The sequence below is a fragment of the Deinococcus wulumuqiensis R12 genome (assembly GCF_011067105.1).
Lineage (GTDB): Bacteria > Deinococcota > Deinococci > Deinococcales > Deinococcaceae > Deinococcus > Deinococcus wulumuqiensis.
This window is the reverse complement of the sequence record NZ_CP049359.1, coordinates 50,001-92,500: the sequence shown is the minus strand read 5'-3', so window position 1 is coordinate 92,500 and position 42,500 is coordinate 50,001. Positions and strand designations below refer to the sequence as shown.

Below are 42,500 nucleotides of genomic sequence, written 5' to 3'. Positions count from 1 at the left end.
CGACCCACGACAGGCATGACAGCACTCACGCGGATGGAAGCGGGGCGCACTGTCACAACACTGCCCCCAGTGCGAACCGTGGAGCCAGCTTGAGCTGGGAGTTGCAGCACTTGACCTATTTGTAATGCCTGCTGCGGATTGACTCCCCTGTTGGTTTCCAACAATGCCTGGAGAGTTGTGCCATTCTGACGAGCAATCCCATAGAGGGTGTCGCCTGGCTTCACCCTGACTGTGGTGGCCGAAGCCAACGCGAAAGACGCAAGGAAAATCAACATGAACTGACGGCGCATTGGGCGGCAGGCTAAAGGAAAAATGTTAAGTTTCCGTAAAGGTCTGGTATGCCCTTGGAGTGCCCCCCAGAAACTGGACGGTCATCGCTAGACACTCAGGCTCACTCCCAGCCCTAGGCTGGAAAGCGAGGCCACACCAATGAAAACACGTCAGTTCTCCGAAGACCAGATCGTCAAGCTTCTCCAGGACGCCAAAAAGGGCGACAAATCCGTTGAAGAGCTGTGTCGCGACCTGGGATGCAGCACCGCGTCCTTCTACGCCTGGAAGAAGAAATACGGCGACACCAATGTCGACGAAGCCCGCAGGCTTCGTCAGCTCGAAAAGGAAAATGCTCGTCTCCTGCGGATCGTGGGTCAACAACGCCTGGAGATCGACGCGATGAGGGACGTGATTCAGAAAAAGCGGTGACGCCCACCGAGAAGCGTGCTGTGGTGAGGGAACTCGTCACAGCACGGGTCAAGCCCGAACGGGCTTGCTTCCTGGTGGGCCTGCCCAAATCCACCTGGTATTACCAGACCAAACCGCGCCAGGACGACGAACTCCGGCAACGCATCCGTGAGCTGGCGCTGCTCCATCCACGTCGGGGCTACCGGTTCATTCACGCCCTGCTCCTGCAGGAAGGGCATCACCTCAACCGGAAGAAAGTCCGGCGCCTCTGGCGCGAGGAGGCGCTGACCGTGGGAATCCCAGTCAGGAGAAAAATTCGCACTGGGACGTCCATTCCCATGCAGTCCGAGTTTCCGGATCACGTCTGGACCTACGATTTCATCTTCGATCAAACCCTGGGGGGAGGCACGCTGAAGATCCTGACCCTGACGGACGAGTTCACCCGTCAGTCCCTGGCTCTGCGCGCCCGCGAGTCCTTCACGTCCATGGACGTGAAGGACGTTCTGCACGAAGTTATCGCCCAGCGTGGTGCGCCTGGATTCATTCGCAGCGACAACGGCCCGGAGTTCATCGCCAGGGACCTGGGCATCTGGTTGGCCCTTCAGGACATCGGCACCCGGTTCATCCATCCCGGAAAACCCTGGCAGAACGGCTTTGCCGAGAGTTTTCACTCTCGGCTGCGGGAGGAGTGTCTGAACCAGGAGGTGTTCTACTCGGCTCGACACGCCCAGGTGGTCCTGGATGGCTACCGCGAGTTTTTCAACGCCAGGAGGCCACATTCGTCACTGGGCTACCGGACGCCCGACCAGTTTGCTGAGCAGGCCAGGGGACGGCCTGCCGACCCCCCTTGCGGACAACCCACCGCAAATGTGGCCGTCAGTCCTTCCCCTGGACAAGAAATGGAAGCCACTGTTGTACCCTAGACCTGAGCCGAGTCTCTACTCGAAACCGTCCAACTTTTGGGGCCAGCCCAACCGCACCAACTGGAAGTTGGGCGGTCAAGACGTCAATATTCTCGTTCTCGCAGTCATCTGGCGAGGCGTAGCCATTCCCCTCTTGTTTGAGTTCCTTGACCACAGTGGGAACAGCAACGCGGCGACCCGGCTGCTCATTCTTGAGGACGCACTCGAGATTCTGCATTGCCAGGACATCTTCACCCTCTATGGCGACCGTGAATTCATCGGCCAGGACTGGGTTGATGGTCTGATTGACCAGGGTATCCCGGTCACCATCCGTATACGGTACACCACGTCCATCGACGGTTTGCCCGGCAGCGAGTGGCTGAGCGACCTGCAACCTGGTGCAGTAGGGGTTCTGCTCGATGACGTTGAGGTCTTTGGCTCACCGATGAACGTCGTGGGGACATTCACGACAGATGGGGAGACGCTGCTTGTGGCGAGTAACGCGATGAAATCGCACAAAATTCTGAAAGCCTACCGGAAACGGTGGAAAATCGAGTGCCTGTTTCGAGCGCTGAAATCCAAGGGATTTCAGCTTGAGAACACCCACATGACGCTCCATGACCACCTTGAACGGTTGCTCTGCGTGCTGACCTTGGCCTACGTGTGGTGCATTCTGGTCGGGCTTCAACAAAGTGTTCGACTCAAAACCCACGGAAGGAGGGCGTGGAGTGTCATCACCTTGGGTCTGAGAGAATTGGTACGGGCGTGGAGCCAGCCTGAAAAACAGCGTGAGGTACAGATACTTGCCTTTATTGACCTCTTTTCTCCATCCCAGACGGGATTTTTGGAAACTGTCGGGTACTGAGCAACAGAGACCTCCATATCGGGAATAGTTCCAGTCAACTACCGGATTTTGCGCCAATCGGGTCATCAGGCCTATAGGCATGCCCCATTACTGAATACCCGCAGGGGCAGCGATTCTATCAGTTGAGCCGTAGCTACCTCAAAGTCAAGACTCGACACCTTTCAAACGTCCAGTGTCACCATTTAGACACAAATCAAGGCTTTAGTGTGTAGGTTTTGACAATAAATGTCATTATTGTCAAAACCTGCTAAGCTGAACTCGACCGTGACTCTGGCCCTTCCGACCAGCGCTTTGGCCCTGAGTGACCTCACCGATCAGGCGCTGCGGGTCAGGGCGGTCGAGGCCGCCGCGAACTATGACGTGGAAGGTCTGACGCAGGTGCTGATGGCCTACATGCGATCCGGAAGCACGCAGGGCAGCCGGACAAGTCAGCACACCTTGACCGCTTACCGTCTGGGCGTCCGGAGTTTCGTTCCGTGGGCACAGGCCAGTGGTGTGCAACTGCTCCGTCCCGGGCGGCGCGACGGCGGGCGCTACCTCGCGTATCTGCAAGAACGCCCTAGCAGTGGGCGGGGCCGCTCCGGAAAGCTGTCCGCCGCGACCGTTCAGCAGTACGTCGCTGCCGCCAGGGCGCTCTACCGCGCTCTGGACTGGGCGGGCGCGACCCAGATCAACCCCTTCACCAACGTCAGTCCACCACAAGACCGCACACCGGCCATCGTCAAAAGGCCCCCTTACCGCGATGAACTTGAGGAAGTACTGCACTCCTGCGATAAGGAACTCAGTGCGCTTTTGCTGCTGTGCGCCCACGCAGGACTCCGCATCGGGGAGGCGTTGCAGGTCAAAGCAGGCGATATCGATAGAAATATCCTCACCGTTTACGGTAAAGGCGGCAAAATACGACGCGTTCCACTGGGAAAACGTGTGCGAGAAGCCTTACGCGAGGTCATTCCCCAAACTGACAACAAGTTGTTCCACTGGACGTACAGCCAGGCGGCCTACCGGATGCGCAAGGCGTGTCGCGCTGCTGGTCATCCGGGCTTCTGGCGCGGATTTCATGCGGCACGCAAGTCCAGCGGCACGCGGCTGTATCAGAAAGTCGGTGATTTTACCCGCGTAGCCGTATTTTTGGGGCATTCCAGTGTGGACACCACCCGCAAGTATGTGGCGGTCACAGACGATGACGTTTCGGCAGAGGTCGAGGATTTTTGACAGGTACTTTTACCCTCAGAAGGTTACCGAGGCCCCTTCACGGCCTTCCTGTGAGGAAGTTGAAAAGACGACGGCTGCAGCGGCTTATTTGAAAGTTGTCGGAGTTCGCCTCGGAGAATGAACCTGAACTGGCCCACGCCACCGCCACTCCCCTGGAAGTGCTGGCCAGTAAACCCAGGGAGACACAACAGATATGACATATATGTCATAATCAGCCATGGTCTGGGAGATCATTCTGGTGGGTGAAGTGGATGAATGGTTCGCAGGGCTTGATCACGCCACTTCACAACTGGTGACGGCAGCGCTGGACTTACTGGAAGACCGTGGGCCAATGTTAGGTCGGCCCCTGGTCGATACCCTGACTGGCTCGCAACTGGCGAATCTCAAGGAACTGCGCCCTGGTTCAGTGGGACAGACCGAAATACGCATCCTGTTTGTTTTCGACCCCAAACGGCAGGCCATTTTGCTCACAGCAGGTGATAAAGCAGGGCAATGGACACAGTGGTACACCGAGCATATTACGCTGGCAGAAAGTCGCTACGACCTCTGGCTGGCGGGTCACTACGAGGAGGAGCTATGAAAGCCAGAAACTGGAAGGCAGTGCGTCAGGAAGCTGAACAAGCCGGACGTATTGATGAAAGCCAAGTGGCTGCACTGCGGGGAGAGATGCTGGCGCAGGTACGCGCTTACAAACTCGCCGAAGTTCGGGCTGCGTCAGGACTCAGCCAGCAGGAACTGGCTGAGCAACTTCAGGTGTCTCAGTCACGAATTTCACGTATAGAGCACGGTGACCTCGACAGAACCGAACTGGCTACCCTCCGTAAATTTGCGCGGGCGATCGGCGGGGAGCTTGAATTGACCCTCAAGCTCGGTGATGAACGCTTTACACTGGGTTGAACGACCCATCACTCGCCACGTTTTTTGCGTTCAAAGCTCTTGGCGAGCCACCTGCTTTGTGCGGCACTGATCAGGCCCCGCTCTACGGCCTGCATTGTGGCCTGATCCAGCAGTTCAGGTGAAAGGTCGGTGCCCACCATATCCTGCAGGGTGCGCAGGACGGACGTGACCTGGAATCCATGTTGCGTCTGCTGGTCGGCAACAGGAATCTCATTGGTGTGCAGCTGGACGCCCGGCGGTGCCACTTTACGAAACCCTCTGGGTACCGAGAGGTGAATCTGTTCTGGAAGCAGGTCACTGAGTTCATGGAACGCCAGCGCCGTGTGGTGGGAGACCACCGCCTGCGCTTCACCCTGACGGTTGCGGCTCCAGAGACTCAGTTCAGCCAGATGTTCGTCAGGAGGGTTCTGGCAACTTAACTTCGCCGAGGTAAAACGACCCGAAGTGAGCCTGAGTTTCAGGCTGCTTGTTGCAACGCTTCATGCCATACCCGCGTTGCGGAGGTCTGATTCACTCGTCTTTGACTGGCTGGGACTGTGGTTCTGGTCTGGCGATGAAGATTGGCAGTGCGGGCGTGCAGAGCGAGGAATTCCTGAGTTCGTCGTCGTCTTTTGAATCCGATTTGCTGTCGTTCCCGTTGTCTGGTCGGTCGATGTGATTGTTCGACCAGATTGTTGCAGCGAGCACTCGATACCACTTGGACGTGCTCCACGGAGTGGAGCACGGGTAATTCCCGGATAGCTGCACCATAACTCCAGAGCTTATCTGTATGAATGGCCTGTGGGACGTCGTATTCCCTCAGCAAGCGAGTAAAGAATGTTTTGGCGGCCTCAGTATCACGGTGTTCCTGTAGGAGGACGTCCAGCACGGCACCCTGTTCATCCACCGCTCTCCAAAGCCAGTGTTTGATCCCACCAACGACAACATGCACCTCATCCAGATGCCACCGGGAACCCCGTCGGGGTTCCCGGTGGCGCAATTCTTCAGTGAGGAGCGGAGCGAATTTGATGTTCCACTGGCGAAGGGTTTCGTGACTGACGTGGATTCCTCGTTCATGAAGAAGCTCTTGAACATCACGTTGGCTAAGCGGAAAGCGGTGGTACAGCCACAGGGCATACCCAATCACGCTCAGTGGGAAACGGTGTCGATAGGGTTTCCGGTCAGTCACAGCTCAGGAGCCTATCAGCGTTAACTTGCCAGAACCGTTCTGACTATTTTAGAGAAAAATCTGGTCGGAAGATTCCAGACTGGTCAGATGCCTTCTAAGGTTATGCTAACACCGATTAGCGGAAATAGAAATTCATAGAGGGGAGTTTTTCGCAAATCGCCCCCATCCATGCTTCAAGCCACCTCTCCAAAGCCGTATGACCTCCAGGTCACAAATTTTTTTCCAAGCCCCTTGACGTGGCTTACAGCGCCTCATTATTTTCTCACTCAAAGAGAACCGTCATTTTTCCTGCAAGGAGCCAGTAGCCACTGTCCAGAATACCTTTGACGAAATCACTAAAACTTTTTCTAGTGAAATGGTGAAAAACTGCCGCTATTGCTGGAAGCTAAGTTGCCGGGGCAGCTACTCGACCCCAACACATAGATGCCAGCGGATGGTGTAGGCATATATAACTGGTTTTTCACCTTTTCACTAAATAGTGAAAAGGTGGTGAGTAGCTTGCGGGAAGCTCACTTGAGGTCTTGCAACGCTACTTAAAGGTCTATAGGGGTCAGAGAGACTAGGCTCGCACCGAGGTCGGTCTAAGAGTCAAAGGGGAAAACCCATGCCGCCCCCTCAAGCAGTGCCTCGGGAAAACAGAGAGCGGCACTCCCGCTACTCTCGTAGGAAGTCCACCAAGGCATAAAAGCTCGACTGGCTTGCACTACACCTTAGCGCAAGTCTGTCTCACTTTTTCACCAAAACACTAATTAGTGAGGAGGTCGGTTAGTCGGCGCTGGCCTCCAAACCCTCTGCCCAAATAGTGAATTAGTTCTTCCATCTTTTCACATTTACTTTTTTTAGTGAAAACACTAGAATCAGGCCATGAAGATTTTTAGCGTCGCCAACATGAAGGGCGGGGTGGGCAAGACCACCACAGCCGTGCAACTGGCCCAAGGATTAGGTAAAAAGGGTAAGACCTTGCTGCTGGATGCTGACCAAGAATTGCAGTGCGCTGTCGCCTGGAGAACCAGTGAAGACCCCTCTTGGACATTCGACGTAGCTCGTTACGGTGAGGACGCCCCTAGGCGCATGAAGGGCTACGACTACGTTGTTATTGACTCCAAGGGAAATGAACAGGGTCACGACCTCGTCAGCCTCGCTCGCGCCAGCCACCTCCTTATCGTCCCCACCCGGCCTGAAGGGGTCTCTGCAACAGGGCTGGCAAATACCCTGAGTCCTCTAGTTGAGGCTGGTGTCAAGAACTTCAAAGTCCTGGTCGTGGTCAATGAAGGTGGGCGAGGCGAGGAGCTGCGCGAGCACCTAGCCGAGAATAAAATTCCCGCCTTTGTCAGCATGGTTCGCAAGTCTACGGCTGTCGGGGACGCAGCAGAGCAGCACATTCCTTTGGAAGCCTCTTCCAACCGCTACGCCAAAACTGTGGCTCTGGAGTATCAGTCTGTTCTACGGGAGGCCCTGGCTTATGGCGGTTAAGAAAAGCCGCTTTGAGCAGTTACAGGTGCTCAAGAAGGCGGACAGTGCAGAAGAGGTCTCTCCTGCCCAGTTGGCTGCCTTGAAAGAAGCCAATCCCCTGGAATCCCTCTCCAGTCAAATGCGGCGTGACCTCAAATCGGCTCTCAAACAGGCCAGCGCTCGGGAACACCGCAAGCAGTATCAACTCATCGAGGAGGCTGTCATCGCCTACTTGGAGAAGAAGCACCCAAGCTTACTGGAATAGTGATTTCACTAAAACATGAAATAGTGCTTTAGTCTTAGCGCGAAATAGTGCTTTAGTGAACACGTATAGGACGACTTTTTGAGCTGATTAGTAATGCCAAAAGCGAAGAGGGGAGAGGAGAGGAAGCCCGTGAGACAACGTAAGGTCTACGCCCACACCCGCGACCCGCGTAGTGGCAAAAGGGTACTGGCTCACCGCTGGATTGCTGAGCAGTCGCTGGGTCGGCCCCTGTTGCCCCGCGAGGTTGTCCATCACAAGGATGGCAATAGTCTCAACAATGACCCGAGTAACCTCATCGTGCTTCCCAGCCAGCGGGTACATGCCCATGCTGAATTTCACCTGCGGCGGGTTAGGAGCGGAATGCCGAGCCTCTTTCCCGAGTTCTTCCAGGTCATCCCCTCAGACACCTGGGGAACCCTCTTTGCACACGTCTTGGTCTGGCAAGGGCAGGAGCCACCACTCCCACAAAAGGTTGAAGCGAAGCCGCAACAAAGCTCCAGCACCCAGCCCACTCTTTTTCCTCCCCCGCAGGAGCGGTCACTGACACCGCTGCTCCCTGAAATAGAACCAGGGGTCTGCTTGGTCGGTGAACTCCTCGCCCGCTTCCAAGTACAGGTTGGATACGAGGGTGGGGAAATGCACGTACCTATCCACCATGCTGGTTTGGCTAACCTGGCAAGGGACAGACAACTTTTGGAGACAGCAGCTTGTCGGCAGGAGATAGCAGATTGAGGCTGCTGCGCCAATCCATAACCTTACTCAACATCCCAAAGCGGATGAGCAACTTGGGAAAAATCAGACTGCCCACCTTTAGCGTGGGCAGTCTGATTTAGTCAGTTCAATCGCTTTCTTTCTGAGAAAGCGCACTGCCAGCAGCCGACTTGGACTTGGCACCCGTGTCGTCGCTTTGCAGGACTTCGGAAGCAGATTCAGCGGCATCATCACCCGTGCTACGACCCGAATTCACCTGGGAGAGTGCGCTACCTGCGGCGGACTTGGAGTCATCACTCGTGCGTCCATCACGCAAAGTAGCAGAAGCGTTCGAGGCCGCTTTGGAACCCGTTGTTTTGTCACTCATGAAATACCTCCTTAGCTGATATGTACAGAGCATATCGAAGAGCGACTGCTTGGTCAACGGTCAGTCTCACTCCTGCGAACACAATGCCCTCCCCGCTTTCCCTTTATTTTACAAGCCACAAACTTGGGGGCGTCCCACCGCCCTCACCCCGCGTCATCTCCCCTGGCCCTGCCCGCGTCCCCCCATCGTCGTCTGGCCTGCCTCCCCCCCCTGCTGGAATCTTTTTTAAGGCCACAGCCCAGGCGTGAGCACCCCTGCAAGCTCTGGACTGGCCTGCGATACCCGCCCGGTGTCTGCTGGGCCTCCTGGGGGCCAATGGTGCGAAAGGGGAGAGGGCGTAAGGCGACTTCAGTGCTCCAAGTCCGTTCTCCTCTCCCGAGCAGCCTGGGCCTGGGCGATAAGCTGCCGCCGCCTGACCACCTGAGTATCCGTGCTCGCCCGCGCAGATTCCACCTGACCGCTCGCGTGTTCCCCTCTCTGGTCTCTCCAGTTGGTGACAGCCTGGGCCTGGGCCGTAAGCTGTCCGGGTATGCCCCGGCCTCCCCGTTCCCGCTCAGGGAATCCAGTTTCCAAGTTGCGCCTTCCCCCCCGGAAGGTGAGTCGGGCCGTGCGGGAAAAAAAATCACAGACCCTTGCGCCCAGCGGCCCCGCCTGGACTTGGGTGCTGGGCATCCTGGTGCTGACGGTTCTCGCGGCAGCCCTGCTCGTCCTCCGCGCTCAGGGATAAGCACTCACACCTGCACCTGAGTCGTCTGCACCTTCAGGGTGTGCCCTATCTCTGGTCTCTGCTCATGGGTGACCGTCTTCAGTGTTCGTCTTCGGTGTTTGTCTTCAGTGGCCGTGGTCAGCGGGACAGGCAACGGGATGCGGCACAGGTGGCAGAGAGCGGATGGCAGAGAGCGGATGGCAGACAGTCCAGGCTCTGCTTCGCCCCTTTTCAAGTCCAGCCTGAGCCGTGGAACTTTGGAAAGACCCTGGCACTGCTGAACCGACTGCCTTCCGCGCAGCGGCCCGTGCCCCGCAGGGCCAGGGCGCGGCTTCCTTCTGGCCTGCGGCAACCGGGGTGGGAGCGCGGGGGATTGTGGCTCGCGTCTCTCCATGAGCCACAATGGGCCGCGTGCCTGGAAGCGTGAGCGCAGACCACAGGGAGGGGTGCCGGGGTTGCCCCCTGTAAAAAAAACGGAGACGGGGCACCGGAGGTGACCCGCGCTACAGGTTTGGGGGCAAGGGCGGCGCATGACCGTCCCTCGTCAGAGGGGCGGGCGTGGTGAATACCTACAGAGGGGAAGGGGGAGGGGCTGGCCCCTACCGCTTCCCCGCTCTCACAGGTGAAGGTGAACACGCCTCGCGTGTTCACCTTCACCTCTCGGTGACCGGGCAAAAGGAATGCCGGGTGGTGCCCGGTGAAGCCGGGCGACAGTGGGCATGACCAGGGGGGCGCGAGAGTGGAAGGCGAGCGGGTGTTGTTCCCGCTTGCCTGTAACGGCAGCGCTCCTCTGCTACCGCGCCCAGCGGAAGGGGAAGTGGCGGGCTGGCCCGGCACGTCCCGCCCCCGGTCACCGCACTCCAGGGAGCATCCCAACTCTGGGGTGCTCTTTCTGAAGAATGGGCAGGCCGGGCTGAGACCTCAGCTCGCTTCAGCGGGGTAACCCTAAGCGGCATCGCTTACGGGTTGGGAAGAGCGGGTGGTGATGACCCTCGCCCCCCGGTCAAGGGTGAAGCTCGCCACCCGGACGCGCTGACCTGCCCCGGCGCGTCAGACCGAAACCCTAAGCGGCAAGGCTTAGGCATTGAGGGCAGCCCGGCTCCGCTCGTCCCTCGCCTCACTCCAGCGAAAGGCGGGGCGGCGGGTGAGTGGCTTCCGGGTGAGTGGCTTCGAGTCCACACCGCACCCGGCTCGCCGTAACCCTAAGCGCCAGAGCTTAGGCCATAGCCAGACACGAGCAGAGCTTGAGGCCACAGGCCAGGGCGGGGCAGGGTGACTGCCGGGAAGTGGGCGGCGAGTGACCTCCTCTGCTCTGCCCAGGCCCAGGCAGCAGCCGGAGAGGAAAGGCGGGGCATGGTCACCCGCCTCTCTGGTGGTATTGGTTACGCCCTGGCCTGAGCTGAAAGAGGGGAAAGCATAGGCGACTGCCTGAGCTGAGTTGGGCAGTCGAGCAGGCGAGTGTCAGACCGGGTGCGGGATGCAGCTTGGGCTTCAGCAGGTGAGGGTCACTCCACGCCGCTACGTTCCACCCTTCAGGCTGGACTTGCAAAGGGGCGAAGCAGAGCCTGTGCTTGATGACTGAAGGCAGTGCGAGAGCTGAGCAACTGGGGGGCCGGGCAGGTGAAGGCGGTGCGAGAGCTGGGCGACTGAGGGGCCGGGCAGGTGAAGGCCGTGCGCGTCCTGCCTCGTGGGTGGCCGGACAGGTGAAGGCGGTGCGAGAGCTGGGCGACTGAGGGAAGTGGAGAGTTCGCAGGGGGCGGGCGATGTAGCAGGCGGGGCCGTGTCTCCCCATCTGGAATATGCCTGCCCGCCCCCGGTCTGGCCCTCCCCTCTCGGGACGCGGGGTAAGCACCTCGCCTCGCCACTCGCGGGTGAGGTCTTCAGGTGTCCGGGTGAGGTGTCGCGTTCCCGGTCTCACCTCCCTCTCTCGCCCGGTCTCGCCTACATCATTCGCGTAACCCTAAGCGCATTCGCTTATGGTTTCCGGTTTGCCCCTCCCCGCTTCCATATCAGGGTATGGAACTGAAGACACGACTGAAGCTGGAAGCTGAAGCCCGAGCGTGGGAACTGAAGTGCCTGCGCCTGCATCATCTCGCGGGGATGCTGCGTGACCTGAGCCTGAATCCGCAGACCACTGAACCCGAGCACGCTGGCTGAACTCGGTCACGCCCCATCCGGGTGCTCGCCACAGGTGAAGGCCGCGAGCTGGCTGAGCTGGCTCCGTGGATTGCCGCCGGGCCTCCCTCGCCGGGTGACCTCACCGCTGGCAAAGTTGCGCCAGCAGGAATCACGCATCGCTCGTCGGGTGACCAGCCGGGTGACCACACGCCGGAGAGTCAGCAGGCGTCGAGGTCACTGAGGGTAGGGGCGCTCCTCTCCTTTCGGGGGCGGGAGTGCGGAGTACAGGAAGCACCTCGCCCCTGGGTTCGCGGGTGGAGTCTTGGGGTGCCGGGTGACCGGGTGAGGTGTCACGGCCCGGCCTCACCTCCACGCCTCGCCCGGTCTCTCCACTCGCGTAACCCTAAGCGCCAGGGCTTACGGTGGAATTCCGAAACCCTAAGCGGCAGAGCTTACCGGGTGGAGTGACCTGCCCACTTCCGCTGCAAGCCGGGCCGGGGCAGGTCAGTCACTGCCTGCCTCCCCGCGTCATGGTCTGCCTGCCTTGCCCAACTCCTCTCGCATAACCCTAAGCGCCTGGGCTTGGGAGTTACTGGCTCCGGCTGCTGCCTGGGCCTGAGCAGAGAGAGCCGAGGCAGGTCAGTCGAGCCAGATTGGGGAGACAGCAGAGCAGGGAATTGAGCGGGCACCCGCAACCGAAGGGGGGGTAGGCTGAGCGTTGTGATTCGGGACAGCAAGCAGAGCGGAGCGGCGCTTGCATCTTTGGCCCGAATCACGTAGTTAGCTCAGACTCAGGGGGGTGCGCCCCCCTCCTAAATCACCCACCACTGACATCAGAAAAAAATCACGGCCAACCTGAGCGGGCAGAAAAAACTGAGCGACACTCCAGGCCAACAGCGGACACGGCGAAGACTTGCCCTGCGCCGACTGACCATGCACCGACTGACCATGCTCGGAGTGACCTTGACCCTGACCATGCTTCAACCTCAGACCTCACGCCTCGTGACCTTGCAAGAGCTGGCCTGACTCCGACTGCTGACCTCACACGCCTTGCCCCAACTGACGATGCTCGTGCTCTGCCGACTGACGATGCACGGACTGACCTTGCAAAAGCTGAGCTGACTTCGGCCTCTGACCTCACACGCCTTGCGCCGACTGACCATACTCGGACTGACCATACTCGGACTGACCATGCAAGGGCTGGCCTGACTCCGACTGCTGACCTCACACGCCTTGCGCCGACTGACGATGCACGTGCTCTGCCGACTGACGATGCACGGACTGACCTTGCAAAAGCTGAGCTGACTCCGACTGCTGACCTCGCACACCTTGCGCCGACTGACGATGCACGTGCTCTACCGATTGACCCTGCTCGCCTTACGCCTCGTGACCCTGCCAAAGCTGAGCTGACTTCGGCCTCTGACCTCGCACACTTTGCGACGGCTGACGATGCTCTTGCCCTGCCGACTGACCATGCTCGGAGTGACCTTGCCAAAGCTGACCTGACTCTGCTCGCCTTATGCCTCGTGACCTCACTCGCCCCGGCCCCGACTGACCGTGCTGATGCTCCGCCGACTGGTGAGCCTGGAGTGACATCGGCGCTCGCCACTCGTGACCTCGTGACCTCTTGCCACCTGAGTCGGGACGGTCTGACCCTGGTGCTGGTGCCAGAGCAGAAGCGAGAGAGGGAAGGCGGTGCGAGTGCTGGGCGACTGGGGGAAGTGAAGAGTCCGCAGGGGGGAGTGCGGTGGTCAGGCGATGGCCCGGCTCGCTCAGTTGGTCTCGGAACATCTGAAGGGGCAGCCCGGCCTTCTCCCTCCAGCCTGACCCTCCGAATGATGAGAGCGGAGGGATTTGAGGCGCGAATGATGAGAACGGGAGTCCAGGGGGAGCCGGGGGCCATCACGGGGGGCAGGCCGGGCTGGCTCGGGGGTCGGAGAGCGGGGTTTTGGGTACGCTTCGGCCAGGGCCAAGAGGGGGGTGGAAACGGGGTGGATTTCGGGGGGGGAAGAGGGGTGGATTTGGGGGGAAATTTGAGGGGAGCGGTGCGGGGTGGAAAGGGGGGTTTTTGGGGGGGTGGGGATGCGCGTGCGTGTATGGGGCTTTGGGCTGGACTAATTAACTCGTTGGGGGGGTTTAGGTCGGACAACTTAACTAAACGCCTCCCTAACTTATCGGGCAGCAGTGACAGTTTTTCTGTCATGTCTCCCTGATTTCTTATCGCGCAACGATGACAGTTTTTCTGTCATCGCTTCCCCTCCTGCCCCCTCCATTTTCGGGCCGATTTTCAGCCCCTTTTGACCCCTCTTTCGGCCCCTTCTGACCGGGCGGTCAGGGGCTGGTCTGGGGGGTCGGGATGGCTCCTGCTTCTGCCCTCTGGCCTCTCCGGCGAGGGCCGCCACCTTCCGCTTTATGAGGATTATTAGATTTGAGATTCAGGTAAGAGGGGATGGTTTTGGGGTCGGGATGACGCTCCGGGTGCCTCAGATTTTTGCCCTCTTCGGTCACTCAGTTCGGGTGGTCGGCCACCAGATTCCGGGGGTCGGCAGCCTGCTGTCCGGTGACTTTTTGGAAGGGTAAGCGGCTCCGCTTAGGGTATCGGGAGAGGGATTTTCGGGGAGCTGACCCTGCCCTTTTCGGTGTCCGCTCGCCTCCAAAATTTGTCGAGTAGAGACCTTCTGTTCCCCTCCATTTTTGGTTCCCGGCCTTCCGATTTGGACACTCGCCGGGGGTCGCTTGCCTGGATTTTTGAGCCGTTCTCCCTTCAGCTTTCTGCCCAGTTCGGTCACTCGCTTGGGGTGGTCGGCCACCAGATTTCAGGCATCGTCGGCCTGCCTTTTGGTGACTTTTTGGAAGGGTAATCGCCTGCGCTTAGGGTTTCGGGAGAGGGGATTTCGGGGGGCTGAACCTGCCCTTTTTGGTGACCATTCGCCTCCAAAATTGGTCAGGCAAGGTCGTCTCGGGTCACTCCATTTTTAGGTTCTCGGCCCTCCGATTTGGACACTCGCCGGGGGTCGGTGCCCCTGATTTTGGAGAGGGTCACCGCCTGATTTTCTTGCGGATTGGTGTCTCTGTTGTCCCAGATTTTTGCCCAGTTCGGTCAGTCCTTTGGGGTGGTCGGCCAGTAGATTTCAGGCATCGTCGGCCCCCCTCCCGGTCACTTTTTGGAAGGGTAAGCGGCTCCGCTTAGGGTTTCGGGAGAGGGGATTTCGGGGGGCTGAACCTGCCCTTTTTGGTGACCATTCGCCTGCAAATTTGGTCGGGCAGAGACCTTCTGTTCCCCGCCATTTTCGGGTTCACGGCCCTCCGATTTGGACACTCGCCGGGGGTCGGTTGCCTTGATTCTGGAGAGGGTAACGGCATGATTTTTTTGGGGATGTGGTGTCTCGTTTGGGGTGGTCGGCCATCAAATTTCAGGGGTCGGCTGCCTGCTGTCCGGTGACTTTTCGGAAGGGTAAGCGGCTCCGCTTAGGGTTTCGGGAGAGGGGATTTTGGGGAGCTGAACCTGCCCTTTTCGGTGACTGCTGACCCCTAAAATTCCCCGGTCAAAGTCGCCCGCCCAGCTCCATGTTTAGCCCACGCCCCTGCTGCAACTTCCCAGATTCTGCCCGCCTTCGGCCTTCACTTTCAGGTGTCTCCGCTCTCCGATTTCGTCACTCGCCGGGGGTTGCTCGGCTGGATTTTAGAGAGGGTGACGGTCTGATTTCTGGCCTGGACTGTCTCGGATTTTTGCTCTCTTCGGTCACTCAAGCGGGGTGGTCAGCCAGTAGCTTTCAGGGGTCGGCGGCCTGCCTTCGAGTGACTTTTTGGAAGGGTAAGCGAGTGCGCTTAGGGCATCGGGAGAGAGGATTTCGGGGAGCTGACCCTGCCCTCTCCGGTGTCCGTTCGCCTTCAAAATTGGTCGGGTAGAGACCTGCTGTTGCCCTCCATTTTCTGACTCGTGGCTCTCCGATTTGGGCACTCGCCGGGGTCGCCAGTGTGAATTTTGGAGAAGGTCACCGCCTGATTTTTGAGGGCGCATGGTGACCCAGTTGCCCCAGATTTCTGCCCTCTCTAGTCACTCACTGGGGGTGGTCGGCCAGTAGATTTCGGGGGTCAGCAGCCTGTTTTCGGGTGACTTTTTGGACGGGTAAGCGTAGCCGCTTAGGGTTATGCGAGAGAGGATTTCGGGGGACTGCCCCTGCCCTTTTCGGTGGCCGCACGTCTCCAAAATTTGTCGGGCAGAGACCTGCTGTTCCCCTCCATTTTCTGACTCGTGGCTCTCCGATTTGGATGCTCGCCGGGGGTCGGCGGCCCTGATTTTGGAGCCGTCATCCCTCCAGATTTCTGCTCAGTTCGGTCACTCGCTTGGGGTGGTCGGCCAGTAGATTTCAGGGGTCGTCAGTCTACCTGCGGGTCATGTTTTCAAAGGGTAAGCGCCTGAGCTTAGGGTTTGCGGAGAGGGGTCATCGAGCTGGCCGTCCCTCCTCTTTTTGGTCACGGCCCGCCTGCTGGGTTACCCAGTCTGGGTTCCGATTCCCCTCTACTTTTGGCCTCTCGCCTCTCTTCTTTTGGGTGCCTGTCGGGGGGGTAACTCACCCTGATTTTTGAGAGCGCCTGGGCCTGGGTGGCTTCAGATTTTTGCCCAGTTCGGTCACCCGGCAGAGCTGGTCGGCCATCAAATTTCAGGGGCCAGCGGTCTGCCATCCGGTCACTTTTTGGAAGCGTAAGCGGGGGCGCTTAGGGTTACGCGAGAGAGGATTTCGGAGTCTGACCTTGCTCTTTTCAGTGACCCCTGGCTTCCAAAATTGGTCGGGCAGAGACCTTCTGTTCCTCTCCTTTTTCGGGTTCACGGCCCTCCGATTTGGACACTCGCCGGGGGTCGCCAGTGTGGATTTTGGAGAGGGTCACTGCCTGATTTTTGAGGGCGCATGGTGTCTGAGTTACCCCAGATTTTTGCCCTCTTCGGTCACTCGCTTGGGGTGGTCGGCCAGCAAATTTCAGGGGTCGTCGGCCTGCCTTCGCGTGACTTTTTGAAAGGGTAAGCGGCACCGCTTAGGGTTACAGGAGAGAGACTTTCGGGAGACTGACCCTGCCCTTTTCGGTGACCCCTGGCCTCCAAAATTGGTCGGGCAGAGACCTTCTGTTCCTCTCCTTTTTCGGGTTCACGGCCCTCCGATTTGGACACTCGCCGGGGGTCGCCAGTGTGGATTTTGGAGAGGGTCACTGCCTGATTTTTGAGGGCGCATGGTGTCTGAGTTACCCCAGATTTTTGCCCTCTTCGGTCACTCGCTTGGGGTGGTCGGCCAGCAAATTTCAGGGGTCGTCGGCCTGCCTTCGCGTGACTTTTTGAAAGGGTAAGCGGCACCGCTTAGGGTTACGCGAGAGAGGATTTCGGAGTCTGACCTTGCCCTTTTCGGTGACCGTCCGGCTTCAAAATTGGTCGGGCAAGGTCGTCTCAGGTCACTCCATTTTCGGGTTTTCGGCCCTCCGATTTGGACACTCGCCGGGGGTCGCCAGCCTGGGTTTTTGAGGGGATGACGGTCTGATTTTTTGGGACATGTGGTGTCTCGTTTGGGGTGGTCGGCCAGCAAATTTCAGGGGTCGTCGGCCTGCCTTCGCGTGACTTTGTGGAAGGGTAAGCGGGGCCGCTTAGGGTTACGCGAGGGGGGTCTTCCGATACCTGACCTGACCCTCTTCAAGCCCGGTCAGGGTGCCCCTGCTCCCTCCACTTTCGGCCTGTCGTCGGTGGTCGGCTGCCCTGCTTTTTGGTCTGTTGCCCCTGAATGTTCTGGGGCAGCGGGGACTGGATTCCCCAGATTTTTCCTGGCCTCAGTCGCTCGGCTTGAGGGGCCAGCGGCCTGCTCTCGGGTCATTTCTGGGAAGGGTCAGCGGCATCGCCTGGGGTTGAGTTCCGGTCACTTTCACTGCTCTCTTGGGCGCGTTTCCGGGGCACGGTTCAGTGATTTTCCTCCCCTGACAGGTCACCTTCGCCCGCCTGTTTTGCTGAGGTCAGGTGCGCTGGTCGGCCCTGGTCTACTGACCCTTCCCAGGGGTCAAGCGGGCCTGCTGGGAAGCTCCGGCCTCTGCTGCTGGCACCCGCTTCGGCGGTCACTTGGGCAAGGGTAAGCGAGTGCGCTTAGGGTTTCAGCGGGGACATCGAGCGGTAAACCTTGCGGATTTGGGTCACGCTTTGCCTGCCGGGTTGCCCGGTCTGGGCTGCGACTTCCCTCTGCTTTTGGCTTCTCGTTTCTCGTCTTTTGGGATGCTCGCCGGGGGTTGCTCGGCTGGATTTTTGAGCCGTTCTCCCTTCAGATTTCTGCCCAGTTCGGTCAGTCCTTTGGGGTGGTCGGCCAGTAGATTTCAGGGGTCGGCAGCCTGCTGTCCGGTGGCTCTTGGGAAGGGTAAGCGGCTGCGCTTAGGGTATCGAGAGAGGGACTTTCGGGAGACTGACCCTGCCCTTTTCGGTGACCGCTCACCTCCAAAATTGGTCGGGCAGAGACCTTCTGTTCCCCTCCATTTTCGGGTTCACGGCTCTCTGATTTGGTGATTCGCTGGGGGTTGGCAGTCTGGATTTTGGAGAGAGTCACCGCCTGATTTTCTTGCGGATTGGTGCCTGAGTTGCCCCGGATTTCTGCCCTCTCTGGTCACTCGCTTGGGGTGGTCGGCCACCAGATTTCAGGGGTCGGCTGCCTGCCTTCGAGTGACTTTTCAGAAGGGTAAGTGGCTCCGCTTAGGGTTACGCAAGAGGGAATTTCGGGGGTCTGACTCACTCTCTCCGGTGCCCGTTCGGCTTCAAATTTGGTCGGGCAGAGACCTGCTGTTCCCCTCCATTTTCGGGTTCCCGGTTCTCCGATTTGGACACTCGCTGGGGGTCACTCGTCTGGATTTTCAAGCCGTCGTCGCTCCAGATTTTTCTACTCTCCGGTCACTCTCCGGTCACCCGGCTTCGGTCATCGAACATCAAATTTCAGGCATCGTCGGTCTGCCTGCGGGTCACTTTTTGAAAGGGTAAGCGGCTGCGCTTAGGGTTACGGAAGGGGGAATTTCGGGGGCTGACTTCACCCTCGTTGGTGCCCGTTCGCCTTCAAAACTGGTCGGGCAAAGTCGTCTTTGCTCACTCCATTTTCGGACTCGCGGCCCTCCGATTTGGATGCTCGCCGGGGGGGGCCAGCCTGGATTTTGGAGAAGGTGTTGCTCTGATTTTTGGGGACATGTGGTGTCTCGGCTGGGGTGGTCGGCCACCAGATTTCAGGCATCGGCGGCCTCCCGCTCCGTCACTTTCCCAAAGGGTAAGCGGCTGCGCTTAGGGTTTCGGGAGAGGGGATTTCGGGGAGCTGAACCTGCCCTTTCCGGTGCCCGTCCGGCTTCAAATTTGGTGGGGCAAAGTCGTCTCGGTCTTCGCCATTTTCGGACTCGCGGCCTTCTGATTCCGTCACTCACCAGGGGTCATTCGCCTGGATTTTTGAGCCGTTCTCCCTTCAGATTTCTGCCCAGTTCGGTCAGTCCTTTGGGGTGGTCGGCCAGTAGATTTCAGGGGTCGGCGGCCTGCCTTCGAGTGACTTTTTGGAAGGGTAAGCGGCTGCGCTTAGGGTATCGAGAGAGGGAGTTTCGGGGGTCTGACCCTGCCCTGTGGCCGCCTGTCACCTTCAGGTGTGCCCACTCTTTCAGGGGCGTGTCCTGCGGGGCTTCCTGCGGCGCTTCCTGGGGCCGTGAGCTGAGGGGTGGCCTTGCACCCTGCCCTGCTTTGGCTGTGGCCTCCTGGGGGCTGACAGGCAGGGGAGAGGGGGATGTCGCTGGGCTGCCAGTCCGGCCAGCCGGAGACCACAAGCCGGGTGCCAAAAGAAAGTGACCCCCGAAGGGGCCACCCGGCTGACTGGTTGGGGTTCAGGAGTTGTTCTCAGCCTGCTTTGCCGCCAGTTCCTCGGCAGCACTCGCATACTGTGGCGGGCGGGGCGGGGTGGGCTGGTCGTGCTGCACCAGTCCACGGCTGTCTTGAAGGCTGTTCATGGCCTCATTGCGCGAGACACCGTTTTGCTGCATGTAGGTGGTGATGCGCTGTTCGTTCTCTTCGCGCCGCGAGGGCAGCATGCCTTTGCGCTGCATGTCCCACTCGGCGGTTTCACGCGAGATGTAGGGCGTGGTGTCGGCCCCGGTAGCAGGCGTGTTCAGCATCGTGTGGTAGCTGTCCACGGCGCGGCTATCCAGTGAGGCGCTGCTTGCCACTTCACTGCGGGCGGACAGCCACCCCGCTTCGGTATGCAGGGGGGCCGCCGTCTGGGCGTAAGGCATGCTGGCCGGAGCGGGAGCGGGCTGCGGTGCGGGGGCCACAGGGGCCGCAGGGGCGGGCGCAACAGGGGCGGCGGGAGCCGGAGTGGTAGCCGCAGGCGCGACAGGGGCAGGCGCGACAGTGGCAGCCGGAGCTGGGGCCGCAGGGGCGGGGGCGACAGGAGCTGGGGCTGCCTGTGCCTGACCAACGGTTCCCGCGCTTTGCATTCCACCAACGGGCTGGCTGGTGGTGCTGCTGGCGGCCACGGCCACCGGGCTTGCGCCAGCGTCCACGGTTCCCACGGCACGCGCAGCGCTCATGTCCACACTGCCGTCCGGGTTGTAGGCGGCGACTTCCAGACCTGCGGTGCCGTTTATCCCTTGATACGCTGCTCTGCCTTCCCAAGCCCAAACAAGCTGTCCAGTCTTCGGGCCAAACCCTCCAGCTCAGGGCTTGGTAGTTTGGGTGGCTCCAGATGATCCTGCAAGGTACGCCAGGCTTCGTAAGCCAGTCGGTAAGGCTGGGCCGACAGAAAAGCTTCCTTCAGCTCTGGCTTGAGTTGCTCTAAGGGCGGACAACCCAACTCACCGCGATGCAAAATGGCCCAGGCCGTTTGCAGGATTTCCTGGTCATCGACGCGTTCCACCAGCTTGGCACCCTGTTCACGCAGTACGGGGTCACGCTAGCAGCGGCGCGAAAACAAACGCTAAGCGGAGGGGCGCGGGATTTCCGGGCAGAGCCAGGACACTTCGATTCACCCGAGCGCCCTGTGAGCTGCCCGTCGCGTTCGCCGCAGCAGCAGGTCGTCGAGTGGCGCACCTCCCACTCGCACCTTCAAGAAAGGGTCAGTTTCCGCTGTAACGTCTGCCCGTCCCGCCTCAGTGTCAGGATCACCTCGTCCCCCGATTGCTTGCCCAGCAGCACGCCCTGCAAGTCCTGAACCGTCGAGACCTCCTGCCCATCGACCGCCGTGATGATGTCACCCCCCAGGCGGATGTCGCCATCCGGGAAGCGCTGCGAGCGCGGTCCTCCCCGCAGGCCTGCGGCGGCGGCGGGCGTGCCCGGCTCCACGGACTGCACCAGGACGCCCTGCTCGGGCAACCCCAGGGCCTCCCGTGCCGATGGCGTCAGGGCCTGTAAGTTCACGCTCACGATGCCGATGCGCGGCACGGTGATCTCCTCGCCTGCCCGCAGGCGCGGCAGGAGGCTTTTCACAACGTTGACCGGAATGGCGAACCCCACCCCGGCGTTCTGGCCCACGCCGGTCACGGCACCCGCGGGGGACAGAATCTGGGTGTTCACGCCCACCACCTCGCCCCGGCTGTTGACCAGTGGACCGCCCGAGTTGCCGGGGTTGATCGCCGCGTCGGTCTGGACCGAGTTCTGCGGGATGGACTCGACGCCCATGGGAATGACCCGCTTCACGGCGGAGATGATGCCCTGCGTGACGGTGAACTCCAGACCGAAGGGCGCGCCCAGGGCAATCGCCTTTTCGCCCACCAGCAGACGGTCGCTGTCCCCCAGCCTCATGGGCTCCAGGTCGGCGGGCACCGCTTCGGCCCGCAACAGGGCCAGGTCGTACGCCGGGGCAGTCCCCACCACGGACGCCGGGTAGTCCCGCTCGTTCTGGTGCAGCCTGATCCGGATGTCGGTCGCGTCCTGAATCACGTGGTAATTGGTGAGGATGTGACCTTCCCGGTCAATCAGGAAACCGGAACCGCTGCCGGTCGGCCCCTCCTGGTCCTCGGGGGCGGCGTCCGGGGCCAGGGGGGACTCGCTGAACAGCGCTCCTCCTCCAGACTGATCGAAGCGCGTGACGAACACCACGCCGTCCTGCGTGTCCTTCACCACGTCGATGGTGTTCTGGTCGTACTCCAGGCGACCCTGGTCTGGGCTGGCCGTCTGACCCGCAGGTCCAGAGGGTGAACTGGAATCGCGGGCCGCCCCGCCCGGCGCGGTGTTGGTGGTCGCCGTTCGCGAGGTTGAGGAGGTGGTCTGCGTGCGGCTCTCCGTCGGGTCGGTGCAGCCTGCGAGGAGCAGCAGCAGCGTCAGGATGGGCATTGCTGTTTTCATCGTGTTCCTCCGGTCATAGAAGCGCTGCGGGCAGGCTCTGGATGACGTTCGGATCGCCCCTTTGTAGCGCCTGCATGCCTCCGGAGTCGATCGATTCAAACGCGTCCGTAACCCAGTCCTCACCGCACGACGAGGAGCGGGACCTCCGCGCGGCGCAGCAGCGTTTCGGTGACGCTGCCCAGCAGGATGCGGTCCATGCCACGGTACCCATGGGTGCCGACCACCAGCAGGTCCACGCCGTGCGCCGCCTCGGTGAGCACCTCGATTGGACGGCCCCTCAGGGTCTGAACCCTCCCCTGCACGCCCGCCTCCCCGATGAGTGTCTGCGCCGTCTGCTGCGCCTGCCGGGCATTCTGCTCCAGCATCTCCCGGACGTAGTCGGGATTCAGTCCCGCCCACTGAACGAAGCCGCTGACCGGCGGCTCCTCGATCACAGTCACGACCTCCAGCTCGGCGCCTGCCGCCTTCCCGAGCGTTATGGCCTGCTTCAAGGCGCGCTGGCTGGGCTCACTTCCGTCAAAGGCCACCACGAATCGCATCCGTCCTCCTCCCTGACCAGTCAGGTTCAGCAAGCAGGGTAAGCCTCTCCCAGCACTCCGGGGCTTCACACGGCCTTGGGTCTTTTCTGCATACCCATGAGCCTCAGTACCCGACAGTTTCCGGCAGGGCTTGAAAAAGTTCGGCTGACACGCGAGAACTGGACGCGTCTCCCGATGTCCTGGCCAAGTTGACCCGCTGCTTCACCGCGCACTTCCCGGAGTTCCGCAAGAACCAGGTCGAGCTGCTCTCCCTCATGGTCCTCGCCCTCCTTAGGGGCAAGGACGTCCGGCATGCTGAACTCGCCGCGCGCTTCCCCGGAAGCGCGCACACCGCCTCCGTCATCCGGCGGGTGGAACGCTTCTTCGACCGTCATCCTCTTCGGCCAGCTGATGTCGCCCGGGTCGTTCTGACGCTCCTTCCCGCCGCGCAGCCACGCGAATTTATCCTTGACCGGACCAACTGGAAGTATGGGCAGACGGACGTGAACGTCTTGTTGCTGGCCGTCATTTGGCGGGACGTCGCCATCCCCCTGCTCTACGAGTTGCTGCCCCATGGGGGCAGCAGCGACACCGAGATTCGGCACACCCTGATGGACGATGCCCTGTGCCTGCTGTCCGCCGCTGACATCCGGGTGCTGTATGCCGACCGCGAATTCGTCGGCTACGACTGGGTTCAGGGTCTGGCTCGCCGTGGGATCCCCATCTGCGTGCGGTTGCGGCGCGACACGCTCCTGGACGACTGGACAGCGCAGGACTGGTTGAGCCGAGTGCAGACCGGCCAGGCCGGTCTGCAGGTCGAGGACACGGTGGTCTACGGGCAACCGATGAACGTTGTCCTGACGTACACGCAAGACGGTGAGGCCTTGATCATCGCCAGCAACGCAGGGGCGGTGACCACGATCCAATCCCGTTACCGTCGGAGATTCCTGATCGAGTGTCTGTTCAGAGCCCTAAAAAGCAAGGGGTTCCACCTGGAGGGGACGCACATGACGCTCCACGATCACGTGGAGCGCCTGCTGTGCCTGTTGACGTTGACCTACACGTGGTCTGTACTGGTTGGGTTCACCCTGGAATGCCCGAAGAAGGCACATGGTCGCCGGGCATGGAGTGTGGTGAAGATGGGCTTACGGGAACTGGTGCGGGCGTTCAGCCGGGAGTCAGCATGCCTCTGCAACTTGATCACCCTGTTGATGCCGTCCCATACGCCTCCCCCAGAAACTGTCGGGTACTGAGCCCATGAGAATACGGTGGCTTCCCGTTTACACGAGTGCCACCCGCAGGATTTGATTGCTTGTTACAGTTGCGGCAGAGGTGGAATATGTTGCGATTTGATCCGTTTCGGGAGATCGAGGAACTTCAGCAACGTTTCGACCGTGCCTTGGGGGGAGGCACGCGGGGGAGCGACCAGAACTTCTTCTCCCCGGTGGTGGACATCCACGAGGACGAGCGGGGCCTGGAGATCGACCTTGACCTGCCGGGCATCTCACCCGAGAACATCCGGGTCGAGGCCGAGAACAACACCATCACCATCCAGGGTGAGCGCCGCTACGAGGGGCCGCACGGCCCACCGCACCGAGCGGATCCACGGAACCTTCGTCCGCACCTTCAACATTCCCCCGCGTTACGACCTGAGCCGGATCGAGGCGAATTACGAGAACGGTGCGTTGGCGCTCCGCGTTCCCAGGCGTGAGCAGGCCATGCGCCGCGCCATTCCCATCCGAACAAGCGGCAGCACCCAGCCACAGACGCTGGAGGCCGGGGGCACCGCAGCGGACGCCGGTCAGGGACAGGAGACCCAGACCGGGCAGAACAGACAGGCAACCAGCAAAGTTGAGCCGTACCTCGTCCCCCGAAAGGTAGGTTTCCATGACCTCTGGATCTAGACCCCTATGCGACCTCTGCGGTAGTCGCCCCGCCACCGTCCGCGCGACCGTCTCCCAAAACGGCCGCCGCCAGACCCTCAACCTCTGCGATGTGGATTACCAGCGGCTCCAGCGGCAGAGCGGGCGCGCCTCCCCCTTCGAGTCCCTGTTCCGGGGCGGCAGCCTCTTCGACGACTTCTTCGGCGACAGCACCCCCTACGGCCATCGGGGGGGTGGGGGAGATGATGGGTTCTTCGACGATGACGTTGTCCCCGCCTCTTCCCGTTCCCGCCGCAACCGCGAGGAGGTCAACCTCGCCGACCACATGAGCGAGCAGACCCAGCGCCTGATCGCGGACGCGGTGCGCAAGGCCGCCGAATTGGGCCAGCGGCAGGTGGACACCGAACACCTGCTGTATGCCCTGACTGGCAGCGACGTGGTGCGCGCCGTACTGGAACAGTTCCGGCTGAACCCGGACGACCTCATAACCCACATCGATCAGAACGCCCCGAAGGGCACGGGCGGCGCGAACGAGGACCTGGAGGACGTGGGCGTGTCGCCCCGGGTCAAGAGCGCCCTGGAGCGCGCCTTTGCCGCCTCCCGCGAGTTGGGGCACAACTACGTCGGCCCCGAACACCTGCTGATCGGCCTGGCGGAAGAAGGTGAGGGCTTCGCCGCCCGCACCCTGCGCCAGTACGGCCTCACCCCCCAGGCGGTGCGGCAGCAGGTCGTGAAGGTGATCGGGCGCGGCGCCGAGGAAGGCCGGGTGGAACGCCCCACGAACACCCCCAACCTCGACAAGTACAGCCGCGACCTCTCGGCCCTGGCGCGGCAGGGCAAGCTCGACCCGGTGATCGGCCGCGCGCAGGAGATCGAGACGACCATCGAGGTGCTCGCCCGGCGCAAGAAGAACAACCCCGTCCTGATCGGCGAGCCGGGCGTGGGTAAGACCGCCATCGTGGAGGGCCTCGCGCAGCGCATCGTGAACGGCGAGGTGCCCGACGTTCTGCGCGACAAGCGGCTGGTCGAACTCAGCGTCAATACGCTGGTGGCCGGGTCGCAGTACCGGGGGCAGTTCGAGGAGCGCGTCCAGCAGGTGCTCGACGAGGTGCGCGCGCAGCAGGACAGCATCGTCCTCTTTATCGACGAGATCCACACCATCGTCGGCGCCGGGCAGGGCGGCGGAGAGGGCGGCCTGGACATAGCGAACACCTTCAAACCGGCCCTGGCACGCGGCGAACTGAACCTGATCGGTGCGACCACCCTCAACGAGTACCAGAAGCACATCGAGAAGGACGCGGCGCTGGAGCGGCGCTTTCAGCCGGTGTTCGTGCCCGAACCGACCGTCGAGCAGACCATCACCATCCTGCGCGGGCTGCGCGACCGCTTCGAGGCGCACCACAAGGTGACCATCGACGACTCGGCGGTCGTCGCGGCGGCAGAACTCTCGGACCGTTACATCACCGGGCGGTTCCTGCCGGACAAGGCCATCGACCTGATCGACCAGGCGGCGGCGCGGGTGCGCATCTCGTCCACCTCCCGCCCGGCGGCGGTGCAGGAGATGGAGGCGGAGCTGCACGGTCTCAGACGCGAGCGCGACTACGCCACCTCGCGCAAACGCTACGACCAGGCGCAGGACTTCGAGGGGCAGATCAAGGCGCGGGAGCAGGAACTCGCAGGCGCGACCGACCAGTGGCGGCAGCAGGTGGGCACCGGGAACGTGGATGTCCGTGCCGAGCACATCGCGCAGGTGGTCTCCAAGCTTACCGGCATCCCGGTGCAGGAACTCACCACCGAGGAACGCCAGCGGCTGCTGCAACTGGAACAGCGGCTCCACGAGCGGGTAGTCGGGCAGGACCAGGCGGTGAAGGCCGTCAGTGACGCTGTGCGTCTTGCCCGCGCGGGCCTACAACAGGGCCGCCGTCCCATCGCCACGCTTCTCTTCCTGGGGCCGACGGGCGTAGGCAAAACCGAACTCGCCAAAGCCCTGGCGGCCACCGTTTTCGGGGACGAGGACGCGATGGTCCGCATCGACATGAGCGAGTACATGGAGCGCCACGCCGTCTCGCGGCTGGTGGGGGCTCCTCCCGGGTACGTCGGCTACGAGGAGGGCGGGCAGCTCACCGAGCGCGTGCGCCGCCGCCCCTACAGCGTGGTGCTGCTCGACGAGATCGAGAAGGCGCACCCGGACGTATACAACATCCTGCTCCAGGTCTTCGACGACGGGCGCCTGACAGACAACAAGGGCCGGGTGGTGGACTTCACGAACACCATCATCATCGCCACGAGCAACCTCGGTTCGGACCTCATCCAGCGTGACATGGAGCTGCACGGGGCGGCGGGCACGAACGACCGGGTGCGGCACGACCTGATGAACGTGCTGCGCGGGCACTTCCGGCCCGAGTTCATCAACCGCATCGACGAGATCATCGTGTTCCACGCACTGGGCCGCGAGAACATCCGCAGCATCGTGGAGCTGCAACTGGAGCTGGTAAAACGCACGGCCCACGGGCAGGGCATCACGCTGGTGTTCGACGACAGCCTGCTCGACTACCTGGGAGGCGCGGGTTACCGACCGGAGTTCGGCGCCCGTGAGTTGCGCCGCCTGATCCGCAGTGAGCTGGAAACGCGGCTGGCGACCGCCATGCTGGGAGGCGAGTTCACTGAGGGCGACACCGTGCTCGCGCGGTACGACACCCAGGCGCGCCGGGTGATGTTCGAGAAACAGACGCCCGCAGGAGACGGCGGCAGCCAGGACAACGCGGAGAACGTGGATGTGCAGGACGACCCAGCCGCCGTGAACGCGCCCGGGATCAGCGCAGATGAGGGGGCCGGTCAGCGCCCGGATCACCAGGCCTAACCCGGGACCCTGGGTGGGTACGGCCTAAGGAACGTGCCCACCCTCCCTAACCCAGGAGGGGAAGGCATGGAAACACTTCAAGGTGCTGTATCGACCAACACGTCGTCCCTCGCCGGGGTGTGGTGGGCAGTGGCCCTGCGCGGGTTGCTCGCGTTGCTCTTCGGCATCGCCACGCTGGTTGTCCCTGGACTCGCGCTAACCACGCTGGCCCTGCTGTTCGGCGCCTACGCCCTGCTCGATGGAGTGGCTGCCATCGCGTCCGGGCTACGGGGGCACCGGGGCCGCTGGCCACTGTTGCTGCTCGGTCTGCTCGGGGTGGGGGCAGGCATCATGACGTTCCTCAACCCGGCCATCACCGCTCTGGCCCTCCTCGCCCTGATCGCCTGGTGGGCGGTCCTCACCGGCATCCTGGAGATCGTGGCGGCGATCCGCTTCAGACGGACCATTCCGGGCGCGTGGGAGTGGCTGATCGCCCTGAGCGGCCTGCTTTCCGTCGCGCTGGGCGTGCTGATGCTGCTGTCCCCTACCGCCGGAGTGCTGACCGTGGAGACGTGGATCGCCGCCTACGCCCTGATCGCCGGGGTCACGCTGCTGGTCCTCGGCTTCCAGCTCAGGGGACAGGCCAGCCGACGGATGTAAGAACTTTTCCTTCAGGAGGTTATGTGCCACGACTGATCCCCCTGTCCAGACTGGGCAACACCCAGTCCAACTACTCCGCCGAGGCGGGCAGCTTCATGGGCAAGCCCGCCGTGGGCACAAACGACATCCCCATCGGCACGGTGCGCGACGTGCTGGTGGACGCTGACAACGGCCGCCTGCGGTACTTCGTGGTGAATATCGGCCGCCACGCCTCCGAGGAGGACGTGCTGGTGCCGGTCGGGATGGCCCGGGTGGAGGACGACGCCGTGTTCTTCGGGAACCTCACGCTGGATCAGGCCCGCCAGCTTCAGCATTACCGCCCGGAGGCCGACGTGACCCTGGAGTCGCAGCTTCGTGACGAGAGCGTGCTGCGCGGCACAACCTATCAGGCGCCGACGGATACCAACGCACACTTCGACTACCGCGACCAGGACGCGGGCGACACTCTCTTCAAAACGCCGCAGCGCCTGGTGCTGCTGGAAGAGCGTGTAATCGTCGAGAAGCACTGGGAGAAGGTCGGCGAGGTGGTGATCAGCAAGCACGTCGAGACCCACCCCGAGCAGGTGGACGTGAGCCTGGCGCGCGAGGAGGTGGTGATCGAGCGCCACCCGGTAGCAAGTCCTCAGCCGGTGCAGGGAACCACATTGGGGTCAGGTGGCGAGACTGTCCACGTTGACCTGGAGGCCGAGCGGGCGAAGGTGCAGAAGCAGGCCTACGTAACCGAGGAGGTCGAGGTCCGGAAAGAGATCGTGACGGAGGTGGAGACGTTCACGGTGCCCGTGCGCCGCGAAGTGCTGGACGTGGAGCCCGCCGGGGCCATGGATGTGGCCGTAACCCGTGACGAAGGCGGCCAGTGATGACTCGGCACGCCTCTGGGAAAGCCGAGCGCCTGCTGGTCGAGTTAGAGGTCTCTGCGGGCCGCCAGGAAGAAGCGATGCGGGACCTGGAGGTGCGGGTGCGGCGGGTGGCCCACCTGGAGAGACGGGCGCGCACGGAGCGTAACGTCTGGCGTTCTGCCGCACTACTGCTCGGCGGCGTGTTCCTCCTGGCTCGTCAGCCTCGCGTACGGCAGGGCATCCTTGACCTGGCCGGGCGGTATAACCCGGCCACCCGCGACCGCTTGCTGCGGATGGGGCACCGGATACGCATGATTATCGGTGAAGTATGGATCGAGCGGCTGGACGAATCCGGGGCCCCCGTACATCCGGCTGCCTGGTCCGTCACGGCGGAGACGGGGCAACCGGTCGTTGCGGGGGGGGACGACACGGTGTCTGCGGAAGATCTGCCGCTCCCGCCCGAGGACACCGCGCAACATGGGGAGGACAGCCTGGACGAGGCCGTGGAGGAGAGCTTTCCGACCAGTGACCCGCCCGCCCTGCATTCGCGTCGCACACGGGACTGAGCAGACCGCCGAACCGACCCGGCAGGGGAAGACGCCATCTGCGGGTAGCCTGGGGCGTATGAACGCACGTAGAGATAACGGAGTTTCTCGGAGCAGACAGGGGCGGGGTCTTCGTTGGGGATCAATCCTTAACGGTCGGGGCGGGGCGTGATCCTCGTCTCAACGCTGGCCGCGTTCGCGCTCGCCCTAATTCACATGTTCGTCGGGAGAATGCGCTTTGTGCGGGCGGTGCCCCGGCAATGGTGGCTCTCCTTCTCGGGCGGTGTGGCCGTCACGTACGTGTTTCTGTTGTTGCTTCCCAAGCTCGAAGGCGGCCAGCCGCTGCTCGCCAAACTGTTCGAGGGTCTGCTCGCTAACCTCGAACACCATGCTTACCTCGTCGCCCTACTGGGCCTGCTGACCTTCTTCGGCCTCGAACGCCTCGCTGTCGGCTCCCGCCTTGCCCGAGGGGGTCACGGGGCGAACGATGTGACGAGCGCGCCCGTGTTCGGCGTGACCATGACGTTACACGCGCTGTACAACGTCCTGATCGGCTACCTGCTGGTGGACGACCGCCGCAACGTGCAGGGCGTCTTGCTCTTTGCCGTGGCGATGGGGCTGCACCTCTTCGTCAACGGGTACGCACTCTACGGGCACCATAAGGGGAGCTACGAGCGCACGGGACGCTGGGTATTGGCCCTCTCGCTGCTGGTGGGGTGGCTGCTCGGCATTCTGGAGGACCTGCCCAAGCTGGTGACGGCCGCACTCACGGCCTTTCTGTCGGGCGGGGTGCTGATGAACGTGTTCCGGGAGGAATTGCCCGCCACCCACGAGAGCCGCTTCCGGCCCTTCCTGCTCGGCGCAGGCCTCTACGGCGCGTTGCTGCTCTTGCTTTGAGAGAAAGGCGCCTGCCAGGATAGGGCGTGCTCTGGCTCCTCCTGCTCGTTGGCGTGGTCCTCCTGGCCGTGATGTGCCTCGACGTGTACGCGACCGTCTTTGTCCCGACCGGGCAACCCGGGCCGGTGGCGGGCCGTCTCTACCACCTGACTTGGCGGCTGTGGCACCGCCGCTTCGGGGACGGCTCGGCACGCTCACGGCGCCAGCTTGCCCAGCTTGGCCCGCTGCTCGTGCCCTTCACGGTGCTGGTGTGGGCGGCGCTGCTGTGGCTGGGCTTCACACTGGTGTTCCTGCCGTGGTCCCCTGCCGAATCCGGATTTCCGGGATGGTTCACCGCCCTGTACGTGAGCGGATATAGCGTCACCACCCTGGGCACGGGGGACATCACGCCGAGTGGGAGGTGGCCCCGTGCCCTGATGGTCCTGGCGGCGGCCAGCGGCTTTGTCCTCATCAGCGTCGCGGTGACGTACCTGCTCTCAGTGTACGGGGCACTCGCACGCATGACGGCCCTGGCGTTCGAGATTCACCGCTTCGTGGGACGCGACGACGGCCTCGTCCCGGCGGACGTGCTGGTGACAGTCGCCCGCGCGGACGCGGCCTCCGAGCTGAGCGACTGGCTGGCAAGCACCGCGTCGTCTCTGGCGGAGGTGGTGCAGGCAGACGACGAGTTCCCGCTACTGCACTACTTCCACTTCCCCGACGAGCGGGCCCTGCCGGTGGCCCTCTCGGATCTGCTGGAGGTCGTGACCCTGTGCCGCACGGTGCTGTCGCCTGCGGCGTTCCCGGCGCTGACCGGGGGACTGGTGATTGCGGGAACGGAGCGGATAGCGCGCAGCTACTTCACGGCGCTCGTGCGCAAGTTCGAGGGCCAACCCGTGGACGGAGAACGGCTGATGCAGGAACGCCGGGCCGCTTTTGACACCGCTTGGCAGACCCTGAGCCTGGCGGGGGTGCCGCTGCGGGCACGGGAGGAGGCGTGGGCGCGCTACGACTGGGAACGCCGGACGTGGGACGAGGCGAGTGCCCGGCTGCGGGCCGGATTTGGGTATCCAGCCTTTGAGAACGGCGGGCCGCACCCGGAGGCGAGGGAAGGGTGGTCCGCGTTTCCCAGGTCACGGTGAGGCCAGCCCTCTGAGGGGCGGACGCTCCTGGACCATCGGTCCGACCAGGGCCGGTCAACGCCGACCCCGACGCCAGCGGCGCACTTCCGCGTCGGCTGTCCCGTCGCTGACCTCGGCATAGCGCAGGGTGGTCTGGATATGCTGGTGCCCCAGCCGCTTGCGGATGGTCGCCAGGCTCACGCCCCCGTTGACCAGTTCCGTCGCGTGGCTGTGCCGGAGTTGGTGGAGCGAACAGGTGACCCCGGCCCGCCCTGCATACCCCTGCCAGCGTTCCTGCACGCTCTGGTAGCTCAGCGGCCCGCCGCGCCCGTTCTTGGTTGCCTGGAAGAGGGGACCGTGGGCGTAGCCGAGCGTCCGCAGATAGCGCCGCAAGGCGTTCACCAGCTTGGGATCGTCGAGCAGCACCGTCCGCTTCCGGTGGCCTTTCCCCAGTACGGTCAGGTGTTCGTCGCCCCGGGTCAGGTCAAGGTCCTGAACGTGAGCCCCTAACGCCTCCCCAATGCGCAGTCCCGTCTCGAAGACCAACCGGAACAGCAGGGCGTCCCGGGCCTGCTCTGCCGGAATGACTGCGAAGATGCGCTCGATCTCCTCCCGGCGCAAGCCCCTCGGGTGAGCGGGCGGCAGGCTAGGGCGCTCCAGGTGCAGGGTGGGATCGCGGTCCAGCAGTTCGTGTTGCAGCGCCCAGCGACAGAAGCGTTCCAGCGTCGTCTGCTTGCGGTTGCGGGTTGAGGCCGCCCACTGCGGGTAGGCGGCGAAGTAAGCGGCGAGGCTCCTGGAGTCGAGCTCGCCTCCCTGCTCGCCTTCGCGCAGTATCTGGAGCGCCGCGCCACAGATGACGCGCTGGACCTCCTCGACCTCCTGCTCTCCGGTCTCGCCCTTCAGGGCGAGAAGACCCGGCGTGAACTGCGGCTGCGGACATTGCGGGACCTGGATCAGGCGGCGCTGAAGTTGCGGGAGGTCACGCTGGTTCTCCTGGACCAGGAGGTCTCGGATGAGCAGGTCCGCCGGGTGGCGTTCGGCCTGGTGGACGAGGCGGCGCTGCGGGCAGCGGCGACGACTGTGGGTGAGATGGCGAGTGGGGATGATGGTCCCGACCCGGAGGCGTGGCTCAGCGGCTATCACACCGTTCGCCGGTTCCTGCCCACGCTGCTGAGGACGTTGACCTTCGACAGCACCCCAGCGGGGAGACCCGTCGTGGAGGGCCTCCGGTTTCTGGCCTCCCTGGAGGGGAGGCGCCAGCCCAGCCTCAAGGGCGCACCGCAGGCCGTGATACCCAGGGCGTGGCGGGTGCGGGTGTTGCCGAAACGCGGTGAGGTGGATCGGCCCGCCTACACCCTCTGCGTGTTACAGGGCCTTCAACGGGCGTTGAGGCGGCGCGAGGTGTTTGTCGCTCGTAGTGAACGGTACGGCGACCCCCGCTCGCAGCTCCTGCGGGGAGACGAGTGGCAGGCGGTGAAGGATGACGTCTGCCGGGGGCTCGGCCGCTCGCACGACCCGGAGGTCGAATTAACGCTCCTGGGTGCGGAATTGGACCTGGCGTACCGCCAAGTGGCCCAGCGTCTCCCGGAGAACACCTTCGTCCGGTTGGAGCGGATCGGTGATCACGACCGCCTGAGCGTGTCCCCACTGGAGGCCCAGCCGGACAACCCCGGCCTGGTGCAGCTTCGTTTGCTGGTCACGGCGCCCCTGCCGAACATCGACCTGCCTGAACTCCTGCTGGAGGAACACGCCCGAACCGGGTTTCTGGACGCCTTTACGCACGTGAGCGAGGGTGATACGCGGATGGGTGGCCTGGCCGTCAGCATGTGCGCCGTCCTGGTCGCTCAGGCGTGCAATATCGGCCTCAAAGCCGTATCACGCCCGCATGTCTCAGCACTCACCCTCTCGCGTCTGTCGTGGGTACAGCAGAACTACCTGCGAAACGAGACCATCGTGGCGGCTAACGCCCGCCTCGTGCAGGCCCAGTCCCTGATTCCCCTGGTGCAGGCCTGGGGAGGCGGGGAGGTGGCCTCGGCGGATGGATTGCGCTTCGTCGTCCCCGTGAAGACGATCAACGCCCGTCCGAACTCCAGATACTTCGGCACCGAGCGCGGCATCACCTACTACAACTTCACGTCAGACCAGTTCTCGGGCTTCTACGGCATCACCGTGCCGGGGACGCTCCGCGACTCGCTGCTGATCCTGGCGGGGTTGCTGGAGCAGAAGACCCACCTCGACCCCCGGGAGATCATGAGCGACACGGCCGGGTCGAGCGACGCCGTGTTCGGCCTGTTCTACCTGCTGGGGTACCGCTTCAGCCCGAGATTGGCTGACCTCGCCGATCTGCGGTACTGGCGGCTCGACCGCGAGGCGGACTATGGAGCGCTGCAAGACCTCTCGCGACACCGGATCGACGCACGCCTCATCGCCCGCCACTGGGACGATCTGCTCCGGCTGGCGGGGTCCTTGAAGCTGGGCAAGGTGAGGGCGTTGGACGTGATGCGCACCCTGGGCCGCAGTGCCTCGCTGGGTCGGGCGCTCGCGGAACTCGGCCGGATCGAGAAGACGTTGTTCCTGCTGCACTTTGTGGACGACGAGGCGTACCGGCGGCGGATTCTGGTGCAGCTCGACCGGGGGGAGGGGCGCCACAACGTGGCGCGCTGGGTCTTCCACGGGCGGCGGGGGGAAGTGCGGCAAAAATACCGGGAAGGCCAGGAGGATCAACTCAGCGCGTTGGGGTTGGTGGTGAACGCGGTCGTGCTGTGGAACACCCGCTATCTGGACGCGATCCTGAACCACCTGCAAGTGTCGGGAGCAACCATGTTGCCGGAGAATGTGGCGCGGCTCTCTCCGCTGCTGTTCGAGCATGTCAATGTGCTGGGGCGGTACCACTTCGAGCTGTCGCCCTTGCTGGCGCAGGGTGCGCTGCGGCCCTTCGCGGACCCGTCCCGGCCTGGCGAGGGAGAGTGGCTGGAGGCTTAGCGTTTATTTCCGCGCGGCTACTGGCGTGACCCCAGTACCCGCTGCATCACGAAATCCTCTTCGACCACGACCATAGGAAAATGATAGTTTTCAGGCATAAGCAGAATCTGAGCATCTGTCTGTAGACAAATACCCAGACTGGAAATTTGCGCTGCTGTCGTACGTTCTAGGACAGTCGCCTTGGATTTACTTGCTGGGGAAAGCGAACTTCGGGTAGACCGTCAGGGAGTGGTTCACGAGGTCAACCGTCACGCGCTCCCAGTTGGTGGGCTTGTTCGCCTTTACGTACACGTCAATGGTTTTGGTCTTTTTGGAGAAGTTGATTGGCCCACCGCCCTTGCCCGGCCAGAACAGCGGCTGGAGCTTGCCACCATCAATGCGGATACCCACGGCTGTTCCCGCCATCTCTGTGGGGATAACAGCCTTGGCCGAGTAGGTCGCGTCCAGGCTACCCAGTTCCAGGTCTACAGATAGCCCGTCGTAGCCGAAGAGTCCGGGAGTGCGGCCCGCCAGCGTGATGCCACTGCCTATCCGCATCGGGGTCGTGAGATAACCCAAGACTTCATTTTTGCTGGCCTTAATGACAAAAGTGTTGCCCTTCTTGGTGAAGGTGACGCCGCACATCACCACCGGCTTGGTCTGCTCCCAGAGATTCGTCTGGACTTTCTTCGGTGCAGCGGGAAACTCGGCTTTCGTCTGATAGACCAGCGTCCGCAGGCTGACCAGTACGAGCGTGCCGCAATCGGGGGTCGCGGCAGCCGCTGTAGAAATCCAGCTTAAAGCGAGCAAATAGAGCATCCTCTTCATTCTTTCCTCCAGCAGGTTCTGTTTCAGCAGAAACGTACTTATCGTTATCACACTTATCGTAACTGTACGCATAGTGATGATGCAAGCAGGCTGAGGGGATGCCCACAGAGCCGCGTCCAGTCAGCCCTTCCCGACTTCTTTTCGCCAACAGGGTTCGCCAGGAGCGCAAGGCACGGGGTTGGACGCAGGAAGACCTGGGAGAGAGGTGTGACCTGAGCTGGAATTACATCGGTCAGGTCGAGCGCGGAACCCGCAATATCAGTGTGGACAATATGGACGCTATAGCGCAGGCGTTTAACCTGCACCTGGCCGATTTACTTCTGCCAGGTGCAAGTGTCCGTGCTGAAACTGAGATTGCAGAAGAAAAAGCGCCACCTCACGAGTGAACTGATTGAAGAGCTGCTGTACCGCTGGGCTGTCGCTGCTGACAGCGACAACGGTCTGGCTCTCCCCAAACTCCAGCTCAAACTCGACCGTGTGTTCGGGTAAGCCAAGTCCCCGATTTGGTGGCTGCATCAAAAAAAGCTGCGTCCTGCGATAACCGTCGTATTCCCAGGCTTGTCCGGTCGCCGGATGGATCAGGCGTGGAATGACGGTTTCCGACGCCTGGAGAAACGCTGCACGTTGCAACGGGAAAGTCACCGTCTGCCTCGCCGGAACACGCCGTGCCACAGGGGGCGCGAATGGACGTTCGCTTTCTACATCCAAAGACATCGTCTCCTCCAATAACGTACTTATAGTGATGTTATATCCGCCAGAGATGGTCTTCAAGGGTGGCGGGGGAGCTGAAAGAGTTGTTTTTTCACGGGCAGCCTGAACGGCTGCCCCTCACGCTCGCTCCACGCTTCGACGACCAGGCGATCTTCAGCCATGCCCACCGTGAGCAGCACGGAACTGGCTGAAACCAGGGCCTCCCGCCGCGCTGCGTGCCATGTCTCCTCTGTCCAGCCCGCGTCCGGCTGCCGTCCATCTGCTGGCATCACCCAGTTCCCCACCCAGTCGAGCGGCAAGGCGGTGACCTGCAACACCGCATCCAAGGCTCCCAGAAGGTATTCGGGCTGCACTGCGAAAGGGTGCTGGTAAAGGTGATTACTTGGCAGGATGACCTCAATGGATAACATCCCCTCGACCTGAAATCCCAGCAGCGTACCCCCCCGGAGTTGTCCGGCTCCCCGCTGCTGCTGGGCCAGCATCCGGGTCACCACTACGGATAGGGCCACTTCTTCAACAGGGACGTAATCCCCGTTGAACACTTCCAGCGTGCGAAAGGGCATTGTCAGACCCAGAAAGCGCCGCTGCGCCCGGTTAATCGGCTCGGGGACACCTTCATTCATGCGGCACCATCCGCTAGGAGTCGCTTTTCCTCACGCTCAGCCAACAGGCGCAGCGCTATCAGCGCTGCTGTCGCACAGCCCGACAGTTGCCAGTCCATCTGCCCACCCAGAGGCCGCTGGGCCGGGTGCTGGAGTTCAAAGTCAATATCGGTGCAGAGGTAGGGGTAGTCACCTTCGGTGATTTGCCAGTCCACGGCTTCATCGGTGATGACCTGACCCGCACGGGCGAGCAGGGTGGGGAGGAAATCCGGGTACACCTGATGCCAGCGGTACAGGCCGCGACTGATGGCAATGGTGGCCCTCATGCCCGTACCTCTAGGGGCCGAATCGCCCGGATGTCATCAGAGTTGATGAGGATGCGGGCTGAGCCATTTTGCTCGTCCCAGAGGTCAATGTGGCGGTCAGTGATGGCTTCGATGGCATAGCGCTCACGGCGGTACAGCACAACTTGGCCGACTCCAAAATCAGGCAAAGGTTCGGAAAGTTTGGGGGACTTGACTGCCGAGCGTGAACGGTACGCTTCTGCTTTGCCCAAGACCTTGGGCAAAAGAGTGTCCAAACCAAACTTCTTGGCTTTCCAGAAGTCGTCAGCAGCGACTTCTTTGACTGCGTCTGTGAGCAGCTCAACAGCTCTTTCCCCGTCGCCATCGCAATCTGCCAGCAGCACCGTCATGGCCTTGCGGCGATGGGTACTCAGGCCCACTGCTTCAGGGAGGTCGCCTCTGTTCGTGTTCCAAATGCTGAGGAGCTTGGGCAGCGCCTCTGCCCTCACAGGTGGCGAAGGCTGCACATCGTCCCTGACCCGCTCTGAGACAGTCTTCTTCTCTTTTTGTTCTTCTCTCTTAAAAGAAGAGGAATGTGGCAGGGTCGGCCTGAGGGCTGGTGGTTGGCTTCCACTGGTGACTGGTTGAGGCTGCTCGCGGTGGCAAGACATAGCCTGAGCCGCTGGCACGGTCACAGGCTCGGCGTCTGGTGGCCGCAGAGTGGCAAGGCGCGTACTGATACCTTCCGGTAGCACGCGGTAGAAGTTGCGAGCAGGCAGGCCCATTTTCTTGACTTCCACCATTCCAGCGCAGTCACGGACGCAGCGCCGTACCTGCTCTGGTGAAAGGCAAAGGTCAGAGCGCCACTGTGCGTGACTACGTTCAAACCAACCTTCGGGATCGTCGCTCTGCTCGGAGAGGTAGCAGCACTGAGCCAGAAACGTCGCAGCGGTGCAATCAGGTAACAGGTGGATGAAGGTCATTGGCACGGCAACAACGGGCTGACGGCCCAGGGCAGACGTGACCAGCGAGGCTGCGAGGGTCTGGCGTTGGAGGCCGCTCATCAGCTGGCTCCACCAGTTTTGTAGGTAGAGGTAGTAACAGTAGACTTCACGGGAAGCCTCCTTCAATTGGTTTCCCAAAAAGCTCCCCCAGCTCCGCTAAAAGTCAGGCGGAGCTTCTTGGTATCTTGAATGTAAAACATTGGGATTGACTTGTCAAACAGAGAGATTTACCATTGATAGCGTAAGGAGGTGAGGGATATAGAGGCCGAATTGAAGAACCAAATAGAGGATGCGATGCGCCGAAGTGGGAAAACTCAGGCGGATTTCGCGGCTCATAAAGGTGTATCCCGGCAGTCCGTCAATCCTTATTTCAACGGAAAGCGCAGTCTATTTACTGAGACAGGGCGCGAGCTATTGGACTTTCTTGGCCTCCGCATCAGGCTTGAACCCATTGACCCTCCAGAGAGAAAGTGACTCTCCCCTTGCTATCTCAGCCGTCTTGCAGCCTCCTAAAAACCCCGCCCGTGACCTGACCCTGTGGACAAAACAGATATAATGCTTTTCAAGGCATATTCTCTAGGGGGAATACTTTGGCAGATTCAGCACAGTGGGAGGTGGAATACACCGACGAACTGGAAGCGTGGTAGGAAGCCCTCACTGAGGATGAACAAGACGCCATTGCCGCTGTGGTCTGCCTCCTCCAGGACGATGGGCCAAATCTGAAGTTCCCGCACAGCAGCGGCATCTCCACTTCCCGGCACTCGCACATGCGGGAACTCAGGATTCAGCACGCTGGGCGACCCTACCGAATTCTGTACGCCTTCGACCCGCTCCGAAACGCCATTTTATTGATTGGTGGCGACAAAACAGGACAGGGCCGCTGGTACGAGACTTACGTTCCCACCGCCGATGACCTGTACGACATTCACCTAGAGGTTCTTGAAAAGGAGGCCCAGGATGGCAAAAAAGTGGAGTGACCTCAAAGCCCAGATGTCCCCCGAGCGTCAGGCCCGCATTGACGCCCGTACAGAAGCCCTACAGCTAGAGATGGACTTGGCCGAACTGCGTAGAACCCGTGACCTGACCCAATCCGCTGTGGCCGAAGTGCTGGAAAAAGAGCAGGCCGCCATCTCCAAAATTGAGGGCAGAGAAGACATGTTCCTAAGTACCCTGCGCGAGTATGTCCGGGCACTCGGGGGTGAACTGAAGCTCATCGCCTCCTTCCCTGACGCTGAAATTCAGATTCACCCCTCTCGCCGCTGAGTCCTCCTGTGGCAAACGCTACTGGAATCCCCTCACTCCTTCCAACTCAGTAAGCACTCGCAAAGCAATCAATGCTGCCGTCACGCAGCCTGATAGTTGCCAGTCCACTTGCCCTCCTAAAGGCCGCTGTGCCGGGTGCTGTAACTCGAAGTCAATATCCTGACAGAGGTAGGGGTGTTCACTTTCCACAACCTCCCAATCCACCTGCTCGTCTGTGATGACCTGCCCAGCACGGGCCAGAACAGTCGGTAGAAAATCAGGGTAGACCAGGTGCCAGCGGTGCAAACTCGGACTAATCACAACTGTAGCTTTCATCTTGTTGCCTCATCATGCGGGACTCTTATAAGCATAGATTCCTCCAGTGAAGTCGTGAGGTGGAGTTACAACGGCAAGACATGCCCTATCAATTAAGAAGGGTGCATATTTCGATATTCGGAGTAACTCTTGAGAACGGATATGCCTTCTGGGAAGACCCCGTTCACCTCTATGTGCAGTTTAGGGTTCCGAAAAATGCATAGCAAGCAAAATCAGCCCCTGACTTTTTAGCGGCTTAAATTCATACCATAGGCGGTGGCAGGAGTGTCCAAAGGAAGTCAGCAAGCAGTTGGGAAAAGTGAGATACGCATAGGCTCTGTCATCGTCTACAACGAGCCACCTCCCCCCTTCCCCTCTGTTGCGGCGCAGGCCGAAGCCGTCGCAGATTTCCTATTCGAGCGTCACAAATATGAGGTTTGGAACATAGAGTACGACCCGATTGACAAGCTAAGACAGCTTGAAGAATTTAGGCAGGGCAACCTGTCAATCCTCTACAAGCAGTACACAGTGGATGAACTCAGAGCCTCAAGGCCCGATATTGCTGTCCTCTACAAAGATGCTGACAACGAGCTACTCCTTCCAGTAGAGGAGCAGCTCAAGCTTGGCTTCCTAAACGCAATTGCTCAAAAGTGGGCAATCGAGAATTCGCAGTCCATCTCTTGGTCAACTTGGGACAAAGTCCGGCAGCAGCTTAAAATAAAACAGGGTTCTGCTAAGAAAGTTATAGAGATGCAGCATCCAAAAGGCCCACTACCCGCAACCCTGCGAGCCGAGGCTGCTGCAAGAGTGGCCGTCGTAGATTTTGATGGTGAAGTAGAAAAATCCCAGATAGACGCTCTTACTAAAGTCATTCTGAGAGAGATGTTCCGGCTATCACGCATTGCCTTACCAGTGCAGGCAGAAAATCCCATCCAGCTTCCAGAACGTGTACCGAGCTGGACGTGGCAACATGGGCTTGCAGAAATCTGTCCTTCATGGTGGGAAATAGAACAGCAGGTCATTAGCAACAGAAGATACGAAAGGATTGCCATCGCTACGCATCCCATTGCGGACACAATGCGGAGGTTTCTTATCACTCCTGGCGTAGAGTTAGAAGAAATAAGGCGAAGCCCGGACACAAACTCTGAACTGCAACTTATTTCGCGGGTCGAGCCAAGTCAGCCGGTACAGACTGCTGCTTTGCAACTCACGTCTAATCCCGAGGAAACATTGTCAAAGATGACGAACGACTTGCTTGCGATGAAGGAAGAGGGTGCAGCACTTCTTAAGATTCATCTTGACTTGACTGACCAAGCCTACCGCATTGGGGGAGCACAGCCACTTCTGAGATATGACCTGCGCGACGCAGCAGACCGACTGGGTTACAAGAAAATAGACAGTCGCGGTGCCTATGACCGTGGCACCCTCAGAGAGATTTACCGCCGCGTACTCATGCTGCAAAGCTGCCTTATCCAAGCTTACGAAATTAAAAAGTCTAAGCGAGAAAAACTTATTGGTCGTGTTCCCTACTGGAAGGTTGAAGCCTTCGAGGAGCTGAATGCCGGGGACGCCCTTGACGCCTACCAAGTTCTCCTGACGGACAACAACGCACCGATTTATACCTCGCTCGTCTTGCAACCCGGCCTCTGGTGGCAGACCACACAGATGGCTAAGTATCGCCAGTACATTCCCAGTGGCATTCTGCGGCTTGATACCAGCGGCAAGGGAAATGAGGTCAACCGAATTGCCCTGAAACTGGCTGCGAGCCTTTCTATCTGGGAGAGAATCAATGCTGAGCGGCACGGCGGTTCCACCCTGAATACCCGAGTCGCAGACCTCCTTGAACGGGCCAATATCATCACCCCCGGCGAGTTCAAGCGACTCGGGTCAAACGCTCAGCGTGTCCGCAATTACCTCACTGAAGCGATGGAGGTACTCCGTCAGCATGGCGATTTTAACCTCACAGTGCAGGATTTAGACGACTACAACGCTATGGGCCGGGGGTGGCATGACCGCTTCCTGGCTGCAAAGGTGAGCTTAGGCATCCGCAAGCTGGAAAAAACGCAGAGGCTTCAGGAGGGGTGAGTGCAGGGCCATTGAGTAGTTTGTGCAGGGCCATTGAGTAGTTTGTGCAGGGCCATTGAGTAGTTTGTGTGGGTTTTTTGCCCACCCAGACGGCAAGTCGCCAGACTAATAAGTTAACGAATTAAAGAGTTAAGGCCGGGGTGCACCGCTGCCGCGACACCCCGCCTGAAAGAATGTCCGCATGCCCGCCCCCTCTGCGAACTCCCTCCTGGCTGCGGCCCTGTCATATCTCGAGCTGGGCTGGAGCATCCTTCCAGTCAACAGCGGCGGGAAGTGGGATAAGCGGCCTCATCAGGCGCTTAAAGATACGGGACATACCCAGCTTATCGATGGTGAAACGAAAGCCGCCTGGAAGCTCCTGCAAACAGAGCGTCCAACGCAGGAACAGGTCAAAAAATGGTTCGCAAGGGAGGTAGGAAAAGGGGTTGCACTCGTCACTGGTGCGATAAGTGGCATTGTGGTTCTTGACTTTGATGGGGAGCAGGGCGTTGCCCTCATGAAGGCGCTTGGCCTCAATCCCCACGCGAGGACAGGCAGCGGCGGCTATCACGTCTACCTCAAGCATCCTGGCTTTTCCGTTCAGACGCTTAACAGCAAGGCCAAGCACGAACTCGGGGAACGCTGGCCGGGTCTGGACATCCGGGCGGACGGTGGCTACGCCATCCTGCCACCCAGCAGGAATAATTCTGGCCCCTATCAACAACTGCGCTCCTTTGACGACCTGGACGACGTGGCTGTCCTCCCTGAAGAGCTGGCGGCCTACCTCGGTCTGATACAAGTTCAGCGCCCAGTAACTTCACCCGCACCCAGTCGCCCGGTGAGACAGCACTTTGTTCCTTCTGGCAATAGGGTTCCGGCAGAACTAATCCTTGAACGCGCCCTGCGGCATGTTCAGGGTGAAGGAAGGAACAATGCTGGGATGTGGCTGGCTTGCCAGTTGCGGGACAATGGGTATAGCGAGATCGAGTCGGGAGCCGTTATGGGTAATTACGTCGCTCAGGTGCCTGCCACCAACGCAAAGGGGCAGCATGAGCCTTATACCGTTGCGGAGGCCCACGCTACACTTCGGAGCGCTTACAGTCAGCCTGCTCGCAGACCGTGGGAACAATCAGATTCGTTCACCGCAGGCGATGCGGGGTTACCCGCCGACAGTGCGGTTCAAGCATCAGCACCATCCAATGATTTGCCTGATGTGGGAACGGTTTATGTCGTCCCGAGCAACATCAAGAAAAGAGTGACTCCCTATTTGACAATGGTTCGTGCAGTTTTAGGCGGCTTTGAGGCCGAAATTTAGCGGACTGGACGGCAGATGTTCTAATTCTTCAAAGCGGGCCGAGAGATCCAACTTGGACAAAATCACTTGGGCCAGCAGGGCGTTATACGCCCTGCGTTTCATGTCTTCGAGACTGAACACCAGATTCTGTCCGCCCTCTGCTGCTCGCAGGGCCTCAAGGCGACAGAGGTTCAGGGTCAGCAAGACCACGTTCCAATGCGCCCCAATGCCTGGCTGTGACCGCAATTGCACATC

38 protein-coding genes and 4 pseudogenes (2 of these 42 cut by a window edge) are annotated in these 42,500 nt (G+C 61.0%); 26 read left to right on the top strand and 16 right to left on the bottom strand.

What is annotated here, in order from left to right:
* Positions 1-290, bottom strand: the 5' end (the start) of a protein-coding gene (locus tag G6R31_RS15645; RefSeq protein ID WP_081608298.1) for a M23 family metallopeptidase. It extends 328 nt beyond the left edge of the window; the window shows 290 of its 618 coding nt (coding positions 1-290); the start codon lies at positions 288-290; its stop codon lies off the left edge, out of view.
* Positions 291-429: 139 nt separating this feature from the next.
* Between G6R31_RS15645 and G6R31_RS15640 the strand changes: the two genes are divergently transcribed.
* From G6R31_RS15640 to G6R31_RS15615, 6 genes are all read left to right on the top strand, one after another.
* Positions 430-699 (top strand): transposase, encoded by a 270-nt coding sequence (locus tag G6R31_RS15640; protein WP_017871104.1) that lies wholly within the window; start codon positions 430-432, stop codon positions 697-699.
* A complete protein-coding gene (locus G6R31_RS15635) occupies positions 696-1,601 on the top strand; it encodes an IS3 family transposase (RefSeq protein WP_017871103.1) in 906 nt (301 codons plus the stop codon). Before G6R31_RS15640 ends, G6R31_RS15635 begins: the two co-directional genes overlap by 4 nt.
* Positions 1,546-2,445, top strand: coding sequence for an IS4 family transposase (locus tag G6R31_RS15630; RefSeq protein ID WP_225983292.1), 900 nt, complete (start codon positions 1,546-1,548; stop codon positions 2,443-2,445). Before G6R31_RS15635 ends, G6R31_RS15630 begins: the two co-directional genes overlap by 56 nt.
* Before the next feature lie 264 nt (positions 2,446-2,709).
* Complete coding sequence (locus G6R31_RS15625; RefSeq protein ID WP_017871101.1) at positions 2,710-3,657, top strand: tyrosine-type recombinase/integrase; 948 nt, start codon at positions 2,710-2,712, stop codon at positions 3,655-3,657.
* 217 nt (positions 3,658-3,874) lie between these two features.
* Positions 3,875-4,237 (top strand): type II toxin-antitoxin system RelE/ParE family toxin, encoded by a 363-nt coding sequence (locus G6R31_RS15620; protein WP_017871100.1) that lies wholly within the window; start codon positions 3,875-3,877, stop codon positions 4,235-4,237.
* A complete protein-coding gene (locus tag G6R31_RS15615) occupies positions 4,234-4,554 on the top strand; it encodes a helix-turn-helix domain-containing protein (protein ID WP_029732691.1) in 321 nt (106 codons plus the stop codon). Before G6R31_RS15620 ends, G6R31_RS15615 begins: the two co-directional genes overlap by 4 nt.
* Before the next feature lie 8 nt (positions 4,555-4,562).
* On the opposite strand, the gene G6R31_RS15610 is transcribed toward G6R31_RS15615, so the two are convergent.
* Both G6R31_RS15610 and G6R31_RS15605 read right to left on the bottom strand, forming a co-directional pair.
* Positions 4,563-4,892: a hypothetical protein gene (locus G6R31_RS15610; RefSeq protein WP_152423704.1), complete on the bottom strand. Its 330-nt coding sequence runs from the start codon at positions 4,890-4,892 to the stop codon at positions 4,563-4,565.
* 119 nt (positions 4,893-5,011) lie between these two features.
* The gene (locus tag G6R31_RS15605; protein ID WP_081608295.1) at positions 5,012-5,722 is read right to left on the bottom strand and encodes an IS6 family transposase; all 711 of its coding nucleotides are present in this window, start codon (positions 5,720-5,722) and stop codon (positions 5,012-5,014) included.
* A gap of 864 nt (positions 5,723-6,586) precedes the next feature.
* Between G6R31_RS15605 and G6R31_RS15600 the strand changes: the two genes are divergently transcribed.
* The 3 genes from G6R31_RS15600 (at position 6,587) to G6R31_RS15590 (ending at position 8,171) form a co-directional block, all read left to right on the top strand.
* Entirely contained in the window at positions 6,587-7,195 is a 609-nt protein-coding gene (locus G6R31_RS15600; protein ID WP_017871095.1) for a ParA family protein, read from the top strand.
* A complete protein-coding gene (locus G6R31_RS15595) occupies positions 7,185-7,439 on the top strand; it encodes a hypothetical protein (protein ID WP_017871094.1) in 255 nt (84 codons plus the stop codon). Before G6R31_RS15600 ends, G6R31_RS15595 begins: the two co-directional genes overlap by 11 nt.
* Positions 7,440-7,532: 93 nt before the next feature.
* Positions 7,533-8,171, top strand: a complete 639-nt coding sequence (locus G6R31_RS15590) for an HNH endonuclease signature motif containing protein (protein ID WP_081608294.1) — start codon at positions 7,533-7,535, stop codon at positions 8,169-8,171.
* 106 nt (positions 8,172-8,277) lie between these two features.
* On the opposite strand, the gene G6R31_RS15585 is transcribed toward G6R31_RS15590, so the two are convergent.
* Complete coding sequence (locus G6R31_RS15585) at positions 8,278-8,517, bottom strand: hypothetical protein (RefSeq protein ID WP_152423703.1); 240 nt, start codon at positions 8,515-8,517, stop codon at positions 8,278-8,280.
* A gap of 1,267 nt (positions 8,518-9,784) precedes the next feature.
* Between G6R31_RS15585 and G6R31_RS15580 the strand changes: the two genes are divergently transcribed.
* Together G6R31_RS15580 and G6R31_RS15575 are read left to right on the top strand one after the other, a co-directional pair.
* On the top strand, positions 9,785-9,946 hold the full coding sequence (locus tag G6R31_RS15580; protein WP_161617995.1) for a hypothetical protein: 162 nt from the start codon (positions 9,785-9,787) through the stop codon (positions 9,944-9,946).
* A 1,293-nt stretch (positions 9,947-11,239) separates the two neighbouring features.
* Positions 11,240-11,380, top strand: a complete 141-nt coding sequence (locus G6R31_RS15575; protein WP_017871089.1) for a hypothetical protein — start codon at positions 11,240-11,242, stop codon at positions 11,378-11,380.
* A gap of 7,827 nt (positions 11,381-19,207) precedes the next feature.
* Here the strand turns inward: G6R31_RS15575 and G6R31_RS16800 are convergent.
* The 4 genes from G6R31_RS16800 to G6R31_RS15555 form a co-directional block, all read right to left on the bottom strand.
* On the bottom strand, positions 19,208-19,651 hold the full coding sequence (locus G6R31_RS16800) for a hypothetical protein (RefSeq protein WP_192805547.1): 444 nt from the start codon (positions 19,649-19,651) through the stop codon (positions 19,208-19,210).
* A gap of 311 nt (positions 19,652-19,962) precedes the next feature.
* Positions 19,963-20,235, bottom strand: coding sequence for a hypothetical protein (locus tag G6R31_RS15565; RefSeq protein ID WP_017871226.1), 273 nt, complete (start codon positions 20,233-20,235; stop codon positions 19,963-19,965).
* A 188-nt stretch (positions 20,236-20,423) separates the two neighbouring features.
* A complete protein-coding gene (locus G6R31_RS15560; protein ID WP_225983293.1) occupies positions 20,424-21,662 on the bottom strand; it encodes a S1C family serine protease in 1,239 nt (412 codons plus the stop codon).
* 119 nt (positions 21,663-21,781) lie between these two features.
* Complete coding sequence (locus G6R31_RS15555; protein ID WP_017871224.1) at positions 21,782-22,201, bottom strand: universal stress protein; 420 nt, start codon at positions 22,199-22,201, stop codon at positions 21,782-21,784.
* Between the two features lie 188 nt (positions 22,202-22,389).
* Here G6R31_RS15555 and G6R31_RS15550 point away from each other — a divergent pair, with 188 nt between their 5' ends.
* The 8 genes and pseudogenes from G6R31_RS15550 to G6R31_RS15515 all read left to right on the top strand — a co-directional run bounded on the left by G6R31_RS15550 (position 22,390) and on the right by G6R31_RS15515 (position 30,961).
* Positions 22,390-23,433: an IS4 family transposase gene (locus G6R31_RS15550; RefSeq protein ID WP_017871223.1), complete on the top strand. Its 1,044-nt coding sequence runs from the start codon at positions 22,390-22,392 to the stop codon at positions 23,431-23,433.
* An 86-nt stretch (positions 23,434-23,519) separates the two neighbouring features.
* Positions 23,520-24,084, top strand: a pseudogene (locus G6R31_RS15545) (Hsp20/alpha crystallin family protein).
* Positions 24,068-26,923, top strand: coding sequence for an ATP-dependent Clp protease ATP-binding subunit (locus tag G6R31_RS15540; RefSeq protein ID WP_081608307.1), 2,856 nt, complete (start codon positions 24,068-24,070; stop codon positions 26,921-26,923). Before G6R31_RS15545 ends, G6R31_RS15540 begins: the two are co-directional and overlap by 17 nt.
* Before the next feature lie 66 nt (positions 26,924-26,989).
* Complete coding sequence (locus G6R31_RS15535) at positions 26,990-27,562, top strand: HdeD family acid-resistance protein (protein WP_017871219.1); 573 nt, start codon at positions 26,990-26,992, stop codon at positions 27,560-27,562.
* A 23-nt stretch (positions 27,563-27,585) separates the two neighbouring features.
* Entirely contained in the window at positions 27,586-28,419 is an 834-nt protein-coding gene (locus G6R31_RS15530; protein WP_017871218.1) for a PRC and DUF2382 domain-containing protein, read from the top strand.
* A complete protein-coding gene (locus tag G6R31_RS15525) occupies positions 28,419-28,964 on the top strand; it encodes a hypothetical protein (protein WP_017871217.1) in 546 nt (181 codons plus the stop codon). The genes G6R31_RS15530 and G6R31_RS15525 overlap by 1 nt, the downstream gene beginning before the upstream one ends.
* 147 nt (positions 28,965-29,111) lie before the next feature.
* A complete protein-coding gene (locus G6R31_RS15520) occupies positions 29,112-29,840 on the top strand; it encodes a hypothetical protein (RefSeq protein ID WP_025566931.1) in 729 nt (242 codons plus the stop codon).
* 26 nt (positions 29,841-29,866) lie between these two features.
* The gene (locus G6R31_RS15515; protein WP_017871215.1) at positions 29,867-30,961 is read left to right on the top strand and encodes a potassium channel family protein; all 1,095 of its coding nucleotides are present in this window, start codon (positions 29,867-29,869) and stop codon (positions 30,959-30,961) included.
* 54 nt (positions 30,962-31,015) lie between these two features.
* Here G6R31_RS15515 and G6R31_RS15510 read toward each other — a convergent pair whose 3' ends face one another.
* Positions 31,016-31,561, bottom strand: coding sequence for a tyrosine-type recombinase/integrase (locus G6R31_RS15510; protein ID WP_225983294.1), 546 nt, complete (start codon positions 31,559-31,561; stop codon positions 31,016-31,018).
* A gap of 183 nt (positions 31,562-31,744) precedes the next feature.
* On the opposite strand from G6R31_RS15510, the pseudogene G6R31_RS15505 reads away from it, so the two are divergent.
* Positions 31,745-33,922: pseudogene (locus G6R31_RS15505) on the top strand (Tn3 family transposase); the annotation flags it as partial.
* A 186-nt stretch (positions 33,923-34,108) separates the two neighbouring features.
* Here G6R31_RS15505 and G6R31_RS15500 read toward each other — a convergent pair.
* Positions 34,109-34,729, bottom strand: a complete 621-nt coding sequence (locus G6R31_RS15500) for a hypothetical protein (RefSeq protein WP_017871212.1) — start codon at positions 34,727-34,729, stop codon at positions 34,109-34,111.
* A 98-nt stretch (positions 34,730-34,827) separates the two neighbouring features.
* Here G6R31_RS15500 and G6R31_RS15495 point away from each other — a divergent pair, with 98 nt between their 5' ends.
* The gene (locus G6R31_RS15495; RefSeq protein WP_081608306.1) at positions 34,828-35,115 is read left to right on the top strand and encodes a helix-turn-helix domain-containing protein; all 288 of its coding nucleotides are present in this window, start codon (positions 34,828-34,830) and stop codon (positions 35,113-35,115) included.
* Here G6R31_RS15495 and G6R31_RS15490 read toward each other — a convergent pair.
* From G6R31_RS15490 to G6R31_RS15475, 4 genes are read right to left on the bottom strand one after another with little or no spacing between them, the layout of a single operon-like run.
* Positions 35,024-35,443, bottom strand: a complete 420-nt coding sequence (locus G6R31_RS15490; protein ID WP_162531377.1) for a hypothetical protein — start codon at positions 35,441-35,443, stop codon at positions 35,024-35,026. The genes G6R31_RS15495 and G6R31_RS15490 overlap by 92 nt on opposite strands.
* 53 nt (positions 35,444-35,496) lie before the next feature.
* Positions 35,497-36,063 carry a hypothetical protein gene (locus G6R31_RS15485; protein WP_017871210.1) on the bottom strand — a complete coding sequence of 189 codons (567 nt, stop codon included), beginning with the start codon at positions 36,061-36,063 and terminating at the stop codon, positions 35,497-35,499.
* Positions 36,060-36,368 carry a hypothetical protein gene (locus G6R31_RS15480; RefSeq protein WP_017871209.1) on the bottom strand — a complete coding sequence of 103 codons (309 nt, stop codon included), beginning with the start codon at positions 36,366-36,368 and terminating at the stop codon, positions 36,060-36,062. Before G6R31_RS15480 ends, G6R31_RS15485 begins: the two co-directional genes overlap by 4 nt.
* On the bottom strand, positions 36,365-37,390 hold the full coding sequence (locus tag G6R31_RS15475) for a hypothetical protein (protein WP_152423722.1): 1,026 nt from the start codon (positions 37,388-37,390) through the stop codon (positions 36,365-36,367). Before G6R31_RS15475 ends, G6R31_RS15480 begins: the two co-directional genes overlap by 4 nt.
* Before the next feature lie 234 nt (positions 37,391-37,624).
* Between G6R31_RS15475 and G6R31_RS15470 the strand changes: the two genes are divergently transcribed.
* From G6R31_RS15470 to G6R31_RS15460, 3 genes and pseudogenes are all read left to right on the top strand, one after another.
* Positions 37,625-37,804 carry a helix-turn-helix domain-containing protein gene (locus G6R31_RS15470; RefSeq protein ID WP_081608309.1) on the top strand — a complete coding sequence of 60 codons (180 nt, stop codon included), beginning with the start codon at positions 37,625-37,627 and terminating at the stop codon, positions 37,802-37,804.
* Between the two features lie 116 nt (positions 37,805-37,920).
* Positions 37,921-38,307, top strand: a pseudogene (locus G6R31_RS15465) (type II toxin-antitoxin system RelE/ParE family toxin).
* Positions 38,288-38,593 carry a helix-turn-helix domain-containing protein gene (locus G6R31_RS15460; protein WP_017871206.1) on the top strand — a complete coding sequence of 102 codons (306 nt, stop codon included), beginning with the start codon at positions 38,288-38,290 and terminating at the stop codon, positions 38,591-38,593. The pseudogene G6R31_RS15465 and the gene G6R31_RS15460 overlap by 20 nt, the downstream one beginning before the upstream one ends.
* 18 nt (positions 38,594-38,611) lie before the next feature.
* On the opposite strand, the gene G6R31_RS15455 is transcribed toward G6R31_RS15460, so the two are convergent.
* Positions 38,612-38,908, bottom strand: coding sequence for a hypothetical protein (locus G6R31_RS15455; protein ID WP_081608305.1), 297 nt, complete (start codon positions 38,906-38,908; stop codon positions 38,612-38,614).
* Positions 38,909-39,163: 255 nt separating this feature from the next.
* Here G6R31_RS15455 and G6R31_RS15450 point away from each other — a divergent pair, with 255 nt between their 5' ends.
* Together G6R31_RS15450 and G6R31_RS15445 are read left to right on the top strand one after the other, a co-directional pair.
* Complete coding sequence (locus tag G6R31_RS15450) at positions 39,164-40,972, top strand: hypothetical protein (protein WP_152423721.1); 1,809 nt, start codon at positions 39,164-39,166, stop codon at positions 40,970-40,972.
* 181 nt (positions 40,973-41,153) lie between these two features.
* Entirely contained in the window at positions 41,154-42,266 is a 1,113-nt protein-coding gene (locus tag G6R31_RS15445) for a bifunctional DNA primase/polymerase (RefSeq protein ID WP_164994031.1), read from the top strand.
* On the opposite strand, the pseudogene G6R31_RS15440 reads toward G6R31_RS15445, so the two are convergent.
* Positions 42,240-42,500: pseudogene (locus G6R31_RS15440) on the bottom strand (transposase) (its annotated part continues 588 nt past the right edge of the window); the annotation flags it as partial. The gene G6R31_RS15445 and the pseudogene G6R31_RS15440 overlap by 27 nt on opposite strands.

Bases quoted from the DNA above. Each gene is read 5' to 3' on its own strand.
- G6R31_RS15595 (WP_017871094.1), top strand. From the start codon at position 7,185: ATGGCGGTTAAGAAAAGCCGCTTTGAGCAGTTACAGGTGCTCAAGAAG.
- G6R31_RS15485 (WP_017871210.1), bottom strand. From the start codon at position 36,063: ATGAATGAAGGTGTCCCCGAGCCGATTAACCGGGCGCAGCGGCGCTTT.
- G6R31_RS15490 (WP_162531377.1), bottom strand. From the start codon at position 35,443: ATGTCTTTGGATGTAGAAAGCGAACGTCCATTCGCGCCCCCTGTGGCA.
- G6R31_RS15470 (WP_081608309.1), top strand. From the start codon at position 37,625: ATGCGCCGAAGTGGGAAAACTCAGGCGGATTTCGCGGCTCATAAAGGT.
- G6R31_RS15560 (WP_225983293.1), bottom strand. From the start codon at position 21,662: ATGAAAACAGCAATGCCCATCCTGACGCTGCTGCTGCTCCTCGCAGGC.
- G6R31_RS15615 (WP_029732691.1), top strand. From the start codon at position 4,234: ATGAAAGCCAGAAACTGGAAGGCAGTGCGTCAGGAAGCTGAACAAGCC.
- G6R31_RS15475 (WP_152423722.1), bottom strand. From the start codon at position 37,390: ATGAGCGGCCTCCAACGCCAGACCCTCGCAGCCTCGCTGGTCACGTCT.
- G6R31_RS15495 (WP_081608306.1), top strand. From the start codon at position 34,828: ATGCCCACAGAGCCGCGTCCAGTCAGCCCTTCCCGACTTCTTTTCGCC.
- G6R31_RS15535 (WP_017871219.1), top strand. From the start codon at position 26,990: ATGGAAACACTTCAAGGTGCTGTATCGACCAACACGTCGTCCCTCGCC.
- G6R31_RS15445 (WP_164994031.1), top strand. From the start codon at position 41,154: ATGCCCGCCCCCTCTGCGAACTCCCTCCTGGCTGCGGCCCTGTCATAT.
- G6R31_RS15500 (WP_017871212.1), bottom strand. From the start codon at position 34,729: ATGAAGAGGATGCTCTATTTGCTCGCTTTAAGCTGGATTTCTACAGCG.
- G6R31_RS15525 (WP_017871217.1), top strand. From the start codon at position 28,419: ATGACTCGGCACGCCTCTGGGAAAGCCGAGCGCCTGCTGGTCGAGTTA.
- G6R31_RS15600 (WP_017871095.1), top strand. From the start codon at position 6,587: ATGAAGATTTTTAGCGTCGCCAACATGAAGGGCGGGGTGGGCAAGACC.
- G6R31_RS15590 (WP_081608294.1), top strand. From the start codon at position 7,533: ATGCCAAAAGCGAAGAGGGGAGAGGAGAGGAAGCCCGTGAGACAACGT.
- G6R31_RS15620 (WP_017871100.1), top strand. From the start codon at position 3,875: ATGGTCTGGGAGATCATTCTGGTGGGTGAAGTGGATGAATGGTTCGCA.
- G6R31_RS15575 (WP_017871089.1), top strand. From the start codon at position 11,240: ATGGAACTGAAGACACGACTGAAGCTGGAAGCTGAAGCCCGAGCGTGG.
- G6R31_RS15640 (WP_017871104.1), top strand. From the start codon at position 430: ATGAAAACACGTCAGTTCTCCGAAGACCAGATCGTCAAGCTTCTCCAG.
- G6R31_RS15455 (WP_081608305.1), bottom strand. From the start codon at position 38,908: ATGAAAGCTACAGTTGTGATTAGTCCGAGTTTGCACCGCTGGCACCTG.
- G6R31_RS15540 (WP_081608307.1), top strand. From the start codon at position 24,068: ATGACCTCTGGATCTAGACCCCTATGCGACCTCTGCGGTAGTCGCCCC.
- G6R31_RS15555 (WP_017871224.1), bottom strand. From the start codon at position 22,201: ATGCGATTCGTGGTGGCCTTTGACGGAAGTGAGCCCAGCCAGCGCGCC.
- G6R31_RS15480 (WP_017871209.1), bottom strand. From the start codon at position 36,368: ATGAGGGCCACCATTGCCATCAGTCGCGGCCTGTACCGCTGGCATCAG.
- G6R31_RS15630 (WP_225983292.1), top strand. From the start codon at position 1,546: ATGTGGCCGTCAGTCCTTCCCCTGGACAAGAAATGGAAGCCACTGTTG.
- G6R31_RS15460 (WP_017871206.1), top strand. From the start codon at position 38,288: ATGGCAAAAAAGTGGAGTGACCTCAAAGCCCAGATGTCCCCCGAGCGT.
- G6R31_RS15585 (WP_152423703.1), bottom strand. From the start codon at position 8,517: ATGAGTGACAAAACAACGGGTTCCAAAGCGGCCTCGAACGCTTCTGCT.